Source organism: Fontibacillus phaseoli, assembly GCF_003337355.1.
Taxonomy (GTDB): domain Bacteria; phylum Bacillota; class Bacilli; order Paenibacillales; family Paenibacillaceae; genus Fontibacillus; species Fontibacillus phaseoli.
Genome location: NZ_QPJW01000008.1, coordinates 115,343 through 172,858 on the forward strand (window position 1 = coordinate 115,343; position 57,516 = coordinate 172,858).

General features: G+C 51.1%; 54 protein-coding genes and 2 pseudogenes (2 of these 56 only partly in view). 33 read left to right on the forward strand and 23 right to left on the reverse strand.

What is annotated here, in order from left to right; genetic code table 11:
• Nucleotides 1–433 carry the beginning of a phosphatidate cytidylyltransferase gene (locus tag DFP94_RS17960; RefSeq protein WP_114497844.1) on the reverse strand. It extends 482 nt beyond the left edge of the window, so the window shows 433 of its 915 coding nt (coding positions 1–433); its start codon is at nucleotides 431–433; its stop codon lies beyond the left edge, outside the window.
• A 96-nt stretch (nucleotides 434–529) separates the two neighbouring features.
• Between DFP94_RS17960 and DFP94_RS17965 the strand changes: the two genes are divergently transcribed.
• The gene (locus DFP94_RS17965) at nucleotides 530–1,072 is read left to right on the forward strand and encodes a hypothetical protein (protein WP_114497845.1); all 543 of its coding nucleotides are present in this window, start codon (nucleotides 530–532) and stop codon (nucleotides 1,070–1,072) included.
• A gap of 92 nt (nucleotides 1,073–1,164) precedes the next feature.
• Here the strand turns inward: DFP94_RS17965 and DFP94_RS17970 are convergent, their stop codons facing one another.
• A complete protein-coding gene (locus DFP94_RS17970) occupies nucleotides 1,165–1,896 on the reverse strand; it encodes a glycosyltransferase family 2 protein (protein ID WP_342768263.1) in 732 nt (243 codons plus the stop codon).
• Nucleotides 1,893–2,627, reverse strand: coding sequence for a glycosyltransferase family 2 protein (locus DFP94_RS17975; protein WP_114497847.1), 735 nt, complete (start codon nucleotides 2,625–2,627; stop codon nucleotides 1,893–1,895). Before DFP94_RS17975 ends, DFP94_RS17970 begins: the two co-directional genes overlap by 4 nt.
• Nucleotides 2,628–3,001: 374 nt before the next feature.
• Here DFP94_RS17975 and DFP94_RS17980 point away from each other — a divergent pair, with 374 nt between their 5' ends.
• Nucleotides 3,002–3,577, forward strand: a complete 576-nt coding sequence (locus DFP94_RS17980) for a bifunctional transcriptional activator/DNA repair enzyme AdaA (protein ID WP_114497848.1) — start codon at nucleotides 3,002–3,004, stop codon at nucleotides 3,575–3,577.
• Nucleotides 3,578–3,591: 14 nt separating this feature from the next.
• Nucleotides 3,592–4,101: a methylated-DNA--[protein]-cysteine S-methyltransferase gene (locus DFP94_RS17985; protein WP_114497923.1), complete on the forward strand. Its 510-nt coding sequence runs from the start codon at nucleotides 3,592–3,594 to the stop codon at nucleotides 4,099–4,101.
• Nucleotides 4,102–4,144: 43 nt separating this feature from the next.
• Here the strand turns inward: DFP94_RS17985 and DFP94_RS17990 are convergent, their stop codons facing one another.
• Together DFP94_RS17990 and DFP94_RS17995 are read right to left on the reverse strand one after the other, a co-directional pair.
• The gene (locus tag DFP94_RS17990) at nucleotides 4,145–4,555 is read right to left on the reverse strand and encodes a VOC family protein (protein WP_114497849.1); all 411 of its coding nucleotides are present in this window, start codon (nucleotides 4,553–4,555) and stop codon (nucleotides 4,145–4,147) included.
• A gap of 467 nt (nucleotides 4,556–5,022) precedes the next feature.
• Nucleotides 5,023–5,262, reverse strand: a complete 240-nt coding sequence (locus DFP94_RS17995; RefSeq protein WP_114497850.1) for an S-layer homology domain-containing protein — start codon at nucleotides 5,260–5,262, stop codon at nucleotides 5,023–5,025.
• A gap of 359 nt (nucleotides 5,263–5,621) precedes the next feature.
• Between DFP94_RS17995 and DFP94_RS18000 the strand changes: the two genes are divergently transcribed.
• The 3 genes from DFP94_RS18000 (at nucleotide 5,622) to DFP94_RS18010 (ending at nucleotide 9,302) form a co-directional block, all read left to right on the forward strand.
• Nucleotides 5,622–6,638, forward strand: coding sequence for an SDR family oxidoreductase (locus DFP94_RS18000; RefSeq protein ID WP_114497851.1), 1,017 nt, complete (start codon nucleotides 5,622–5,624; stop codon nucleotides 6,636–6,638).
• 195 nt (nucleotides 6,639–6,833) lie between these two features.
• The gene (locus DFP94_RS18005) at nucleotides 6,834–8,129 is read left to right on the forward strand and encodes a GntP family permease (protein WP_114497852.1); all 1,296 of its coding nucleotides are present in this window, start codon (nucleotides 6,834–6,836) and stop codon (nucleotides 8,127–8,129) included.
• 30 nt (nucleotides 8,130–8,159) lie between these two features.
• Complete coding sequence (locus DFP94_RS18010) at nucleotides 8,160–9,302, forward strand: glycerate kinase family protein (protein ID WP_114497853.1); 1,143 nt, start codon at nucleotides 8,160–8,162, stop codon at nucleotides 9,300–9,302.
• Between the two features lie 66 nt (nucleotides 9,303–9,368).
• Here the strand turns inward: DFP94_RS18010 and DFP94_RS18015 are convergent, their stop codons facing one another.
• Entirely contained in the window at nucleotides 9,369–10,400 is a 1,032-nt protein-coding gene (locus DFP94_RS18015) for a CdaR family transcriptional regulator (RefSeq protein WP_114497854.1), read from the reverse strand.
• 216 nt (nucleotides 10,401–10,616) lie between these two features.
• Here DFP94_RS18015 and DFP94_RS18020 point away from each other — a divergent pair.
• The 3 genes and pseudogenes from DFP94_RS18020 (at nucleotide 10,617) to DFP94_RS18030 (ending at nucleotide 12,842) form a co-directional block, all read left to right on the forward strand.
• Nucleotides 10,617–10,989: pseudogene (locus DFP94_RS18020) on the forward strand (ArsR/SmtB family transcription factor).
• Entirely contained in the window at nucleotides 10,962–11,471 is a 510-nt protein-coding gene (locus DFP94_RS18025; RefSeq protein ID WP_114497855.1) for an SRPBCC domain-containing protein, read from the forward strand. Before DFP94_RS18020 ends, DFP94_RS18025 begins: the two are co-directional and overlap by 28 nt.
• A 306-nt stretch (nucleotides 11,472–11,777) precedes the next feature.
• Nucleotides 11,778–12,842 (forward strand): LLM class flavin-dependent oxidoreductase, encoded by a 1,065-nt coding sequence (locus tag DFP94_RS18030; protein ID WP_114497856.1) that lies wholly within the window; start codon nucleotides 11,778–11,780, stop codon nucleotides 12,840–12,842.
• Nucleotides 12,843–12,961: 119 nt separating this feature from the next.
• On the opposite strand, the gene DFP94_RS18035 is transcribed toward DFP94_RS18030, so the two are convergent.
• The 3 genes from DFP94_RS18035 to DFP94_RS18045 form a co-directional block, all read right to left on the reverse strand.
• Entirely contained in the window at nucleotides 12,962–13,897 is a 936-nt protein-coding gene (locus DFP94_RS18035) for a helix-turn-helix transcriptional regulator (RefSeq protein WP_114497857.1), read from the reverse strand.
• Between the two features lie 243 nt (nucleotides 13,898–14,140).
• Nucleotides 14,141–14,983 (reverse strand): aldo/keto reductase, encoded by an 843-nt coding sequence (locus DFP94_RS18040; protein ID WP_114497858.1) that lies wholly within the window; start codon nucleotides 14,981–14,983, stop codon nucleotides 14,141–14,143.
• Nucleotides 14,984–15,043: 60 nt separating this feature from the next.
• Entirely contained in the window at nucleotides 15,044–16,276 is a 1,233-nt protein-coding gene (locus DFP94_RS18045; protein ID WP_114497859.1) for an MFS transporter, read from the reverse strand.
• Nucleotides 16,277–16,424: 148 nt separating this feature from the next.
• On the opposite strand from DFP94_RS18045, the gene DFP94_RS18050 reads away from it, so the two are divergent.
• Nucleotides 16,425–16,799 (forward strand): winged helix-turn-helix transcriptional regulator, encoded by a 375-nt coding sequence (locus tag DFP94_RS18050; RefSeq protein ID WP_114497860.1) that lies wholly within the window; start codon nucleotides 16,425–16,427, stop codon nucleotides 16,797–16,799.
• 471 nt (nucleotides 16,800–17,270) lie between these two features.
• On the opposite strand, the gene DFP94_RS18055 is transcribed toward DFP94_RS18050, so the two are convergent.
• A complete protein-coding gene (locus DFP94_RS18055; protein WP_114497861.1) occupies nucleotides 17,271–17,705 on the reverse strand; it encodes a MarR family winged helix-turn-helix transcriptional regulator in 435 nt (144 codons plus the stop codon).
• Between the two features lie 118 nt (nucleotides 17,706–17,823).
• Between DFP94_RS18055 and DFP94_RS18060 the strand changes: the two genes are divergently transcribed.
• The gene (locus DFP94_RS18060) at nucleotides 17,824–18,411 is read left to right on the forward strand and encodes an NAD(P)H-dependent oxidoreductase (RefSeq protein WP_114497862.1); all 588 of its coding nucleotides are present in this window, start codon (nucleotides 17,824–17,826) and stop codon (nucleotides 18,409–18,411) included.
• 44 nt (nucleotides 18,412–18,455) lie between these two features.
• On the opposite strand, the gene DFP94_RS18065 is transcribed toward DFP94_RS18060, so the two are convergent.
• The 4 genes from DFP94_RS18065 to DFP94_RS18080 form a co-directional block, all read right to left on the reverse strand.
• Nucleotides 18,456–19,982 (reverse strand): aminotransferase class V-fold PLP-dependent enzyme, encoded by a 1,527-nt coding sequence (locus tag DFP94_RS18065; RefSeq protein ID WP_114497863.1) that lies wholly within the window; start codon nucleotides 19,980–19,982, stop codon nucleotides 18,456–18,458.
• Nucleotides 19,983–20,123: 141 nt separating this feature from the next.
• The gene (locus DFP94_RS18070; protein WP_114497864.1) at nucleotides 20,124–20,603 is read right to left on the reverse strand and encodes a DsrE/DsrF/DrsH-like family protein; all 480 of its coding nucleotides are present in this window, start codon (nucleotides 20,601–20,603) and stop codon (nucleotides 20,124–20,126) included.
• 93 nt (nucleotides 20,604–20,696) lie between these two features.
• Nucleotides 20,697–21,755 carry a stalk domain-containing protein gene (locus DFP94_RS18075; protein ID WP_245954944.1) on the reverse strand — a complete coding sequence of 353 codons (1,059 nt, stop codon included), beginning with the start codon at nucleotides 21,753–21,755 and terminating at the stop codon, nucleotides 20,697–20,699.
• A 162-nt stretch (nucleotides 21,756–21,917) separates the two neighbouring features.
• Nucleotides 21,918–22,628, reverse strand: a complete 711-nt coding sequence (locus DFP94_RS18080; RefSeq protein WP_114497865.1) for a GntR family transcriptional regulator — start codon at nucleotides 22,626–22,628, stop codon at nucleotides 21,918–21,920.
• 208 nt (nucleotides 22,629–22,836) lie between these two features.
• Here DFP94_RS18080 and DFP94_RS18085 point away from each other — a divergent pair, with 208 nt between their 5' ends.
• From DFP94_RS18085 to DFP94_RS18110, 6 genes are all read left to right on the forward strand, one after another.
• Nucleotides 22,837–23,811: an SIS domain-containing protein gene (locus tag DFP94_RS18085; protein ID WP_114497866.1), complete on the forward strand. Its 975-nt coding sequence runs from the start codon at nucleotides 22,837–22,839 to the stop codon at nucleotides 23,809–23,811.
• Between the two features lie 39 nt (nucleotides 23,812–23,850).
• On the forward strand, nucleotides 23,851–24,720 hold the full coding sequence (locus DFP94_RS18090; protein WP_114497867.1) for a fructoselysine 6-kinase: 870 nt from the start codon (nucleotides 23,851–23,853) through the stop codon (nucleotides 24,718–24,720).
• Nucleotides 24,721–24,832: 112 nt separating this feature from the next.
• Entirely contained in the window at nucleotides 24,833–26,149 is a 1,317-nt protein-coding gene (locus tag DFP94_RS18095) for an anaerobic C4-dicarboxylate transporter family protein (protein WP_114497868.1), read from the forward strand.
• 33 nt (nucleotides 26,150–26,182) lie between these two features.
• Nucleotides 26,183–27,019 (forward strand): sugar phosphate isomerase/epimerase family protein, encoded by an 837-nt coding sequence (locus DFP94_RS18100; protein WP_114497869.1) that lies wholly within the window; start codon nucleotides 26,183–26,185, stop codon nucleotides 27,017–27,019.
• Between the two features lie 49 nt (nucleotides 27,020–27,068).
• On the forward strand, nucleotides 27,069–27,482 hold the full coding sequence (locus DFP94_RS18105; RefSeq protein ID WP_114497870.1) for a cupin: 414 nt from the start codon (nucleotides 27,069–27,071) through the stop codon (nucleotides 27,480–27,482).
• 82 nt (nucleotides 27,483–27,564) lie between these two features.
• Complete coding sequence (locus tag DFP94_RS18110; protein WP_114497871.1) at nucleotides 27,565–27,846, forward strand: alpha/beta-type small acid-soluble spore protein; 282 nt, start codon at nucleotides 27,565–27,567, stop codon at nucleotides 27,844–27,846.
• A 95-nt stretch (nucleotides 27,847–27,941) separates the two neighbouring features.
• On the opposite strand, the pseudogene DFP94_RS26125 reads toward DFP94_RS18110, so the two are convergent.
• Nucleotides 27,942–28,076, reverse strand: a pseudogene (locus DFP94_RS26125) (hypothetical protein); the annotation flags it as partial.
• 209 nt (nucleotides 28,077–28,285) lie between these two features.
• Nucleotides 28,286–28,816 (reverse strand): hypothetical protein, encoded by a 531-nt coding sequence (locus DFP94_RS18120; protein ID WP_342768265.1) that lies wholly within the window; start codon nucleotides 28,814–28,816, stop codon nucleotides 28,286–28,288.
• A 188-nt stretch (nucleotides 28,817–29,004) separates the two neighbouring features.
• Here DFP94_RS18120 and DFP94_RS18125 point away from each other — a divergent pair, with 188 nt between their 5' ends.
• Complete coding sequence (locus DFP94_RS18125) at nucleotides 29,005–29,658, forward strand: glycosyltransferase (RefSeq protein WP_114497873.1); 654 nt, start codon at nucleotides 29,005–29,007, stop codon at nucleotides 29,656–29,658.
• Nucleotides 29,659–29,812: 154 nt separating this feature from the next.
• On the forward strand, nucleotides 29,813–31,045 hold the full coding sequence (locus tag DFP94_RS18130; protein WP_114497874.1) for a stalk domain-containing protein: 1,233 nt from the start codon (nucleotides 29,813–29,815) through the stop codon (nucleotides 31,043–31,045).
• A 13-nt stretch (nucleotides 31,046–31,058) separates the two neighbouring features.
• Here the strand turns inward: DFP94_RS18130 and DFP94_RS18135 are convergent, their stop codons facing one another.
• Both DFP94_RS18135 and thrC read right to left on the reverse strand, forming a co-directional pair.
• Complete coding sequence (locus tag DFP94_RS18135; RefSeq protein ID WP_181873203.1) at nucleotides 31,059–31,673, reverse strand: DNA-3-methyladenine glycosylase I; 615 nt, start codon at nucleotides 31,671–31,673, stop codon at nucleotides 31,059–31,061.
• A gap of 411 nt (nucleotides 31,674–32,084) precedes the next feature.
• A complete protein-coding gene (thrC, locus tag DFP94_RS18140; RefSeq protein ID WP_114497876.1) occupies nucleotides 32,085–33,476 on the reverse strand; it encodes a threonine synthase in 1,392 nt (463 codons plus the stop codon).
• Nucleotides 33,477–33,642: 166 nt separating this feature from the next.
• Here thrC and DFP94_RS18145 point away from each other — a divergent pair, with 166 nt between their 5' ends.
• Together DFP94_RS18145 and DFP94_RS18150 are read left to right on the forward strand one after the other, a co-directional pair.
• A complete protein-coding gene (locus tag DFP94_RS18145; protein WP_181873204.1) occupies nucleotides 33,643–35,157 on the forward strand; it encodes a GGDEF domain-containing protein in 1,515 nt (504 codons plus the stop codon).
• A gap of 12 nt (nucleotides 35,158–35,169) precedes the next feature.
• Entirely contained in the window at nucleotides 35,170–35,715 is a 546-nt protein-coding gene (locus DFP94_RS18150; protein ID WP_114497878.1) for a hypothetical protein, read from the forward strand.
• On the opposite strand, the gene DFP94_RS18155 is transcribed toward DFP94_RS18150, so the two are convergent.
• Nucleotides 35,702–36,592, reverse strand: a complete 891-nt coding sequence (locus DFP94_RS18155; protein ID WP_114497879.1) for a GNAT family N-acetyltransferase — start codon at nucleotides 36,590–36,592, stop codon at nucleotides 35,702–35,704. The two genes, DFP94_RS18150 and DFP94_RS18155, sit on opposite strands and share 14 nt — an antisense overlap.
• Nucleotides 36,579–38,708: an S-layer homology domain-containing protein gene (locus tag DFP94_RS18160; protein ID WP_114497880.1), complete on the reverse strand. Its 2,130-nt coding sequence runs from the start codon at nucleotides 38,706–38,708 to the stop codon at nucleotides 36,579–36,581. The genes DFP94_RS18155 and DFP94_RS18160 overlap by 14 nt, the downstream gene beginning before the upstream one ends.
• Before the next feature lie 247 nt (nucleotides 38,709–38,955).
• On the opposite strand from DFP94_RS18160, the gene DFP94_RS18165 reads away from it, so the two are divergent.
• The gene (locus tag DFP94_RS18165) at nucleotides 38,956–40,374 is read left to right on the forward strand and encodes a hypothetical protein (protein WP_114497925.1); all 1,419 of its coding nucleotides are present in this window, start codon (nucleotides 38,956–38,958) and stop codon (nucleotides 40,372–40,374) included.
• Nucleotides 40,375–41,034: 660 nt separating this feature from the next.
• Here DFP94_RS18165 and DFP94_RS18170 read toward each other — a convergent pair.
• On the reverse strand, nucleotides 41,035–41,706 hold the full coding sequence (locus DFP94_RS18170) for a hypothetical protein (protein WP_114497881.1): 672 nt from the start codon (nucleotides 41,704–41,706) through the stop codon (nucleotides 41,035–41,037).
• A 510-nt stretch (nucleotides 41,707–42,216) separates the two neighbouring features.
• Complete coding sequence (locus tag DFP94_RS18175; protein ID WP_114497882.1) at nucleotides 42,217–42,960, reverse strand: SDR family oxidoreductase; 744 nt, start codon at nucleotides 42,958–42,960, stop codon at nucleotides 42,217–42,219.
• Nucleotides 42,961–43,203: 243 nt separating this feature from the next.
• Here DFP94_RS18175 and DFP94_RS18180 point away from each other — a divergent pair, with 243 nt between their 5' ends.
• The 3 genes from DFP94_RS18180 to DFP94_RS18190 all read left to right on the forward strand — a co-directional run bounded on the left by DFP94_RS18180 (nucleotide 43,204) and on the right by DFP94_RS18190 (nucleotide 45,719).
• A complete protein-coding gene (locus DFP94_RS18180) occupies nucleotides 43,204–43,578 on the forward strand; it encodes a winged helix-turn-helix transcriptional regulator (protein ID WP_114497883.1) in 375 nt (124 codons plus the stop codon).
• An 82-nt stretch (nucleotides 43,579–43,660) separates the two neighbouring features.
• On the forward strand, nucleotides 43,661–44,920 hold the full coding sequence (locus tag DFP94_RS18185; RefSeq protein WP_114497884.1) for an acyltransferase family protein: 1,260 nt from the start codon (nucleotides 43,661–43,663) through the stop codon (nucleotides 44,918–44,920).
• A 55-nt stretch (nucleotides 44,921–44,975) separates the two neighbouring features.
• Nucleotides 44,976–45,719 carry a Bax inhibitor-1/YccA family protein gene (locus DFP94_RS18190; protein WP_114497885.1) on the forward strand — a complete coding sequence of 248 codons (744 nt, stop codon included), beginning with the start codon at nucleotides 44,976–44,978 and terminating at the stop codon, nucleotides 45,717–45,719.
• A gap of 88 nt (nucleotides 45,720–45,807) precedes the next feature.
• Here DFP94_RS18190 and DFP94_RS18195 read toward each other — a convergent pair whose 3' ends face one another.
• Complete coding sequence (locus tag DFP94_RS18195; protein WP_114497886.1) at nucleotides 45,808–46,140, reverse strand: heme oxygenase; 333 nt, start codon at nucleotides 46,138–46,140, stop codon at nucleotides 45,808–45,810.
• A gap of 255 nt (nucleotides 46,141–46,395) precedes the next feature.
• Here DFP94_RS18195 and rlmN point away from each other — a divergent pair, with 255 nt between their 5' ends.
• The 8 genes from rlmN to DFP94_RS18235 all read left to right on the forward strand — a co-directional run.
• Nucleotides 46,396–47,469 carry a dual-specificity RNA methyltransferase RlmN gene (gene rlmN / locus DFP94_RS18200; protein ID WP_114497887.1) on the forward strand — a complete coding sequence of 358 codons (1,074 nt, stop codon included), beginning with the start codon at nucleotides 46,396–46,398 and terminating at the stop codon, nucleotides 47,467–47,469.
• Nucleotides 47,470–48,274: 805 nt separating this feature from the next.
• Nucleotides 48,275–49,309, forward strand: a complete 1,035-nt coding sequence (locus DFP94_RS18205) for a LacI family DNA-binding transcriptional regulator (protein ID WP_114497888.1) — start codon at nucleotides 48,275–48,277, stop codon at nucleotides 49,307–49,309.
• A 220-nt stretch (nucleotides 49,310–49,529) separates the two neighbouring features.
• Entirely contained in the window at nucleotides 49,530–50,786 is a 1,257-nt protein-coding gene (locus DFP94_RS18210) for a sugar ABC transporter substrate-binding protein (protein ID WP_181873206.1), read from the forward strand.
• Between the two features lie 89 nt (nucleotides 50,787–50,875).
• Nucleotides 50,876–51,805, forward strand: coding sequence for a carbohydrate ABC transporter permease (locus DFP94_RS18215; protein WP_114497890.1), 930 nt, complete (start codon nucleotides 50,876–50,878; stop codon nucleotides 51,803–51,805).
• Complete coding sequence (locus tag DFP94_RS18220; RefSeq protein WP_114497891.1) at nucleotides 51,806–52,639, forward strand: carbohydrate ABC transporter permease; 834 nt, start codon at nucleotides 51,806–51,808, stop codon at nucleotides 52,637–52,639.
• Nucleotides 52,640–52,679: 40 nt separating this feature from the next.
• A complete protein-coding gene (locus DFP94_RS18225) occupies nucleotides 52,680–53,660 on the forward strand; it encodes a 2-hydroxyacid dehydrogenase (RefSeq protein WP_114497892.1) in 981 nt (326 codons plus the stop codon).
• 28 nt (nucleotides 53,661–53,688) lie between these two features.
• Entirely contained in the window at nucleotides 53,689–56,010 is a 2,322-nt protein-coding gene (yicI, locus tag DFP94_RS18230; protein ID WP_114497893.1) for an alpha-xylosidase, read from the forward strand.
• A 739-nt stretch (nucleotides 56,011–56,749) separates the two neighbouring features.
• On the forward strand, nucleotides 56,750–57,516 hold the 5' end (the start) of the coding sequence (locus DFP94_RS18235; protein ID WP_114497894.1) for a beta-N-acetylhexosaminidase. Its footprint extends 1,150 nt past the window's final position; only the first 767 of its 1,917 coding nucleotides appear in the window; the start codon lies at nucleotides 56,750–56,752; its stop codon lies off the right edge, out of view.

The window sequence follows — 57,516 nt, forward strand, 5'->3', positions numbered from 1 at the left end:
CCCGGCTGACGCTGCGCAGAAACCCGACCGTTCCTTTGTTAATCATCCGGGGGAGCGGAAGAAGCAGAAATACATAAACCGGGATAAAAATGATAAACATACCGTACCATTCAATATAAATCCAGTAAAATTGCACGGGAATGGACAAATACGCCCACAGAAACAGTCTGCGGTCGGCCTTTCTGGAGCGAATCATGGCGAAGTATTCCTTCAGGGCAAAGAAAGAGAGGATCATGAGGGCAAGCAGGGACACGACCGGGTTGAACAAGGTGGCCAGGCAAAGGATCAAAAACATGCCCCACCAGGTTCTAAGGCGGCTTCCAAAGGCCGAGTAGTCTTTGTCCGGGCGCGCTCTGCCCGTAAAAAAATAAATCACATGGATGGAGGCCAAGGCCCCGAATATGATAATTAACGTGAATAGCAAGCTGTTCATTGCAATCACCCACTTGTCGCAAGATAGGATTCCAGGAAAGGGTTCCTATGTTATTATGAAGGAATAGTCCAAACTTGATAAGGGGAAATTTCGTAAATGGTAGCTGATCGCTCGATTTTTATCTTGCTAACGAATACGGGGACGCTTTTTACGAAAATGATTCAAGGCTACACGAGAGCACCCTATAATCATGCTTCGATTTCCTTTAACCGGGAACTTTCGGAGCTGTACAGCTTCGGAAGAAAGAACCCGAACAACCCTTTGAACGGCGGGTTCGTGAAGGAGGACATCTCGACAGGGACGTTCAGCAAGTATCCGAATACGACCTGCGTCATCTACGAACTGCACGTCACCGACAGGGAAGTCGAGAAAATGAAGCGGGTTCTGCAGCTATTTATACGCAAGCACAACAAGTATATATACAATATTCTAGGCGTGATCGGCATCGCGCTAAAAGAACCGGTCGAATTCAGCAATTCCTATTTTTGCTCGCAATTCGTCGCGGAAATATTGGAGCGGTCCGGGATCAAGCTATGGAATAAGCTGCCCGCGCTGGTGACGCCGGATGATTTCCGGCAGAGCGAACGGCTGCGATTGATCTATGAAGGGAAATTGAGTCAGTACAAACCCGGGCCTTAAGGGTGCGGGAGTCTCCATAACAATTGAGAAGAGCCGCAAAGGGATTATCCCTTGCGGCTCTTATGCTTCGATGAGGCAACGACGGAAGCGGGTTAGCTTCGGCCGCTGCTCACGAATCTTAATTTATTCGTTACTTTCAGGACCTTCACATGCCGGGTTAAAAGCGTCCTGTTGCTGACGATCCAGGTATGATCCTTGGAGTTGCTTCTGCGCATGGCGAGAAAGTTGGACGGACTTCCCGAATAAATTTTAAAGCCCTTGGCGCGGCTCCTGGAACAAAACCGTACGCATTCCCCCCGGGTTTGATCGGGGAAGCGGACTTTGCCGAACACATGCCGTTTTACGAGCAGGGTGGCTCCCTGAACGACAGGCACATATTGATTCGCCTTGTTATTGTAACGATGAAGAAGTATCTTTTTCCCGCTCAGACTCATATAATGGGACCTTTTTCCCGCGATATCGGCTTTCGATTTTATGAGAGTGCGGACACTGTCGCCCAAGTAGCCCGGAGCATAATAATCGTCATCGTCGAATTTGGCAATGAAGCCGTATTTGGATAGCCCGACTCCATAATTAAGGCAGCTGCCAAGCGATACATGATCCGGCAAGCTATAAATTCTAACGTTTTTATAGTTCGCCGCGGCCTTTTTGTATTCGCTCACCTTCAAATTTTTGTTATTCAAGATGACGATCAGCTCTTTGTTTCCATAACTTTGTCTTCCGTAGTTTCTAAAAAGGGATCTCATGCAGTACGGCCGTTTGGTGCAAGTAATGATGGAGACGCCATGTTTACCGCGAGCTCGGAGTGGACGCGGCATAATCATACGCCCTTTCGGTTTCTTCGTACGAATTTCTTGTAATTTCGGACACCGGGTATTACCTTGTGGTAAGCGATCAGCTCCCGGTCGCTAATGACCCACGTATGATTGGCCGAGTTCTTTCTGCGCACCGCCGCAAAATGAAATCTGCTTCCCGAATAAACTTTGTATCCTCTCTTCCTGCTTCTCAGGCAAAAAGCATCGTCTTCGCCGAGACTTCTATTGGGGAATCGCACATGATCCAACACTTTCCGTTTAATGACGAGCGTGGCACCGGGAAGCTGGGCTACGGGACGGTTCTCATCCCCCGGAAAACGGAGAATAAGCGTTTTTGATCCGCGCAAATACATATAGTGCGACCGCTTTCCAATGACATCGGCGTTCGTTCTTCGAAATGCTCGGAGGCTGTCCTTCAAGTAGCGGGGGGCGTAGTAATCATCATCATCAAATTTGGCGATATAATTGTATTTCGCCTGTTTGACACCGTAATTCAAACAGGTACCTAGAGGAAATCGTCCCGGAATGCGGTATACGTGGATGTTCCGATGCTTTCTCGCTAATTGTTCATAGGGTGCAAGAGATATTTTGCTGCTATTAACAATAATAATAAGTTCTTTGTGGGGGTAGGTCTGTCTGGCAAAATTGTGAAACAGGTTCTTTAAATACCCTTTGCGGTTCGTGCAGGTAATAATGGAAACTCCCTGCGGTCTTCTGGCGTTTCTTGGGCCGGCTCCCATTACATCGCTCCCCTTATCGTGATATTCGATAGTGTCTACTTCACAATATGTTAGGGGCAAGCAAGGGTAACGGCATATCCACAAAATGAAGAATAAGCACAAGGGCTTGTGGTAAGCGCCTTTTCGGTCTTATACAGCTTAAAAATTTCGAATGAAAACAGGATAATGCTTCAAATTTATAGTATATAAATATCGTAGAGTGATTTGTACCTATTAATGTCAGAAATAATGGGAGGCTTTCTTTTCCTAAAGGACTATAAGCGCAAGAATGAGGATGAAAAGAGCGACGGATTCTTGTTAATATAGATTCACAACGCGGCGAATCAGGTAGCTACAGCGTGGGGCTTTAGGCTTCGGGAAGGGGAGGAGAACGGATGGAGCAGCAACTGGAGCTTTCTTTTGACGAAATGTGGGAAAAGATTATGGCTTGTGATCCAACCTATGACGGGTTATTTTATACGGCAGTGAAAACGACCAAAATCTTTTGCCGTCCGTCCTGCAGGTCCAGAAAGCCCAAAAAGGAAAACGTGGCCTTTTACTTTGGCATTCGCCAGGTTGAACAAGCCGGGTTTCGTGCCTGCAAAAGATGCCAGCCCGAAGTGGAGCATTCCCCGCATACCGGAGTCATCACGGATACGATTCAGTTTTTGGTCAACCACTACAAACAAAGACTGGTCTTGCAGGATATTGCCGATCATGTCGGGGTAAGTTCTTTTCACCTGGAACGTTTGTTTAAACAGGAGACGGCGGAAACTCCGCGCACCTATTTGGAGAAAATTCGAATCGATAAGGCGTCGCATCTGATAATCAGCACCAATTGGACTAATCTTGAGATTTGTTATGAAACGGGCTTTCAGAGTCCTTCTAATTTCTATAAGGCATTCCGCCGTCTGAAGCATTGTTCGCCTAATGAATATCGTACGCATGTAAGAATGGAGAGTAGGCCATGAGAGGGAGCCCCGCAATGAAAAGAGTGCATAAGCTGGATTACGAATCGCCGATTGGGGTGATAGAGATTTTAGGCACGGAGGAGGCCGTTTATTCGATCCTGTTTTGTGATCGGGAGACGGCGGAAAATAGGATCCAGGAGCATACCCCGCGGGCTTTGGAGGAGTGTTTTGAGCAAATCGATGAATATTTCAAGGGGGAACGCCTCACTTTTTCCTTCCCCTACAGCTATGAAGGCACCGATTTTCAAAGGACCGTCTGGCAGGCATTGACCGGTATCCCTTATGCGCAGACAGGTTCTTATAAAGACATAGCGGTATCCATAGGCAATGAAAAAGCGATCCGGGCCGTCGGCAGCGCCAACGGAAAGAACAAACTGAGCATCGTGATCCCTTGCCACCGGATTATTGGCGCCAGCGGGCAGTTAACGGGATATGCCGGCGGGTTGTGGCGAAAAGAGTGGCTGCTCCGGCACGAGGCCCGGGTAGTTGCCCATTTTGCAAAACAGGAACCCTTTCCGTCGTGATTTGGAAAGGGTTCTTTGCATTTCGTGGCTGGTTCCGCCGGAATTATTCCGGTTTTCCTTGGGCTTCCGTACTGATCTGCCACTTGATGCCGAACTTGTCTTCCAGGCGGCCGAACAGGGTGCCCCAGAATTGCTTCTCCAGCGGCATGATGACTGTGCCGCCCTTCGACAGTTTGGCAAACGCCTCGCGGGCTTCCGCTTCGCTTTTGAACTCCAGGTTTAAATCATGCCCGCTGCTGTGCCCCGGCGGTTCATGAATGGTATCGGCGATAAAGAAGCTTACGCCCGCGGCGGTGAAGGACATATGAATGATTTTGTCTTTGAGCGCTTCATCCGTGCCGGGAGCTTGTCCGTAGGTCATTTGTTCATGGATATCCCCGCCGAGCGCTTGTACATAAAATTGCGCCTGCGTTCTGGCGTCCTCGGAATAGAAATACGGGGTTAATTTGGCCATCCCTCAACACATCCTCTCGAAATTAGGTTCAGGTTATTATTGGCGAGTCCAGCGTTAAGAAATTCTATATATTCAATCCGAATTGGGCTCGTTGCTAAGTCAGGCCGCCGCTGCCTTGTAATTTGTAATCCGTAACCCCCCTCCAAAATATAAACGGAGTTCCTCCCGAGGGGGCACTCCGTTTTGTCGAGTAACCCTGTCCTTCCATCTTCTTCATGTCTCAATAACGACCTTTTGGGTCCTTATTTCCTCGGATGGGGCAGGCATAGAGAAATAGTGTCCTTTTAGGTCATTATTTTAATGTAAACCTGCCAAAGCAGCTTCAAATGGTCATTTCCGGCGAAAATAAGGTCCCCAAAATCCGCTATTTCATGCTACATGACCCAAAAGCGCGAAATAGCGTCCAAAAAGGGCGCTATTTCAGCAGAGAAGATCCTTTGCTTATTGCTCGTTGGATCAATCTTGGTTTAATCAGCCAAATTTAAAGCACGGAGCGTTCTCATGATGGTCACGACGATTTGCTCCCGGGTTACGTGGGCTTGCGGTGCCAGTTCATCAACCGACAAGCCGCGGATGATATTATGGCTCACCATCCAGGCCATAGCTTCCCGGGCGAATGGGGATACCTTACCCTTATCTTTAAATTTGTCCAGCGTGGACCCTGTCGCTTCATTCTTCTGACCGGCATATTTATTTATAGATTTCAATTCAAAAGCTGCTCAAGCTACTTGGATCGGATGTATGCGGGATTCTTGATAGCATCGTACGGTCACTTCACTTTGAAAGTTACGAAAGGTTATCAGCCTCCTTTGACATGAATGGTCTTTCCGGTACGAAATGCAGTCGCCAGCTTCCCCCTCTCTTTGAGAAGTGTGAGTGTTCATAGAAAGTTCACCAATTTAATCATGGAACCTCGCCCAGGAAATGAGAAGGGGGGGATATTATAAATAAGGGATAAAATTTAATAATTGCTATAAATGTAAAAATATTCACAAATAGATGGATCGTCCGAAGAGTGATACCATAAGGAAGTAAGGACCAGGGCATACTACTTGGAGGGGATTATTTGAAGGCGCTATTTATCGGAGGAACGGGAACTATTAGTTCGGCTATTACAAGACAGCTGGCTGAAGACGGCTGCGAGCTTTATCTCCTGAACCGGGGCAGCCGGAACGAGAATTTACCGGCCAATATTCAAATCATCCAGGCAGATATCAATCAGGAGGCCGAAGTAGCAAAGCTGATCGAGAACCATACGTTCGATGTCGTGGCCGATTTCATCGCTTTTGAACCGGCTCAACTGGAAAGGGATTACCGTCTGTTCCACGGAAAAACCAAGCAATTCATGTTCATCAGTTCGGCGTCCGCCTATCAAACGCCTTTATCCGATTACAGAATTACGGAAGGTACGCCGCTATCGAACCCCTACTGGGCCTATTCCAGAAATAAAATATCCTGTGAAGAATACTTAATGAAACAGTACCGTGAGCAAGGTTTTCCGGTCACGATCATTAGGCCGAGCCACACTTATGATGAGCGTTTCATCCCGCTTGGCGTGCACGGGGGCAAGGGCTCTTGGCAAGTGGCTAAACGGATGCTGGAGAACAAGCCGGTCATCATTCATGGGGACGGAACCTCCTTATGGACCTTGACGCATAATAGCGATTTCGCCAAAGGCTTCATCGGCCTGATGGGCAATATTCATGCCATCGGCGAATCCGTTCATATTACCTCGGACGAAAGCGTGACCTGGAATCAGATTTACGAGGTCATTGCGGACGCTCTTGGTGTGAAACTGCATGCGGTCCATGTATCTTCGGAATTTTTGGCGGCTTGCAGCAAAGAGGATTTAAGGGGCGGGCTGCTTGGAGATAAAGCGAATACCGTCGTGTTCGACAATGCCAAGCTGAAGCGGCTCGTTCCCGGATTTGTCGCAACTACGCGGGTAGACCAGGGCATCAAGCAAACGATACATTACATTCGGACCCATCCCGAGCATCAGGTGGAGGATCCGGAATTCGATGCCTGGTGCGACAAAGTGATCGGTGCGTTGGAGACGGCTGCGAAATCCATTTTAGAATAGAATGTGTGAAAATAAGGGTGCCTGAATGGATATCAGGCATCCTTTTTGCGTTCGATGCATGATCTTTGAAGCAGGTGATCGCTCTTTCCCCTTTGTGCATGTGCACAATACATTTCGTCCTTTTATCAATATTTTTTGAAAGGAACAAACTATATACTGAAAGCGTATTCAACATTTGCATGGGGGGTAAGACAGATGGAAGGATTTACGATCAGTTGGATAGGCGCTTTGGCGGGACTGGCTATCGCGATCATTCTTATATTAAGAAAATTAAATCCGGTATATGCTTTGTTTTTGGGAGCTATTGTAGGCGCTTTAATCGGCGGCGCAAATCTGGAGCAAACCGTCGGCGTACTTGTCAGCGGAACGCAAAGCGTAATGGGTACGGTGCTGCGGGTCCTCGCGGCGGGCGTATTGGCCGGCGTAATGATGGAATCGGGAGCCGCCGAGACGATCGCCCAGGCGATCGTGAAGAAATTCGGCGGAGGCAAGGCGATTCTGGCGTTGGCTTTAGCGACCATGATTATTACGGCGGTAGGCGTGTTCATTCCGGTAGCCGTATTAATCGTGGCACCGATTGCCTTGTCGGTTGGGAATAAGATGGGGATCTCGAAAATCGCGCTGCTTCTGGCGCTATCGGGCGGAGGCAAAGCGGGGAATATCATCTCCCCCAACCCGAATACGATTGCGGCCGCGCGGGGCTTCAATCTGGACCTCAGCAACGTAATGTTGGCCGGCCTTGTTCCCGCAATCTGCGGTTTGATTGTAACCGTCATCGTGGCTTCCCTCCTGAAAAATAAAGGCGTGAAGGTCACCGACGAGGAAGCGGTCGACCATGAAGTCGATACTTCGAAATATCCGTCGTTGGGCAAGGCGATTGTAGCCCCTCTGATAGCGGTAGTTCTGCTCATGATCAACCCGATCGGTTCGATCTCGGGCATCGAAGCGCTGGCTAAATTCAAAGTCGACGCTATGTATATCCTGCCGATCGCAGGTATCGTCGGCATGCTGGCCATGGGCCAAGGCAAGAAAATTTTGGAGTATACGGCTTCAGGGTTGAATAAAATGACAGCGACCGTATTGATCTTGATCGGTGCGGGCGGGATTGCCGGGTTGATCTCCGCATCCGACCTGTCCACGCAAGTGGTCAGCCTGATCGAGGCCTCGGGTATTTCCGGGACGTTCCTGGCACCGATTGCCGGTATACTGATGGCAGCGGCAACCGCCTCCACGTCGACGGGCGTCATTTTGGCCACCGGTTCGTTCGGACAGGCGATCCTGGACATGGGCACCGCTCCATTGGCCGCGGCGGTCATGGTTCATACAGGGGCAACCGTCATTGACTCCTTGCCGCAGGGCAACTACTTCCACGTTACGGCAGGGGCGATGAAAATGACCATTAAGCAACGGATGGGACTCATTCCTTACGAAGCGATTGTAGGCGGAACAATGGCGATTGTGGCGACGTTAATTTACGGATTTTTCTTGTAATCCTTTATAGATCATAGATGGGGTGAGAACATGAGAGAGAAAACATTTGTGCTGGCGCCGGATTCCTTCAAAGAAAGCATGACGGCAAAAGAAGTATGCGTAGCTATGGAAAAAGGACTGCGCAAAGTGTATCCGACGGCGAACTATATCCACGTCCCGATGGCGGACGGCGGGGAAGGAACGGTTCAGTCTCTCGTCGATGCCTCGGGCGGCCAAATCTATACGAAAGAGGTCATGGGACCGCTGGGTCAACCGGTGACCGCGAATTACGGCATTCTGGGCGACGGAACGACCGCAGCCATCGAGATGGCGTCGGCAAGCGGCATCCATTATGTAACCAAGGAAACCAAAAACCCTCTGATCACTACGACGTTTGGTACGGGGGAATTAATTCGTGAATGCCTGGACAAAGGCATTAAGAAGATCATCATCGGCATCGGCGGCAGCGCGACGAACGACGGCGGCATGGGGATGGCCGAGGCCCTCGGCGCAAAATTCCTGAATGCAAACGGAAACGCGCTTCCGCGCGGCGGCGGCAGCCTGGACAAGCTGGCCCGCATCGATATTTCGGCGCTCGACAGCCGTTTGCAGCAGGTGAATCTGATCGTGGCTTGCGACGTGACCAATCCGCTCTGCGGCGAAACCGGCGCTTCCCATGTGTTCGGCCCGCAAAAAGGGGCCACGCCGGAAATGGTGCGCCAGTTGGATGATAACCTCGCTCACTATGCGGACATCGTGAAGCAACAGCTAAATAAGGACGTACGCGACATTCCGGGTGCCGGTGCAGCCGGCGGATTGGGCGCCGGGCTGCTGATCTTTACGCAGGCCGTGCTGCAGAAGGGCATCGAGATCGTCATTGAATACACCGGCTTGAAGCAGAAAGTAGCGGATGCCGACATAGTGTTTACCGGCGAAGGCGGCATCGACTTCCAGACGAAGTTTGGCAAAACGCCTTACGGCGTAGCCAAAGCAGCCAAGGAAGCGGGCAAACCCGTCATTGCCGTGGCCGGCTACATTGGACAGGGGATCGAAACCCTCTATGCCGAAGGCATCGATGCGGTCATCGGCATCGTCCCGGGTGCCGCGGAACTGGAGAAGTTGCTGGCCGAAGGGCCGCAGAACGTGGAGCGGACCTGCGAGAATATCGCCAGAGTCCTCCGCATGGCCGAATAAAATAAGACTACAAAGACGAGCGGGCTCGAAGCGATTTCTTCGGGCCTGCTTTTTTTGCATTTCGCCTTATTTGTACAAGGAGAGTAAACCATGCGTAAGTTCGAACAGCTGCAACAGGTTCCTCGGATCTTTTCCGGTCAAGGTTTCAATCCGCTTCAGGCGATATTGCAGCGTATTGCGGTGTATATTCAATTCCGCCGCCGTCAGGGAGTTGCTGCAACTGTTGTGAATGAAGACTCTCAGCGTTTCCATCAGATCCACGGTATCCTCCAGTTTACTGACCGAATTGGGCCCGGCAGCCAGATTGGCGCGGCTCAATTTGACCAGAAATTCGACTTTTTCGAAATGAATGACCCGGGCCGGAGGCTTCAAAGCAAGCAGAATACTCATGGCCGATTTGGCTTGGCGGTAGCTTTCGGAAATACTGATTTCCAGGTTGCCGATCGAGATCAACCCGCCGGGCTGGTTCTTAACCAGATGTTTGGCCAGATGCTCCGCCTCGTTTCGGTTGCTTTGGATCAGGAGCAGATGGGTGTCTTTATCCATAATAAAGGAAGGATAAGGAAACAGTAGCTTGGATAACTCGTCATTCCACTCAAAATGGTTCAGATACAACACCACGGTTTTTAAGAGCAAGTCGATTTTAAAAGCCGCGGCTTCTTTTTTTGTTTTCTGGGAATAGGTTCCTTGGTGGTTCAACAGCATTTCGAGGAATGCCTTTTTCCGGTTGGCCTCCCGGGCCAGGCTTTCCAGCGCGGTTTTTTGCTCGATCAGGAGAGAAACCGTAGTTCTGACGATATTGCAAAACGGACGGACTTCATCCGGATTCCCGGTAATTCCGATCACCCCCACGCGCTCGTCGTCAATGACGATCGGCTCGTTGGTGCCCTTTTTTTCGTTGCGCCCGTCTTGCCACACTTCCACCATTTTTCCCGTGGACAAAGCCTTTACGGCTCCCTGGTGAACCGTGCCCACTCTTTCCTTGATCCCGCTTCCGACGATAACGCCATGATCATTCATAATATTAATGTTATACGGGATATCTTTCATCATTTTATCCACGATTTCCTGGGCCTGCTTCTCGGAGAGTTGAAACAAAGGTGTTCCTCCTTCGGAAAGTGATTCTCCAATGCCTCACAACGGACCGATTTATTCATCCGCAGTTATTTTGTGCATATGAACGAAATTATAGCCAATTTTCAGCCGGATGTCTGCGAGGTTTAAATATTCCTTTACAGGAATATTCCTGTCATGATATATATTATATATAAAATTTTAAATTATAAAATTTGCATTACAAAGGAACATCCGATGATGGATATAGCGACCTTTAGCGCATTGGGGGAACCTACCCGTTTTCGCAAGGTGGAGCTGTTATTGAAGGGTCCCATGACGGTCGGCGAGATCGCCGATCGGGCTGGAGTGTCGTCAGCCTCAAGCTTCGAAGCATCTGCGCGTTCTGCTCGAGGCCGGTATCGTCGAAGCGGAGGCCGTTGCCAACCGCCGGAATTACCGGCTCCGGATGGAGCCGTTTCGGGGGATGGATGCCTGGCTGGACAAATACCGCAGGGTTTGGAGCGAACGGTTTGACAACCTGGATCACTACTTACGGCAGTTGCAATCCAAGAGAATACCAATAAATCTTAGGAGGAATTTTCAATGTCAAACCAAACGGTTACCCGGATAGAAGGCAATGAATTTATTTTGGAGCGTATTTTTGATGCGCCGCGGGGACTTGTCTTCAAAGCATTTACCGAAGCGGAGCACCTGAAGCATTGGTGGGGTCCCCGAGGCTGGACCTTGAGCGTATGCAACGTGGATCTTCGGGAGGGCGGGGCCTGGCACTATTGCATGAAATGCATCGACGAGAACATAACCGACTTTTACGGTATGGAATCCTGGGGCAAAGCGGTTTACAAAGAGATCGCCGCCGGGGAGAAGATCGTCTATATGGATTATTTTTCGGATGAAGAGGGCCGTGAAAGCGATGAAATGCCGGCCACGGAGGTCACGCTGATCTTCGAAGACCATGACGGGAAGACCAAGGTAACGAGCAGAGGCAAATACGATTCCGAAGAAGGACTCCAAACGGTCCTCAACATGGGGATGGAGCAAGGTATCCTCGAGACATGGGACCGTCTCGCCGAACATTTGCAATCCGTACAATAACATCCACTTCGGCAAAAGGGCGGGGCAGTGCATTCACTGTCTCGTCTTTTTTAGGACTTACCGTCAAGGTAGTGAGCAAGCCACGAATCAACCATCTTGAAAAAAACGCAATAAAAGGCCAAAATATAGACACTTGGTGCTCTATAAGTTGAACAATCAATACGAAGCAGGCAAGGGAGTAGAATGATTCCGAAGAAGCGGAGCGTTCGCCTTTGGTTCCGGAACATTTTACGTACTTGCACTTACATCTATGTCAATAGTTCATCTTATATAGAAGCTGCCAAGGAAAAGTCGGGAGGAACGTCTATGGAAATAGGGATAAGCACATTTGTGGAAACAACGCCGGACGTTGTAACCGGCGAAGTCATAAGTCACGCGCAGCGTTTGCGCGAAGTCGTCGAGGAAATTGTCCTCGCCGATCAGGTAGGATTGGATGTATTTGGCGTAGGCGAGCATCATCGGAAGGATTATGCGGCATCTTCGCCGGCTCTGGTGCTGGCTGCGGCTGCGCCGCAGACCAAGTGGATTCGCTTGACGAGCGCGGTCACCGTATTATCTTCCGCCGATCCGGTGCGGGTGTTCCAGGATTTTGCTACGCTGGACGGAATTTCGAACGGACGCGCTGAAATTATGGCGGGCCGGGGTTCGTTTATCGAATCCTTCCCGCTGTTTGGGTATGATTTGGACGAATACGATGAGCTGTTTGATGAGAAGCTGGAACTGCTGCTGACATTGCGCGAATCGGAAAAGGTGACCTGGCGCGGAGGCAAACACCGTCCGGCGATCAACAATCTGGGCGTATATCCTCGGCCGGTGCAACAACCGTTGCCGGTATGGATCGGCAGCGGCGGTAATACGGAGTCGGTCATTCGCGCCGGGCTGCTCGGCCTACCGCTGGTTCTGGCGATCATCGGCGGCAGACCGACCCAGTTTGCCCCGCTCGTGCAGATGTATAAGAAGGCGGCCGCCCAGGCCGGTCATGATGTATCCAAGCTGCCGGTGGCCTCGCATTCGCACGGCTTCGTCGGCGAGGATACGGAAGGGGCGGCGGACAAATTTTTCCCATCGACCCAGGCCAGCATGAACGTCATCGGCCGGGAGCGGGGCTGGGGGCATTACAGCCGCGCTTCATTCGATGCCGCGCGCAGCCTGGAGGGGGCGTTGTACGTGGGCGACGCGGAGACAGTCGCGCAGAAGATCATTCACCTGCGCAAAAACGTAGGCATCACCCGTTTCATGCTGCATTGCCCGCTCGGCACGATGCCTCATGGAGACGTCATGCGATCCATCGAGCTGCTCGGCAGCGAGGTAGCGCCGCGGGTAAGGAAAGAAATAGCCCGCTGGGAAGCGGAAGGCGAGCCGCAGGAATAAGTCCCTGCCTTGTCCGTTAGTTTCTTATCTGACGTAAAACACAGGTTTAAACGTACAAGGACGCTTCTCTCGGTTAACAAAGCAACCGGGAGAAGCGTCCTTTTTGAATTGGCGTCATTTTAACTAATCGGTTTGACATCGTATTTTTCGGCCATGGCGGCAATGTGGCGTTTTAACTGTTCAACCAGCTCAGGGGGCTCGACGAGCGTGGCATGATAGCTGTATTTCAGAATTTGCCGGATCGCCTGCTCCTCCGAGGAATAATGGGCTATCACGGTTAAGGTTCCGTCCGGATTTGTAATGATTTCACCGAAACCGAACTCGTCTCTCACCCGGGTTTTGAGTTCGGGGCTGAAGCGGAGGACGGCTTTTACTTGTTTAAAATCGACCCTTTGCATGAACTGCTTCTCAACATCGTGTAAAGAGTATTCCCTGCGTTTGAACTTATTCGGCAATATGGTCGTCTCCAGGATCCGGGAGAGCCGGAGAACCCGGATATCGGAACGGGCAAGGCAGTAACCGTATAGATACCAGACATAGCCTTTAAGAAACAGCCCCATCGGTTCGACGGTGCGATCGGTCTCCAGCCCTTTGCCGTCCAGATATTTCAGCCGGACCAGATTCAAATCCTTAATAGCACGCCCTAACGGAGCGATTTTGTCCCGGTCGCTCGGACTTGGGGTGAAGTCCAGATCTACGGCAGCCTCGGTGCCCGCAACGCCGGTTTGATGAGTCATCAAAGCCCCTAACTTCTCCATTAACCCGTCCAGATCGGAATTATTGGTCGCAGACCGGGCTCCGCGCAGGGCGGAGTAGATCGCGGAAAAATCGTCCAGGGACAAAATTTGCTTATCGATACGATAGCTTGGCATAATTTCGTATCCTCCATCCGATCCCGGAAAAGAGACGATCGGAATGCCGGCCTGATTGATCGATTCCATGTCACGGTAAATGGTGCGAAGCGATACTTCAAAGCGTTCCGCCAGCTCGGTGGCGTTGACGCGGGGCTGGTTAAGCAAAGTCATCGTGATGGCAAGCAGCCGGTCCAGCTTCATGCGGGGTTCCTCCTTTCCGGTAATAAGGGAGTCCGGTCAACAATGTTCTATAACTATTTTTCGACACGGCCACGGCGGCGCCCTTTTTCGGTTGGAAGTTTTTTATTCGCGAGGGCACTCCTTGGGATACTTGATTTTTATATACGCATCATAAAACAGAGACCCTGACAGTATTGTGTCAGGGTCAAAAAGAAACTATAAAATAGCTGACAGCCTACGTATACCTGACGTGATTTCCTAGGGTTAAAAATCGAAATTGTCCGGGTCCGGACCGACACGACGGTTTTCGTTCAAGCCGTCGATTCGGCTCATATCGTCTACCGTCAGCTCGAAATCGAAAAGAGCGGCATTCTCGATGATCCGCTGCTCTTTCGTGGATTTGGGAATCGTGACGACGCCCTGCTGCACGTCCCAACGCAGAATGACTTGGGCTACGGATTTTCCGTATTTTGACGCAATCTCCTTCAGGATGTCGTTATCCAGGAGCTCCCCCTGCATGAGCGGGGACCAGGCCTCCATTTGGATGCCGTGCTCTTGGCAATAAGCGATCAAATCCTTTTGCGTCAGGCGGGGATGAAATTCTACCTGATTAACCATAGGCTTGATTATTGCGTCTTTCATAAGGTCCTCCAGATGATGAATTTGGAAGTTGCTCACTCCGATGGCTTTGACCCGTCCGTCACGGTACAGGGTTTCCAGCGCACGCCACGCCTCTTTGTATTTGTCTTTGACCGGCCAATGGATGAGATACAGGTCGAGGTAGTCTAGGCCGAGCTTGTTCAAGCTTGTCTCATAGGCTGCCAAAGCGGACGCATAACCCAGATCGGCGTTCCATACTTTCGAGGTAACGAACAGATCCTCCCTCGAGACCTTGGACTCTGAAAGTAACTCGGCAATGGCTTCTCCCACACTGCTTTCATTTTGATAGACTGCCGCTGTATCGATGCTGCGGTAGCCATGCTTCACTGCGGCTTTTACCGCTTGGATCAGTTCCGGCCCTTCCTCGACTTTAAAGACGCCCAAACCTAATCCGGGCATCTTTACTCCGTTATGCAAAGTAACCGAATCTTGCAAATGTTTTATCATTTTTTATTCCAGCTCCTATTCATTTTTTATAGAGTTCCAGAAAAGTCAGTTTCTTTATCGTTACCCCTTTTGCGGAATGGGATTCATGGAACCAGTCTCCGTACTGGCTACGGTAGCGTCTCTTTTCTCCAGGGTACGGGCCCGAGCCGTGAGGAATACGGCACTCAGGACCATGATTGCTCCGACCCAAGTGGTATGAATAAGCCCGATGTGGTCGGTCACGATACCGCCCAGATAGGCGCCGATGGCAATGCCCGCATTAAAAGCCGCGATATTGAGCGCGGAAGCCACGTCCTTTGCTTTTGGGGCAAAGCGCTCCGCCAGCATGACGACATAAATTTGCAGGCCCGGAACATTCATGAAGGCAAACAGGCCCATGAGGAAAAGGGTGATCAGCCCGGCTGTTTTATAAGGAATAGTGAAGGCCAGTATGAACAGCACGAGCGACTGAATCGCGAACATATAGAACAAGGCTCTTACCGGCTTGCGGTTGGCCGCCTTGCCTCCGATGACATTACCGATGGCAATGGCGATTCCGTATATAAGAAGGATGACGGCCGCCGTTTCTTTCTTGAACCCGGTTATCTCGTGAAGCAGCGGGGATAAATAGGTAAAGACGACAAATGTTCCGCCGTACCCCAAGGCAGTAATTACAAAAGCAAGCAGCAGTCGTCCGTTGGTAATAAGGTTAAGCTGGTCTCGAAACTGCGTTGGCGTTCCCTTGCGGAGGTTTCCGCTGACCAGGATCAAGTTGGCTATGAATGCCAACACGCCGATCACCGCAATTGCGAGAAAGGCTGTGCGCCAGCCCCAATGCTGACCGATCAGGGTCCCAAGCGGGACACCGGTAACGGTCGCCACGGTAAGCCCGGAGAACATGATCGCGATCGCGCTGGCTCTCCGGTCCTCAGGGACGAGATCGGCTGCAATCGTCGATCCGATGGACATAAACACGCCATGCGCCAAGGCGGAGATGACGCGTGCGATGAGCAGCACGCCGATGCTTCCCGCGCCAGCGGCCAGGCTGTTTCCGGCAATAAAAACAATCATGATCCATAACAGCAGCGTTTTTCGAGAAACGCCGGATGTCAGGGACGTCAGCACCGGAGCGCCGAAGGTTACGCCCAGAGCGTATAAAGTTACAGTCAGACCTGAGGTCGTAACGGATATATGAAAGTCATCAGCGATCAGAGGGAGCAGCCCTACACTGATGAACTCGGTTGTGCCGATAGCAAAAGCACTGACGGCTAAAGCCAGAAGCGCCAGAGTGCTGCGTTTTCTTTCTAGGTTCAAAGGTTCCACTCCTCCAAATTGTATTCGCCGGCCGGCAAATGCTATTATCAGGTATCGGGATCACGATGAACAGTACGTACTTTAAAGTAATATAGGTACTAAAAAGTGTCTAATAAAATATTAGATACTTATTCGGGAGGCGACGAAAATGGCTGCGGCAAACAAAAGCAAGAAGTACAACATATCGGTAGAAGCCACTTTGGAAGTGATCGGGGGAAAATGGAAATGCGTCATCCTCTGTCATTTAACGCACGGGAAGAAAAGAACGAGCGACTTGAAGCGCCTTATGCCCGCCATTACCCAGAAAATGCTGACCCAGCAGCTTAGGGAGCTGGAGAAGGATGGCATCGTTAACCGGATTAGCTACAACGAGGTACCGCCAAGGGTTGAGTACGAACTTAGCGAATACGGCATGAGTCTGAGAGGAATCCTCGATTCCCTGTGCGCATGGGGCGAGCGGCATATAATTAAGGAGTATGGAGACAAGTTCGCGGTGTTGGAGGAGAGTATTCTGAATCAATGAGCAAAACGGAGGGGTATTACTCTCTAACGGACACCAGAGCCGTTAACTCGCTCCAATTTGCGCTTTTTGGATTTTAACGGACACCAGAGCCCTTAAATGGGTAAGTTGCCTCCAATTTATCACATTTTCTGAAGATTAACGGCTCCTGTGACCGTTAGCCTTCCCAAAACGCGTTTTCACCACAAATAACGTCTCTGGTGTCCGTTAAAATCTCTGGTTGGTCTGCTGCTATGGAAAGTCGAAGGTGGCGGAACAATTGGTGATATTGGCTAGTGGAGTTGTTGATGGGCGCTGGATGATTTGAAGTCGGAAAGTAGAGTAGATGGATGGCAGCCTGGCGGTGGAAAGAAGCACAAGGAGCAGTTGGTCCGTTAATGCGCGGATTGTAGAGACGGTGCCGAAAGTGCAACAATTTAGTCGCAACTTCCGTGAAAAGAAGAAGCCCCCCGCCAAGCGGCGAAGGGCTTCTTCTTATTCACCCAGAAAAACTTTGCTTTGCAGCACGTTTAGCGCACGGCCGACCTCTTCCAGTTCGGCCTCCGAGAGGCCGCGGACCTGCTCCAGAAAGCGGCTTTCAACGTGCCCGAAAGCCTCGTCCATCATAGCCTGTCCCTTGGGGGAAAGGCGGATATATTGGACGCGCCGGTCTTCCTCGGCGGTATATTTCTCACAGAGCCGCTTCTCTCCGAGTTTCCGGATCTCCCGGCTCGTATTCGGCATCGACATATGCTGGCAATCGCTGATTTGGCTGAGGGTCACAGGCTGGCTGACCGCGATGTATTCCAGTATGCTGTACTGAACCGGTGTGATCTCGCCGGTCTTGATGTCTTTGGTCATCTCATGTTTCACTTGATGTACGGCCGTAGTAAAGGCTACGAATTGTTGAAAAAGCTGATGTTTATCCACCAAACCACCTCGACTCAACGATAACAAAATTGTTATCATAAAACAATTATCATTTGACAACTAACAAATCATCGTATACGATTTGTTTATCAAATGATAAGTAAAGGGGCGGGCAAGAATGAACCTGCTGGTAATTTATACGCATCCGAATCATAAGAGCTTGAATTATGCTTTTTTGCAAAAAGTATTGGAAGGTAGCGGGGAGAACTCAAGGGTCTCGGAGATCCAGGTGCTGGATTTATATGAGGAGCAGTTTGATCCGGTGCTGGTGTTCCATGAACACAAACGCAGACGGGATATGCATGCCGACCCTGCGCTGGAGAAGTACCGGAATCAGTTGAAGTGGGCGGACAAAATCGTGTTCGTCTATCCGATCTGGTGGGGACGCCCTCCGGCGATGCTGATGGGCTATATCGATAAAATGTTCGCCTCCGGCTTCGCTTACCGGGACAACGGCAAACTTCTGCCGGAAGGCCTGCTGAAAGGCAAATCCGTGGTTTGCGTGTCCACCATGAAGGGGCCGGCGCATTATCCGTTGTATTGGCTCAACAATGCCCATAAGGCCTTGATGCGAAAAGCCCTGTTTCAATACGTGGGCATCCGGAAAATCAAATTTTTTGAATTCGGGAATATGGAACGGCGAAATGGAAAACAGAAAGAGAGATTGCAGCAGATCTACCGGTACTTTAAAAGCGTTGCCCGGTAACGGCGGCGTTTGTTGTCAGTACCGGTTCGCCCTGCCCCATCGGATCAGAAAGAAAACCATTCCCGGATGATCATCCGCTGCGGATTTTGCGCCGCTTTCTCTTGCTGCTGCTCCTGCAAGTGCTGCCACTCCCCGGAACCGGTATCATAGACGTAATCTTTCTTCCACTCGCCAATATGGTCTACGATTTTATGGATGGAAGCGGCGATATAGGCGATTTCCCGGTCGGTCATGGTGGGATAGAGGGACACGCGTACCCATCCGGGTTTCATCGATTGGTCTCCTGCTGCGATGGTCTTCGCGATCTGAGAAGAGTGCGGCCGGTCAATGCCCAGCAGATAGTGTCCGTAGGTGCCTGCGCAGGAACATCCTCCGCGGACTTGAATGCCGAAGCGGTCGTTCAATAGCTTTACCATTAGATTATAGTGCACGGATTCCACGGTAAAAGAAAGGATCCCCAGCCGTTTGCGGCTGCTCCCCCCGAGGATATGAAGGCCCGTGATCTTATCAAGCGCGCCTATCAGCAGCGCGGTTAACTCCCGCTCTCGTTCCCGGATGCGGGGGATACCCATTTCCTCCTTAAGCCGGACGCATAAGGCGGTTCGGATCGCTTGCATGACGCCCGGCGTTCCGCCGTCTTCGCGGGCTTCGGTATCCTCGTTGTAGAAATAATCTCCCCACGGATTGGTCCAGGTGACGGTGCCCCCTCCGGGATGATCGGGAATCCGGCTTACGCACCGTCTTGCATCCATGACGAGGACGCCGCTCGCTCCGGGTCCCCCGAGAAACTTGTGCGAGGAAAAAAGAATGCCGTCCAGGCTGTCCAGGGGAGGCCCCGGATGCATATCCATCGACACATGCGGAGCGCTTGCGGAGAAGTCGATAAAGCACATGCCGCCGTGCTGATGCATTTTTCGCGCCAGTTCATAATAGGGCGTTTCAAAGCCCGTTACATTAGAACAGGCGGTAAACGCGCCGATCTTTACTTGCCGGTGACTGAACCGCCGCAGCAAGATCTCCAGGTGATCGGGGTCCACCGTTCCGCCGGGGCCCGGAGGAATGCACACCACTTCTCCGATCGTCTCGGCCCAGGAAATATGATTGGAGTGATGCTCCATATGGGTCACGAAAATAATTGGAATTTGCTCTTCGGGCAGCTTCACAAAAGACTTTAGCCCTTCAGGAACTTTCAGCCCCAGCAACCGCTGCAGTTTATTTACCGCGCCCGTCATTCCGGTACCCGCAAAGAGCAGGATATCATGTTCGCCGGCATTGACGTGGCGTTTAATGATCTTTTTCGCTTCCTCATAAGACAAAGTCATCGTCTCTCCGGACACATTGGAATGCGAATGCGTATTGGCCGCAAATGGCCCGAAATCGCGTCCAAGTTTGGCTTCGATCGGCCCGTACAGCCGTCCGCTGGCCGCCCAATCGGCGTAAACCAACGGCTTCTTTCCATACGGAGAGGCGAAAGTATGCCGGTTGCCGATGATATTTTCACGATACCGCTTAAAACTTTGTCCGACCGATGTATGTAACGCATAAACATGGCTTCCGATTCTAGCCTGCATATTCGTGCCCTCCTTGCAGTCATTCGGTTTAAGGTACGCAGGGGCGCCCAGATAGGTTAAAACATATCAGACATTGTCATGAAATCGCCACAAAAAGGACGGGCCCCAAAGTTCGGACCCGCCGCTTTATGCCTGTGCCTATCAGATGAACAATTGAACGTCGGATTCAAGCGCATCGCGAAGATACGTCTGGGCATCGACGATTTCAAGTTCCGGAATGAACTCCTCCTCCTTGAAGCCCATGATTTCCACGGACAGTTTGCACCCGTAAAATTTGACGTTCTTTTTTCGCGCTCCCTTCAGGAAATGGATCAATTTCGGCGCTTCATTATCCTCGATCATTTCTGTCAGCATCCATTTCCCCAGCCCGCTAAAATTCATTTTCGACAGCGGGAGTTCCTCCGGACCTTTCGGGGTCATCCAGCCCATGAGCTTCTCATACACCGTTTTGTCTTCCTGCGTCATTTGATCGGGATCGCGCAGCAGGAACAGGCCCCAGAACGCGAAGAACATCGTCACCTCGACGTCGATATCCCGCGCTGCATTAGCCAGGATCAGCCCGGCCATCGCTTTATCGTAATCCCCGCTAAACATGAGCAGGCTCATTTTCTTATCTGGCATATTCCGCCTCCGTTTCTGATGAATGCCATTAGTATGGTCCAGAAACGGAAGGGTATGCCAAGTTCATGGAACGGTCATTTTTGAAACAGGGAGCTAAAACACCCGCCGCGCGGTGACGAACCGCTCCTTCCATTGGCCGGTGAATTCTCCGGTCATAACCCCGTATTTTTTCGAGTAGGTGTGCAGCAGCTGATTGTCGCCCGCATAGATGGCGACATGGCCGATGTCCAGACCCCTTGCATCAAAGAACAACAAGTCTCCTTTTTGGAGCTCGTCCATGCTGACCTCCTTGCCTTCCTTGGCTTGATCATAGGAAACACGCGGCAGGTCGACCGACAGAATTTCGCTGAAGACGCGTTTGACGAAGGAAGAGCAGTCAAAGGTTTTGGTCTGGTCCGGCGATGCGCCGAATTCGTAAGGAGCACCCAAAAAGGTCTTGCCGTAAGCAATCAGCTCGTCCGCTTGCTGCTCGCGAAGCGCTGCGTTGGAATAGTCGGTGTATTTCGGTTTGGCCGAAATAAATCCGGTGCGATTGTCCTTGGTGCGCACTTCCAGCCAGAAGGGAGAGGCCTCGCGGAGAACTTGCACCTTCTCACCGGAGGGCAGTAAGTCCCCGATCGCCTTGCTTTCGGCATCAGGACTGCTGCGCAGATTAACTCCCCACAGAACGGTCGTCTCTGCATGAATGAGGGAGGAGATGGTGACCTTGCGGGTATTTTCGTCCCATTCCACGGCGCTTCCGAGCGCTTCGCTGACAAATCGCAGCGGCACGAGCGAATAACCGCCGGAAATTTGGCCGGGGACGGCGAGATCCAGCATTTGCCCGTTCAACTCCGCGGTGGTCTCGCCGATGCGGTAGACCAATTTGGTGCCGTCTTTGGTTGCGGTAACCGTCTTGCTGCCGCTGTCCCAGCCCAGCTTGGCGCCTTGCGCTTCAAACAAACTGCGCATCGGAACGAGTACGGCTCCGTTAACCAGGATCGGGCTAGTCTCCGTTGCAAGCTGGCTGCCGTCCAGATAGATGGACACCTGAGCGGCACCTGCCGTTGACGAAGTTTGGGCCGCGGATTCGGCATGGGCGGTAGAAGAATAGACTAGCGAAGCCGCTAGTAGACTTAACAGGATTGCTTTGTTTTTTACCTTATTCGTCATCTTTTTCATCACCTTGTTGTTCAGTTTTTTTTGCAAACTTGTCTATATAGTTGGACGAAAAAGGATCGATATAGTTTTGGTGCCAAATGATGGGAAATGTTACAAGGGCAACCCGAACAAAAGGCTATTTCGCTGGTATAAAAGCAAAATAGCCTTTTTTGATTAAACAATCAGCTCGAACCTGTCTCCTAATATCAACTGCTTGGAGCGGTGGATTTTTTTGCCGTCCGGGCTGCTGACGGTACTTCGGATACAAAGCAGAGGATGGCCTTCCTCGATATTTAAGTAAGTGGCCACGTCGAACGAAGCGTATTCCATCACGATATATTTTCGGGAGATGCCAAATGCAATTTTGTGTTTATTTCTTAAAATTTCGTATAGGGATTTATGATTTAAGTCCTCCTGCAGCAAAAAGGAAAAGGAGGAAGGAAGACGGGTATATTCCACGGAAACAGGGACATTATCGGCATACCTGATTCGTTCGATATTAATGATTTTATCCCCGGGTTTTAGACCCAAATGCTCCTGATCTGCGGCTGTAGACTCTTCAATCACGCATTTGATGACTCTTGCGCCAGGGACTTTATTTTGCAGCTTGCAAGTATCGCTGAATCCAATCGTCTCCGTGACATTTTTTCGGATCTTCTCTTTTGTAATGAATGTACCTTTTCCCGGAATTCGCACCAAATACCCTTCGGAGGTAAGCGAATCGAGAGCGGCGCGGACCGTTACGCGGCTCACATTGTTGGTTTCGCTTAATTCCAATTCCGTAGGGAGCTTGTCTCCAGGTTTCAGGGTACCACTATGGATGGAGTCCAAAATTTTATCTTGCAGCTGTTTATATAATGGCGCGGATTCTGAATGATCGACCATGGTATTACCTCCAAAAAAACTTTGTATTATATTGTTTTATTTCTCTACCTCTATATTATAACAATATGTACAAGCTGTGAACCTAAAAAAGCAGCAAGATGCTATTGTGTAATGTATTGTTATGTGTTACTATTTCATCAAGACATTCCGATACAATACACCGGTGAGGAATGAAAATAAACTAAATGTATCATACAAGGAGAAGAAAATGGATATAAAACAGATTATTGGAGAAATTGTAGCGGGGAAACAAGAGGTCGGAGGTATTAAGCAGGTTTATTATGTAGCTTGCGGCGGTTCTTATGGCGCTTTTTATCCAGCTAAAACCTTTCTGGAAAAAGAGGCCAAGGACATTAAAGTAGGGCTATATAACAGCAATGAGTTTGTGCACAATACACCTAAAGCATTTGGTGAAAATTCGGTACTGGTGGTAGCCTCGCATAAAGGCAATACGCCGGAAACAGTGAAAGCGGCCGAGATCGGCAAAAAGGCGGGAGTTACGGTCATAGCGTTAACCTGGATCACGGATTCGCCGATTACGGAATATGCGGACTATGTTCTGAAATATGCCTTTGGAGAAGGCAAAGACATCGCTGGAGAAAAAACCATTAAAGCCCTGTTGACGGCGGTAGAGGCGTTGAATCAGACTGAGGGATACGAGCACTACAATCAATTCCTCGATGGAGTAGCCAAAATCGATCACATTGTTAAAAGCGCTTGCAAACACGTGGCAAAACGCGCCCTGTCGTTCGCCAAAAATCACAAAGACGATAACGTTATTTACACCCTGGCCAGCGGAGCCGGTTACGGGGCAGCCTATATGGAAAGCATTTGTATTTTTATGGAAATGCAATGGATCAACTCTTCCAGCATCCATTCGGGCGAATTCTTCCACGGTCCGTTTGAGATTACGGATGCCGAGATTCCGTTCGTCATTCAGATTTCCGAAGGAAGCACCCGGCCTCTGGATGAAAGAGCGCTGAAGTTCCTGAACCGTTATGCCAAGAGAGTGGAAGTATTGGACGCCAAGGATTTGGGCTTGTCCACCATCGACAGCTCCGTGGTCGATTACTTCAACCATTCCATGTTTAACAACGTTTACCCGGTTTACAATCAAGCTTTGGCGGTGGAAAGAGAGCATCCGCTTACAACCCGCAGATATATGTGGAAGGTTGAATATTAATTTTACCCACATTTAGAAGCCTCAAAGGGGATTATTCTTATGGAACAATATAAGGTTATCGGCATCGGCGACAACGTAGTAGATAAGTATGTCCACCAGGGGATGATGTACCCTGGTGGAAACGCCTTGAACTTTAGCGCCTATGCCAGAATGTGTGAAATGGAAGCGTCTTATTTAGGCAAATTTGGTAACGATCAAGTCGCTCAATATATTCAACGGGTGATGGACGAATTGGAGATTGAGCATAGCCATTGCCGGATGTTTGAGGGAGAGAACGGATACGCGCGGGTTACGTTGGAAAACGGGGACCGTGTATTTCTTGGATCGAACAAAGGCGGTATAGCCAAAGAAAATTCTTGGTATTTTACGGAAGACGACCTGAATTATATCAAGCAATTCTCCGTAATTCATACCAGCCTAAACAGCTATATCGAAGGGGATCTGGCCGTCTTAAAAAAGAGTAATGTACCGATCTCTTTTGACTTTTCGGTGCGTTGGAATGACGAATACTTGGAGGAAGTATGCCGGTATGCGGACATTTCCTTTCTTTCCTGCAGCCATTTAACGGAAAGCGAAAGAGAAAGAGAAATGCGAAAAGCTCAAAAATTCGGCTCCAAAATGGTGATAGGAACGGTGGGAGAAAACGGCTCGTTCGCGCTTTATAAAGATCAGTGGATGTACCAGCCGGCCGTATTAACGGAAACGGTGGACACGATGGGTGCGGGTGATTCTTATTTAACCGCCTTTCTTGTCGGGATGATCAGAAGCTCGGAAGACGGCGAGATTTTCTCGGGTTCAGATGAGGAAATGCTTCTGAAAATTAAGGCAAGCATGGAGCAGGGAGCTGCATTCGCCGCGAAGATATGCCGGGTCAACGGCGCTTTTGGCCTTGGAACGTCAATCATATAAGGCAACCCCCGAATCGAAAAGAGCAATCTAAAAACGGCATTTTGAAAGCGTATTCAGAAATAGTGGCGCAGATTTGACAAGCGGTAAAATCACATAAGGTAGGTGAACCTTCATGTTTTGGTTTCAGCTGTTAATCATCATTTTGCTCATATTCTTTGGCGCCAGAAAAGGCGATGTATTTATGGGCTTGCTCGGCGGCGTGGGCGTGGCGGTCTTTGTATTTATCTTTAACGTCCAACCGGCGGCTCCCCCCATTGATGTCATGCTGATTATTTTGGCGGTCGTACTTGCGGCCTCCGCGCTGCAGTCTTCGGGCGGGCTCAACTTCCTCGTCCATCTTGCGGAAAAAATGCTAAGTAAGTCACCCAAGAATATTACCATCATAGCTCCGGTTATCTCCTGGTTATTTACATTTTTGTCGGGAACGGGACATGTCGTCTATAGTTTACTGCCGGTCATCAATGAATTGGCCATCGATAATAAAATCAGACCGGAAAGGCCGATTTCAAACAGTATCATCGCTTCCCAACAGGCCATCACCTGCTCGCCGGTATCGGCGGCTACCGCGGCCATGATCGGATTTATGGCCCCCCTTGGAGTGGGTTTGGGAACGATTTTGGCCATCTCAATTCCCGCTACGCTTTTAGGCATCATTACGAGTGCATTGGTAACGATACGCAAGGGGAAAGAACTGGAGCAAGATCCGGAATATTTGCGGAGGTTGGCGGAAGGATTGATCGTTACGTCGGAACAGAAGGCGGAGAAACAAGCGGTTTCCAAAGGAGCGAAGGCTTCGGTTGTGCTCTTTTTGCTGGGCGTGTTGTCGATTGTCATTATGGGCATGTTTACGAATCTGCGTCCATCCTGGGTGCAGGGCGGCGAGACTGCTATGTTATCCATGCCGTATACGATTGAGATTATCATGCTGGTTTGCGCAACGCTCATCATTATCTTTGGCCGACCGGCGATCGAAACGATCCTTAACGGTCCGATATTCAGGGCAGGGGCCCTGGCGATGGTTTGCGCTTTTGGGCTCGCGTGGATGAGCAGTACCTTTATCAACGGACAAACCGCTTTTATTCAAGAACATGTCGCGACGATCGTAAATAGCCATCCATGGACACTTGCCGTGATCATGTTTATCGTGGCCGCTTTAACGACAAGCCAAGGAGCCACGACGTTGATTATGGTCCCGATTGCCATCGCTCTTGATTTGCCCCCTTACATCATTATCGGAGCGTGGATGGCCGTCAATGCCAACTACTTTTTGCCGGTCGCATCGCAGTGCCTTGCCGCCATCTCTTTTGATACCACGGGAACGACCAAAATTGGCAGGTTTGTGCTCAATCACAGCTTTATGATACCCGGACTAATAAATAGCCTAATCTCCGTCATTGTTGCTACGCTAATTGGAAGCGTTTTAATTTAGTAGGAACTTTAAATTAAGGAGGCATTCGGACTTATGATACAGCTCTCACAAGTGGCCGCTGCAAACTATCATTACAAAAGGTATTCCCTGGATTATTTTTTGGATTCTGTTGCCGGGTTGGGCTTCCGAAATATTGAATTGTGGGCTTCGGGACCGCATTTTCATTTAGACTATTTTACGATGGAGGATGTCAAGCAGTTAAACAAAAAAATCAAAGAACGAGGGTTAAAGGTCATTTGCCTAACCCCCGAGCAGTATGTTTATCCGGTCAGCATCAGCCATCCCGATCCGGAATACCGCAAGCAAAGCGTGGAATTTTTTCGCCGGCATATTGAAGCCGCGTCGCTTCTGGAATGCGACAAGGTGCTGGTAACCACAGGCATTGCTTATTTGGACGCCGATGAGGCGGAAGCGTGGAAATGGTGTCGGGAATCCTTAAGCGAAATCTGTAAAACGGCGGAAAAGGAAGGGGTTTTCCTCCCTATAGAGGCGTTTACTTCCTACACCACACAGGTATTTAACAGCGCTGCGCACATTGCCAAGATGATCCAGGAAGTCGGAAGCCCCAATTTGAAAGGGCTGGCGGATACGGACGTCATGGCGACGACAGGCAAGGATACCATTCACGACTTCATCAGGGAGCTTGGAGATGATTTAGACCATGTGCATTTCGTGGACGGGAATCCCGGGGGGCATCTGGTTCCCGGAGAAGGCAGGCTCAATATGGCCGAAGCGTTAAAAGCGTTGAACGATATCGATTATAAGGGATATCTGGGGCTGGAATTGCTGGATCGAAGATATATTTTGGACCCGGATAAAGCTATGAAGGATTCGCTTGCCTGGTTTGAAAAGCACCTGGAAGGAAATTAAAAGGTACCATTTTGCGGTTTATCATGATAGCGAAAGGGAGAATGTATCAATGAAAGCGGATGTATATATTCATGAAGGTGAAGGCATCGAATGCGTGTACAAAAACGAGAAGTGGCTCGTGTGCATCAAAAATTGGAAACCGGATAACGATATCGACGGTATTCATCGCCTCGAAGTCCATCGCGAAACCGATGAACAATTCATTTTGGTCAGCGGCAAAGCGATCCTGCTGGCTGCGGACCGAGTGGACGAAAAGTTCGATATTGAATTGATCGAGATGGAACCGGGGAAAGTCTACAATATTCCTCAAGATACCTGGTTTTATACGATAATGCAAAAAGATACGAAAATGACGTATGTCCAAGACGCCAATACCACGAATGAAAACAGCGAATACTGCGAAATGAGCGAGACCGAATTAACTTTTGTGAGAAAAAAGGCGCTTGAAATATTGAATAAGTAAATCGATATAGTTTTGGTGTCAGGATGAATTGCCCCACTCCCGGGCATCTTAATTGAAAAACAAGACGAAGGAGTGGGGCGAATTGTCCAGAAGGAACCGAAAATACGCGATTCCGGGCGCGGAACGGGGAATGCAGGCGTTTAAAGCGGAAGTGATGAAGCGGGAAGGCTACGTCGTAGATTCCAGCCGGCCGGACGATGTGAAATATGAGGTAGCTAAGGAGTTGGGCGTTCCGCTGCAACCTGGCGGAAACGGCCACTTAACCACGGAAACGGCCGGGCAGATCGGCGGCAGAATCGGCGGATCGATGGTCCGCGAAATGATTCGCCTTGCGCAGCAGCAGTTGGCGGACCGGGAGCCGTAACGAGCAGGCCTTTTAAAGTTTATTCATTATATCCGTTGGAACCTGAGTTCCCAGATAGGTTGAAAATCGTTCAAGACAGTCGAAGATATCTTGTTTCATAGCCGGAGTAACGGATGCCGGATCTTCCCACCACCAGTTTTTGATGGAGAGTGGGGAGTTTTTTTATGCTTCTCCGGTTCGAACCGGGCGACGATCTTGTCCCCGTACGTGACGGGTAGGACATAGTAGCCGTATTTCCTTTCCGTGACCGGTTTATAAACCTCCCAGCGGTATTCAAAATCACATCCACCTCTATAATGCGGTTATCCTGCAATAGTCTCTGGAAGGCTCCTTTTCTCACAGGAGACCCCCTTTTTCCATGTTTTCCAAGCCTCCAGTCCAGCCATCAAGCTAAAATATCCCCTGACCTTACAGAGCTTCACAGGATAAGGGGATTTTGTTATTTCCGTCGTCTGCGCCGGGATCTTTTCGTGCCTTTGCCGAACCATTTGTTCACCGCGGTGCTGTCCGGCCCCCCGCCGACGGCATGCTGCTGCTTGGTCCCCGGACTTTCGATCGCGGCGTTCGTTCCCCCGGAACTGTAATATCCGGCGCCGCTGGTAACCTGCGTGGCGGACGCATTCGCAAAGCCTTTGGGGAGCTTGACGATCTGATCGTTAATGACGATCACGACCTCTTTGCCGTGCGGTTTCGGAAGAAGGGCAAATCCGTTAGCGGACAGCCGGCCTTTCCGGCCTTTCGTGTCCAGGTTTTTCGCTTTGCCGCCAGCCCCGACGCTCTGCTGTTGCCGCGTTAAGGGAGACAAAATGGCAGCGTTGTTGCCGGCTGCGCTGCTTCGTCCTGCCCCGCTGGAAATTTGCGTCGTATTGGGCGCATTCGTAAACTGGCGGTTGATCACAAACACGACCTTGTCTACACCTGGTAGAGGGGTTTTGGTGACGATTTTGCGCTTCCCTTTTTCCAAGATAATAGTGAGCCGGTCATTGTGTTTTCTTTTCACCCGAACATCTCCTTTTTTACTAATCATATGCGGTGAAAGTTGTTCATTGGCCCGGGTAGATGACGGGGACGCCGAAAAAATGGGTGGGGCGATGAATGAAATGGCAGGAAGTGTTCAAAATATAAACGTTCAACTTCAACCTGGAAAGAAGGGTCTCCATGAAACGTAGATTGTTGATATTCACGATGATTTGCTTGCTCACCGGGCTGGTGTCGCCGGCAATCGTTGGAGCTGCGCAAGTAGAAGAGCCGTCCGTTAAAAATATCTGCATAAGTCCGGCGGTGTTCAAGCTCGCAAGCGAGATGAGGAAGCTTTGGATCGATCATGTGGTTTGGACGCGGAACTATATCGTCAGTGCGGTAGAAGGACTGCAGGATCAGAAGCCGGTGCTGGCAAGACTGCTGAAGAATCAGCAGGATATCGGAGACGCGATCAAGCCCTATTATGGGGAGGCCGCAGGAAACAAGCTGGCTGAGTTGTTGCGGGAGCATATTCTGATTGCGGGGAAAATAGTCGATGCTGCAAAAAGCGGCCAGCAAGCGGAAGTGGAGAAGCTCAATAAAGAATGGTATCGCAATGCGGATGATATCATTCAATTTCTGACTCGCGCGAATCCTTACTGGACCGTAAAGGAATTGCAGCCGATATTCTATCATCATCTTCAATTGGTGACAGACGCTGTTACGGCAAGAATTAAGAAGGACTGGGATGCCGATATCCGGGCTTTTGATGAGGGGCAGAAACATATCCTTGTGCTGGCTGACGTTCTTTCCAAGGGGATCATCCGGCAATTTCCCGACAAGTTCAAATAAAATAGATTAGAACCGGCAGGAGTCGCTTACATACTAGTAGGCGGCTTTTTGTCGTTCTCAAGAGTAGTACAGGGACTCGGCGGCGTAGCCGCGTAACCTTTCCGACATGAAGCGCGTCTAAAGAGTAAATTAGGAATAAGGGGGATCTTAATCCGTGAAAAAAATATCTGGCGTATTGTTATCCGCGGCCATTGTCCTGAATCTGGGTACGAGTCTCGCCATGGTGCCGTCTTCTGCTAAAGCGGAGGTTCCCGTTTCATCGGGAATCAAGGCAGAGTCGCCCAAGGGGGACCCCAAGGAGGACATTGCCAAAATGTACCTCGTAAAGCACGAGTTGAAATTCGATCTGCAAGGCACAACCGCGATGCTCGACGGGAAGTCGCTTCAAGTGGACAAGGCGATTCAGAAAAACGGCCGGGTATTCGTGCCGCTGCGCACGCTGCAAGTGAGCGGGGCTGCCCAATCCGTTACCTGGAACGCGAAAAAGCAGGAAGCCCGCGTCATTATGAAGCAGGAACTCGTTCCGGCCTGGCGGGAACTGATCTTCCGAACCGGATCGGATCAAGCCTATACGGCGGAAGGCCCAGCCATCTCCGGCGAAAAAATACCGGCGCCGTTTGTTTCGGGCGGCAGAGTGTATATTCCGGTGAAGCCGCTGTCCTGGCTGGGGATATCGGCCTCCGCCTCGCAGGGAACGGTGACCTGGGCCTGGAGCGATAAGGTCATCGAGACCTATATTTCCGATTGGGAAGTAGACCAGGAGACGACGACATTCACCATGTTGTACCAGCAGGACATGAATACCCCGCAGTTCTTGTTCTCTTTGGGCAGCGGAGCATGGGGCGGCGGCACCGGCAAAGTGACGGCCAAACATATTTCGCAGGACGGACGCCTTTACAACCGAATGGAATTTACGGCGGATCTGCGTCCGGGCGTCAATCCGATGCAGCTGTTTGCGGTTTCTGCGGGAACCGCGGATTTCAGCGTGCTGCGCAAAGTGCCGAACCCTCAGGACGTGCCGGTCGCGTTGACGGAAGAAGGCAAGTTGCATGTCACCTTCAATTCTCCCGAAACCGGATATGTAACGGCCAAGAAAGGCGAGAAGATTCACTTTGCGGGTACGATCAAGAAGGCGAACGGCAGCTTCGATAAAGTGACGCTGGCGGTTCAGAAATACGAGCCGGTAACGGGAGGTTTGGGACGCCAGGTGTATAAAGGTGCCGGTTCCAAAGAGCTGGTCATCAAGAACAACAAATTTGCCGGCGATATCCAACTGGACGAACCGGGCTATTATCTGATTACCGTGAATAGTCCGCGTTATATCCCGTTCCTGGAAAACGGACCGGCATCGACGGTATGGGCTGAAGTCGTGGTGGAAGTAGAGTAAAATAACCGCGAAGTTATGCTTTACCGCTTCTGCAAAAGCAATCGAGCGTGTGATCGTTCACCATGCCGGACGCTTGCATGAAGGCATAGAGAATCGTGGAGCCGACGAATTTCATGCCCTTCTTCTTCAGGACTTTGCTCATGGCATCGGAGAGAGGGGTGGAAGCGGGGACGCTGGCGATGCTCTCCCAATGGTTAACGATGGGCTTGCCGTCTACAAAGCCCCATAGGTATTTCGCAAAGCTGCCGCTATCCTTGGCGATATCCAAGTAAATTTGCGCATTGGTGATGACCGCCTGGATTTTCAAACGATTCCGGACGATTCCAGGATTTTGCATCAATTCCTCGACCTTGTCCGGTCCGTATAAGACAATCTTTCGAGGGTCGAATTGATCGAAGGCTTCCCTAAAACTTTCGCGTTTCTTCAGAATGGTATACCAGCTGAGTCCCGCTTGCATCCCTTCAAGCATGAGCAATTCAAACAGCTTTTGGTCATCGTAAAGCGGCTTGCCCCATTCCTCATCATGGTAGGCGATGTATAGCGGGTCGGTATTGACCCAGGCGCAACGGGTAGGATTCACGGTGAAAACACTCCTTCTCGAACGTTTGTTTGCATGATTTGTAATCATATTTTATCTCAATTCGGGAAAAAAGCATAGTTATCGGGGAGCCGATACTCGTAAATAGCTCTTCGGCCTCCCTCTGGGCGGCTCTTCCGGTGTTCTCTCCGTTGCTTCCGCACGGCAGGGCTGCCACCATCGGCTCCACGCCGTCTGCAAGAAAATAACTGGATAACTGGATTTCATACAGTTATTTTTTCGTTACCGGCCTTGTGGTCAGGATTAACTGTAAAACCTGCAGTTAATTCGCTCCCAAAAGGCCGAAGTGGTCTTAAACCTGAAAATTATCTGTAGGTTATCCAGTTAATTCGCAAATCATGGGCGCAAGCATCAAAATAGCTGGAGTTTTTCCAGTTAATTAAAAAGGCTGGCCCCACGGTCATCAAGAGATGATCAGGGCCAGCCTTTGCTTGTGCGCAATTAGAAAAACTTCAGCAACTCCGCCTTCACGGCGCTGTTCGAGCCGTCGACAAGCTTTTGATGCTGCGGCTTGTCGAACAAAGCTTGAATCTGCGCCGGGAACGTCTGCTCGATTTGAATCAGCTCGATCGCCTCGTTGAACTTGGCCGGATGAGCCGTCGCCAAAGCCACGGTGACTTCGCTTTTTGCGGTGAACCGGTCCGCCGCGGCTACGCCGCAAGCGGTGTGCGGGTCCAGCAGGTAGCCAAAATCATCGTGCACCTGACCGATCGTAGCGAGACAGTCGTCATTCTCCACGCTCGCCGCGGCAAAATCGCGCTGCACTTGCTCGAGCGTCTCGCCGGATACGGTAATCCGGCCTTTCTGCCGGAATCCTTCCATGAGGGCGGAGACGGCTGTTGCATCTTCCCCTTGCAGGTAGTACAAGTAACGCTCGAAATTGCTCGCGACCTGGATGTCCATCGACGGGCTGTACGTCATATGGAATTCACCCGGCTGGTAGACGCCTTCGTTCACGAAGCGTTCCAGAATGTTGTTCTCGTTGGTGGCGAGAATGAGTTTGCCGACGGGCAGCCCCATTTTTTTGGCCAGAAAGCCCGCAAAAATGTCCCCGAAGTTGCCGGTAGGCACGCTAAAGTTAACGGTCCCTGCACCCGTGCCCGAGTTCGCAAGCTGGAAGTAGGCGTAGAAGTAATATACGGTCTGCGCGAGAATCCGCGCGAAGTTGATCGAGTTAATCGCCCGCAGGTGATATTCCTGCTTGAATGCTACGTCGGCGAACAATTCCTTGATAATCCGCTGGCAGTCATCGAAGTTGCCTTCGACCGACAGGTTCAGTACGTTGGCGTCATCCACCGTCGTCATCTGCAGCTCCTGTACTTTGCTGACCTTGCCGTTCGGATGCAGAATGCAAATTTTAATTCCTTTCTTGCCCCGTACTCCCTCAATGGCGGAAGCCCCGGTATCGCCGGAGGTGGCACCGAGAATGTGGATGATGGAATTCTTTTCATGGGAGATGTACGAGTACAGGTTCCCCAGAAATTGCAGCGCGATATCTTTAAAAGCGAACGTCGGTCCGTGGAACAATTCCAGTACATGAAGACCGTCCTTGATCCGGCGCAGCGGAGTAACGTCCTTATCGCGGAACGTTTTGTAGCTGTCGTCCACGAGTTGCTTCAAATCCTCGCGCGGGATTTCCCCGTCCGTATACAATGCGAAAATTTCAAGGGCCAGCTCCGGGTAGGAGAGCTTTTGCCACTGTGCCAGCGTGTCATCCGATACGTGCGGGATATGCTTCGGAACGAGCAGACCGCCGTCGTCGCCCAGTCCCATCAGGACTGCGTCGATAAAGCCGATGCCCGCTACTTTCCCCCTAGTGCTGATGTATTCCATAATGATCCCCTTTGCATTCAACGATTTTCAACCATTGTAACAAAAAATGACCGCTTTCCCAACAGGTTTGCGTCATTTTTATTTCGGCTTGATGCTATAAGCGATGGTGGTACAATGGAATTGGGTCGAACTAACTAAGTTGTCTTGGAATCAGGAGAGATTGCCGATGATTGCAAAGTATAGTCTGGTTTTTTTTCTAACGATTATGACAGCGGTTTTGGCCAACGTTTTTCGTTTTAAACTGAATGCTACCCTGAATAGATGGATCCTAATTATATCTTCCCTGGTGCTGGTGGAAGTCCAGGGGTATCTGTTTGATTTTCAGCATACGAATTGGATGTTGCTTCTTTTTATAGGCGTCTCGGTGTTGAGTTTTGGGCTAAGGGGAGGCATCATCGGGATCGGCGCGGCTTGGTTGATTTTATATGCGCAATGTCGTGTAAGCGATTTATCGGTCGGGCTAACGTACCTCTTGTTTACGGCGGGCATCTATATGCTTATCAGGCATATCGGGCATTTGCAAAGCGAAAGCGAGGACTGGCTTGGCAAGCTTACGGAAAATTCGCGGCAATTGAACGTGTTTAAGGAAGTCAGTTTATCCATGCAGCAAACGTTTAATTTGGATAAACTGCTGCAAACGATTTTGACTTCGGTGACGGCGGGGCACGGCCTTGGCTTTAACCGGGCAGTCGTCATGCTGATGAACGAGCAGGGTACAAAGCTGCACGGCATCATGGGAACCGGGCCGATGACCTCCGAGGAAGGCTACGCGATCTGGGACAGAATTACCAAGCATAAATACAAGCTCATGGAATTGATAGAAATTAAGGAAAAAGAGAAATCATCATCGGATTTAAAGCTGAATGAACGGGTCAAGAAAATCGAGATCCCGTTGGACGAGCCCAACTTCCTGGCGGAAGTGCTGGAAGGAGACACCCCGCGGCATCTTCAGGGAATCAGGGCCGATGAACGGGATCGGGTACTGCAAATGCTGGGCCGGGAATTCAATATGAGCGAGCTGGCCGTGTTTCCGCTGGTAAGCCAAGGGATCAAGGTCGGAGTGCTTCTGATCGACAACCCGGTCAATAGAAAGCCGATCACGGCGAATGGTATCGACAGCGTATTGCCGCTGGCCAACCAGGCCGCCATTGCGATCCACCAATCCCGACTGTATATGAAGGTGGAGGACATGGCCCTTAAGGACGGATTGACAGGACTACATAATCACCGGGCTTTTCAGTCCTTGCTCACCCAGCACTGGCCGGTTTCCGGCGAACCGCCGATCGCGCTCATTCTTTTGGATATCGACTTTTTCAAGCATTTCAATGATACTAACGGCCATTTGCTCGGGAACGAAGTATTGATTCAATTGGCCGACGTGATCCGCGGCTCGATCCGAAAGCACGACCAGGCTTTTCGATTTGGGGGCGAGGAGTTTGTGATTCTTCTTCCCGATACGGAGGAGAAAGAGGCTGTGCTGGTGGCGGAGCTTATACGGAACCGGGTGGAGAATACTTCATTCCCCGGCGGAGATCAACAGCCGGCCGGCCGCCTGACGGTGAGCCTGGGCGTGGCTTCATCCCGCAAGATGCCTTCTTTGACCCCGATGGAGCTCGTGGATACTGCGGACCAGGCACTCTATCAGGCAAAAGAGTCAGGCAAAAATCGAGTGGTATGCTAGGAGGGCTGAAGGATGATGACCGGATTTGCATCATTTATCATCGTGTTGTTATTCATCTTGATGGTTCTGGCGAGCGGCCGCTTTTTTTATGGCCGGGAATTAAAATCCAGGGCCCGTAAACTAAGCCGTACCTTTCATCTGGAAATTCCGAATATGGATTATTCTTTTGAGCAAATTGTTTATTTCATTTCCCTGCCCACCAACATTCCTTCGATCCGGAATGCGAGCCGGGATAATCTGGTCATCAAGCTGGATTACAAGTCTTTGATTTTCCCCCGGTTATCCGGGCTTAAAATGTATATTAAGTCGGAAAAAGAAAAGATCCTGCTCGCGTATTTGCCGATCAAGGATTTTCGCCTCCCCGCGCTGGACCAGATATTGAAGCAGGGGAAAATCAACGAATCCGACTACCGGAACATGAGCACCTGCAAATTGATCCACCCGGCTACGTTAAAAGAAATTAACGAAGAGGTCTATCAGCAAATTCAAGTCGGCCGCAAACGACGCAAACCTGCAGGAGCCGCCGATCCAGAGCAAAGAACGGTCAAAGCGCTTTGACCGTTCTCCACAAAATCTCTTTATGAATCGAAGGGTGATCGATTTGCCGGTTCATGAACCGGACCATGTCTTCATTATCCGCCTCCACGAAAAAAATGCTTTCCGTAAGCTTGCCCTCCGCGATGATCCGGCGGCTGGCTTCAGCCCCGAGCGCTATGGCACGGGCAAGACGCTGATGCTTCTCCCGCACGAACATGCTCTTGAAGAGTACGGTGCGTTCGTCAAACCTCTCCAGAATGATCCATCCCACGGGTACATCCCGATACCGCAAAATCAAGCTGTGCTCGGGATCAATGCATTCCTCTTCCGCAAAAGGGTCGAGGATCGGCGGATACCAGTCGCCTTTTCCCCGGGTAATCGCGACACGTTCGCCGGAGCTGAGCCCGGACAGCGGGCCGAAGGAAAAATCGGCCGGAAATGATAGCCGACCGATCCGCGGGAGATCCTCAAGGATCTTCCGCAACGGGCCGCTCCAGACGTGAATGGCAGGCGTCGATGCCGTAAAGCCGCAGCTGCGCAAGAAGGCGGTCTCCACGGCGCATGGTTCCGCTGGGCCGACATACTCCGCCCTGATCTCGGCTGCCCCGTTCTCCCGCAGCAGCGGCTCCAGCATGCCGAGCAGCCGGCTGCCGATGCCTTGGCGACGATAGCGTGCGTCAATGACGACGGCGCGCAAATTCGCCGCTTTCGCGGCTGAGGGGCCGTCCGTATGCACGCTGGCCACGACCAATCCGACGGGCTGGTCGCCCAGGCTCGCTCCCAGCGCTGCAAAAGACGGAGGGAGCTCCTGCACGAGAGGCAGGAGCTCCTTCGGTATCAGGGCGCTATAAGCCTGAGGCAATGCCCCCCGATAGGAACGGACCTCAATCTTGTTCATAGGGAGGAAGCGGGACGGGGTTTGAGAACGGGATCGGGATGTTCACAGGCTCCGGCTTATTTCCCACAAAGTCCCCCATTTGATTGAAAACGATTTGGAATGCCGGCACCGGAACGGGGAGCGGGAACGGCGGGAATTTCATCATACCCTCGTCCGTGAGGGCAATCACGATAGTATCTTCTCCGTTTCTATGCGCAATGGTGAAGTCCGTAAGATCTAACGGAATGGGGTGAGCCGGATCTCCGGTAAGCAAATAATTAACTCTGATACTTCCCGGTAAAGGGGCTTCATATCCGATATTGTACAAAGGCTCGTCCAGGGTGACAGTCATGACCCCGCTATCGTAAGTGGCACTGGTCACGGTCGGTTTTTGGGCATCGAATCTTACCGGGATAATGACCTCTTTAGCAATCGTTCCGGCTTCCCTTACGGTAAAGATCAGATCGGCCCCCGATTGTTCGGTTGCAGAAGCGTTTGCGGAAACGGAAAGGCCCTCACTTCCCAAGTTGTTTACGGTGACCCATTGCTCGTCAGATGAACGTACTTCGATACTCCCAATTACCTCGCCGTTCGTCACCAAGCCTAACGAAACAGCTTCACTGTTGTTCACCGTGGTAAAGAGCTGATCTTCCCCGTTTCGTTGAACCCGGATCAAGTTTTTCAGGCTTTGTTTCGTATATGTGTTATTTCCCTCGGCAGGCACAATTTTTGTTGCGGTGCCCGGCTTCAGCAAGAATTCCCCGGCCACCTGGCTGATCTCCAAAGGTTGGATCATCGAGCCTTTGAACTCATCAAGGGCCTGGTTCAACGAATGGATCGCTTCCTTGATTCGCTCTTTCGTCGCCAGGGTATCGTGCTGTACCTCAACGGCGGTGATGACGGCGCCGCTCAGGGATTCGACCGCAAAAGGAGAGTATTTTCCGGTGGTGTTCCCGCTATTCCCCTCGGCCGAGCTCAGAAGACCCTGTGCCTCATCAATAACTTTGCTTAACAAGGCCAGAGGGTCATCCGTCCGGTAAACCACCTGTTTGTTTGAAAATACAGGGGACAGCTTGCCGGATGCACTGCGAATCGCACGGCCGGAATCCAGAGGCTGGTAAGACGCCTCCACTTCCGTATCCAAAGCTTGGGTGCGTTCCAGCTTCACAAAGACAGACTTGCCTTCAATGGCAATACTTCGAATGGAAAGGGGGAACGATTGGTCTCCGTCCTTGCTTGTGATCCGGATGTCGTCCGTCGTGGGAACGTGGGTCGTATCGAGGGTTTCGCTATACGTGAAGGCAAGGGTTTTGGAATCGGAAAAAGCCAGCGAAGGAGCAGCCAGTTCGCTGTAATCGGGATCGGTGCCCGGGTTGGTGGTCCCCCCGCCGCTGCTGCTACTGCTGCCGGTACTCCCCGGATTCGCTGGAGGTGTTGTCGTTGCCGGCGTTTGCGGTTGCGTTGTCCCGCTTTCCTTATCCGGATTTTCCGCAGGAGGAGAGGCTTCATTTTTTAACTCCTCGGCTTTTTTGATGAATTTGGAGGCTACCAGAGCGACGGCCTGTCTCTCCGCATTTCCGGCAGGGTTAAACGTTCCGTTCGTGTTGCCTGAAATCAGCCCTAGTTCCAAGGCCGCTGCGACGGCGTCTTTGGCGTAGTCGGCAATTTGTCCGGCATCGGAGAATTTAAGATCGGTCCCTTTCCCCGCGGCGTCAACGCCCAGTGCACGTACGAAAAGAACCGCCATATCCTGGCGGGATAGATTTTGGCCTGTGCCAAACTTACCGTCTCCCTGCCCTTTGATTAAGCCGGCCTTGGCCGCGGCTTCTACAAATTGATAGGAGTAATGGGTGGCCGGTACGTCGGTGAAGGTAGCCGTTGCCGGAGCGGATTGCGTTTCGAGATTCAAAGATTTAGCCAGAATGATGGCTAAATCCTGACGCGAGATTTTCCCCGTCGGATCGAACTTGCCGTCGCCTTTTCCGTTGATAATACCGGCTTGCAACAGCTCGTTGATGGCGTCTTTTGCGTAAGACCCGTTAATGTCGTTCAGTTCCGTTGCCGCAGATACGGGGAAGGCAAGAGTGCTAAGAAGTGCTGCTGTAGTCATGACTTTAAATAAGATTTTGTTGTTCATCCGTACGATGGCCCCCTTGGCTAAATTGATACCCTTAGCTGTTGTCTATTTATTATGAAGTCTATTGAATCTACTAAGGAAATTTACTCCCTATTAGCATAAAGGATTGCTATATTTTTGTAATTAACTTTTTTCAAAAATAATATATTTAAATTTGATCTTTATTCCGGATCGGTTCCGAACCGATGCCCAGGCCCATGCATAGCATATAGCACCACTTTGGAAGCAGGAAGGGCGTGGTTTGGAGATGGGAATTCAGCTTACGGCTATCCATTATGTTTATTTGGCGTTTATTGTGTTCATTCTGGCGCTGTTGATCAAGCGGCGCGATACGACGATGATTTGCGTGGCGGGCATCTTCTTGCTTGGCCTGCTTGCGACAGAGACCCTTGGCGGCTCGGTTTCGGGGATATTTGACTCTTTTATTTATGCCACCAAAGAACTCATAGGGACGATCATGATCATTTCGATCATTGTTGCCATGAGCCGGGTTCTAATCATTACGGGAATTAATGAAACGATGGTCGCCCCGCTGACCCGGTTTATCCGCACGCCGGCGGTCGCCTTTTGGGGAATCGGCCTCATTATGATGGTGACCTCTTTCTTTTTCTGGCCTTCACCGGCGGTGGCGCTGATCGGTGCCGTGCTTTTGCCGGTGGCGCTCCGCGTCGGACTCCCCGCGCTCGGGGCTGCGGTGGCGATGAATCTATTCGGGCATGGAATCGCGTTGTCCGGCGATTATATCATTCAAGGAGCGCCGAAATTAACGGCGGACGCGGCGGGACTGCCGGTAAACGAGGTGATGGCGGCAAGCGTTCCATTGGTCATCGTGATGGGAACGGTCACCACGGTGGTCGCGTTTTGGATGATGCGCAGGGATATGAAGCGGGGAACGTGGAGAGAGAGGCTTGTAGCTGAAAAAAGCGCAGCCGGCGCCTTGGGATCTTCCGGGAACGCAGCAGGGGAGGAACAAGCCGTGATTTCGCCGGGCGCGAAAAGGACACTGGCCATCCTCATCCCGTTTTTGTTTCTGGCCGACGTGGCAGCCATGTTCTGGCTGAACCTGCAGGGCGGAGACGCTACGGCACTTGTAGGGGGAACCGCCGTGATCATTCTGATCGCGGTCACGCTGCTGGCTCACCGCAATCAGGGACTCGAAAAAGTGACGTCCTATCTGAGCGACGGCTTCGTCTTCGGCTTTAAAGTCTTCGGTCCGGTCATTCCGATCGCCGCCTTTTTCTATCTGGGCGACTCGGCTTTCACGGACCTGTTCGGCAAAGTGCTCCCGGAGGCTTCGCACGGGATCGTGAATGACCTTGGGGTCGCGCTTGCGGGCAGCGTCCCGCTGAACGGCGCCGTTGGCGCCTTGACGTCGGTCGTGACCGGGGCGATTACCGGCCTTGACGGCTCCGGCTTCTCCGGCATCTCCCTCGCCGGGTCGATCGCCCAGCTGTTCGCGGTCGCCACGCATTCCGGCGCCGCCACGCTGACGGCGCTCGGGCAGATCGCCGCCATCTGGGTCGGCGGCGGCACGCTGATCCCGTGGGCCCTGATCCCGGCCGCGGCCATCTGCGGCGTCAGCCCGTTCGAGCTGGCGCGCCGCAACCTGAAGCCGGTGCTGATCGGGCTTGGCGTAACGACGGTGGTTGCCATGTTTCTGCTGTAACGCATGGCCGGCGGCATAGGGATGGCAACAGCCGGTTTGAGGCTGGTTCGCCGCTGTTTGAGGAAGTCGCGTCGGGCCTGCGGCTCCCGCCGTCTTCAAGTAGCGGGGCGGCCTCGGGCCTGCGTCCCTCTCCGTCTTCGAGTAGCGGGTCGACCCCGGGTTTGCGGCTCCCGCCGTCTTCATGTAGCGCGTCGGTCCCGGGCCTGCGTCCCTCGCCGTCTTCATGTAGCGCGTCCCACCCCGCCCGCCTATCTGGCTGCTTGCCCTAACCCTAATTAACTGGATTTCCTGCAGCTAATTTCGAATCGATGAGGCCCAGGGCAAAAATAACTGGAAAACCTCCAGTTATTTCAGCCCCCAACCCAGCTAATCCACGCATTTCGGCCGAATTACCTGTAGGTTTTCCATCTAATTGGCGCGAAACGCCATAAACAAGCAAATTAACTGTAGGTTCTCCAGTTAGTTAAAGTAACTTTTGTAAGAATAATGCTCTGCTCGCGCCACCATCCCATTCACACTACTAGAGGTCGCAATATTAGCTACTCTTTTTCTAATGTTACCTGATAGAAGGGGAAGCGGTCCAATCCTAATAACTTGCCTTCCCGCTCACCACATTTTCGTTAACCCCGTACTATCCCGGCATCCCCCAACTTACCTCCATCAATTAAAGTAATCCAAAACATTGTGAGCCAGCTTGTATCGGACGAGCCTTTGGCCGGTTCCGCGGAAAGAGGGGAGCAGCCAGCCTTTGTCGCACAGTTTGCGCAGCATTTGGACGGCTGTTCTGTGATCGACTCCAAAATGAAGTTCTACATCTTTGGGTCGAATTTGCCCGCTCATTTGAACAGCGAGACGTATGAGTTCCTTCTCGGCGAAAATAGCACGGCTAGACGGAGCCAGTTCAGCCTGATGCCGGCTCATTGCCATCCGCAATAAAGTAATGCAGAGCTCTGGCTGCTGCTCCACATCGTCATAAGCAAAGGAGATCACGTTACAGCCCATTGCGTAAAGGAAGGTCTCGCGGTTTAGTTCGTTACTGAATTTTTGCCGGTCCATATCCCGTGCGTGCGAGGCATACCCTTTGATCTCGATCATTAGTTTTACATACCCCGGTAACCAAGCAAAATCCGCAAAATAAGGCCTACCGCGCCAATCGGATACTTCGTATTCCGGATGGAGATATTCCAAGTTGCCCCGCAGCGGCCACCAGACATTGCGCAGAAAGAGTCTTTCAGCGTGAAGATGGCCTCGCTCCAGCCGTCCCCGGCGTTCTCCCGTTCTATTCGCCAAATGCCCCTGAATCCACATCTCGTGCGTTTCCTCAAATTCCATGCCTATTCATCCTCTCGTGAAAAATAAAAACGCCCCGCCTCACTCTTCCGAGTGAAACGGGACGTTCTTCGTCTCTTCTAGACCAAGTATATGCTAAATGGCGCGTGGTGACTATATTGGATTGGTGTTATAAGTAAATTATTAAAAATAACTGTAAAACCTCCAGTTATTTCAACCCGAACCCAGCTAATCCCCGCATTTAGGCCGAATTAACTGTAGGTTTTCCATCTAATAGCTGTGAAACGCCTTAAAAGAGCAAATTAGCTGTAGGTTTTCCGGTTAATTGGGCCAACATTGCTGGAGTCCAGCAAGCAAGAACGACATTGACCAAAATTGCCGGAGCCCTGCATGGACACGGTCAACGAGTTTAGCGGGAAGGTGCGTCCGACTGGAGAGAGGGAGAGAAGCTGCCAAAGGCTGCACCGCGCGCAGCTCCCAGCGCGCGGTGCTTTGCTGCATGACGTTCGGTCGAACCACATGCTGCCACGAGCCCTTCAACCTGGATCCGCTTCACGCAAACCCGCCATTGATGCGCAAGGTCTGGCCGGTGATCCAGCGGGCTTCCTCGCTCGCGAGGAAGAGGACGGTGCCGGTGATGTCGCCGGTCTCGCCAAGGCGGCGGAAAGCATTCATGCTGGCGATGCCCTCGATTTGGGCAGCGCTCTTGCCTTGCATGAACAGTTCGGTGTTGACCGGTCCCGGAGCGACGGCGTTGATGGTGATGCCCTTGGGGCCCAACTCTTTGGCCAGTTGGCGAGTGAATTGCTCGACCGCGCCCTTCGTGCCCGCATAAACGCTGTAGGCGGGGAACATCGCTCCGGCGACGGAGGTGGAAAAATTGACGATGCGTCCGTTTGCCTGCAGATGCAGGGCCGCTTGTTGAATGGCAAAAAACGTCCCCTTAACGTTGATGGCAAACATTCTGTCGAAATCCTCCTCCGTTATTTCGACGACCGGTTTTGTAATCATAATTCCGGCGTTGTTCACCAGTACGTCAAGCTTCCCGTAGGCGGCCAAGGATTCGGCGAATAGCTTCTTCACCTCGTCCACCCGGCTGATATCGGCCCGGACAGCTATCGCATTTCCGCCTTTATTGATGATTCCGGAGACGACTTCTTCAGCCTGTTCGCGGTTGCTTGAATAATTTACGACGACCCTGGCGCCTTCATTGGCGAACTGCTCGGCTATTGCCCGCCCGATTCCGCGGGAGGCCCCTGTAACGATGACGACTTTATCCGTAAAACGAGGATCCATTCATTTCATCTCCCTTTTTGACTAAGGCACCTATAAGGAACGGTGTTTTGTTGCATTTAGATTACCTTGTCTGAAAAGCTGGCGCAAGAAGGCACTTTTACTTCCGATAGTTACTTGAAAGTAAGAAATTACACTTCAGAAAAGAAGAACTTACTCTCTGTTGAAGTAAATCAACTGTGATAGGATAGGAAGAAAATACAAAGAAAATACAAAGAAAATACAAAGAGAGAAGAGGACCCTTGAATGTTTCCTGATATTTTGCGTAACGATCCGGCCTACAACGAAGAAGATATCGATTGCTATATACATGTTGCTACCACCATTCAGGCGATAGGAGGCAAATGGAAAATGCTCATCCTTTGGCATCTTGAGGAAGGTCCGCGTCGTTATAACGAGCTTCGCCGCCTGATTCCCGGCGTCTCCCAAAAGGTGCTGACCCAGCAGCTTAAGGAACTGGAGCAGGACGGATTGATCCGGCGCGAGGTTTATCCCGAAATGCCGCCTCGGGTGGAATACATAATGACTGACTACGGAAAGACTTTAGGACCGATCTTTGACACGATGTATGAGTGGGGGGTGATTCACCGGCAACGACAGTCTGCGGATGAAGAAGTTTAAGGGCGCAGCATGTTACCGGGGAACGCAAGGAACAGTAAGGAATAGAAGATGCATGGACAGCAGTATATCAAAAGGAGGATTTATGTTGAAACACACGTTGAGAGAACAGCCGAACCATTTGGCCGGAGCCGACGGGCTCCGGGCCTTGGCGTGTTTGGGCGTTATTTTTCATCATCTTGCGCAAACGATGGCAGTACCGCTGCAAAAGCCTTCGGTTCAGGAACTGCAATCCTTACTGATTCTGGGCAATGTAGGCGTCAGCATCTTTTTCGTGCTTAGCGGCTACTTGCTGGCTTATCCATTTTGGAAGCGCTACCTTTATAATGGGGAATATCCCGGCATTAAACAGTACGTCGTCCGTAGAGCGGCAAGAATCATGCCGGGTTATTACTTCGTTTTTATCCTCTGCATGATTCTGGTGCTCACCTTAAATATTGATTCAGAGCATTTTTGGCTCCGCTCCTTAACCGGCTTGACCTTCACCTCCGGATTCCACTACACTACTTTTTTTCCTTCGGAAATCAACGGACCGTTCTGGTCGATCGGCTTTGAAATTTTTAGTTATATTCTTATGCCGCTTTTTATGTATGGCCTGTTCAAGCTGTTTCGCAAAAAACGTTCTTTTCCGGCGGCAATGCTTTACTGGGTCGGCGTGTTGGTTGTGATTGTTGCGGCCAACCAGTTGATTCACCGGTTTCTCACGCCGGGTGAGGAATTGCGCGGCTGGGATTACGGCCTCATCGGCGGCGCAAAATTCTGGATGCCGAATTACAATCCGGTCGGGTTCTTCGGCCACTTTTCAATCGGCATCATAGCGTCCGGTCTGGTTTGCCGTTTTCAGAAGGCCGAGCGCACGGCAAAGCTTCGCACCACCGGACTCTTCGATGTGCTTAGCGCAGTCAGCTTGATCGCTGCCGCGCTCTTTCTCTGGCTGGCCCGGCATAAACCGGAATTCAGCTTGAGCATTCAACATCAGCCGTTCTTCTTTCCGTTCTTCACGATCCTCATCGGCTGCTTCCTGATGACGGTTCCGTTTTCCCGCTGGGTCGGCAAAGGCATGGACAATCCTTTTTTTCGGTATACGGCCAAGGTGTCATTTGGTCTTTATATTTGGCATAACCTGTTAATGACGCTAGCGGTCAAGTATTGGATCAAAGATTTCCACTTCGGGGGCATCATGGCGCTGGACCGCTGGATTTGGCTTTCGCTTGGCGTCATTGCGGTTTCTTACGCAATCGCTTCATTATCGTATTTTCTTCTGGAGAAGCCGATTTTGGATCGTTCTCATCGGTATAAGGGTTCACGACGGACCCTAAAGAATGAAACGAAAAAAGCTGCATAATTCTTGGACGAAATATGATATTATGAAAGAAATTCATGAATGAGGTGGTAATTTCTTGATCGGTCGCAGTGGTAATCCTACATTGAAAGACACTACTTTTGAAAAACCGGAGCAATACTCCCCCGGAATGAATGCCATGACCATTGAAGGAACCGTAAATAAAGCGTTTATTACGCTGGTAATCCTTTTGGGCAGCGCGTTCGGTACTTGGATGCTTTATTTTGACGGGTACAATGTAATTCCAATGGCGATCGGAGGCGCGATCATCGGCTTTATCCTGGCCCTGGTTGTCAGCTTTTCGCCTAAAGCTTCGCCTTATCTGGTGCCGATTTACGCCATTGCGGAAGGGATGTTCCTGGGTGCCATTTCCGCGCAATATGAATCGATTCTGAATGGGATCACCCTGCAAGCCGCCTTATTGACGATGGGCGTATTCCTGGCTTTGCTAATTGCATACAAGACTAGACTGATTAAAGCTACGGAAAATTTCAAGCTTGGCGTTGTCGCCGCCACCGGTGGAATCGCGCTTGTATATCTGATAAGCATCATTCTACGGTTGTTCGGGTTACAAATGCCGTTTCTTCATGACGCCACCCCCCTTGGCATCGGTATTTCGGTCGTGATCGTCATCGTGGCCGCGCTGAACCTGGTGCTCGATTTCGACTTCATCGAGAACGGAGCCGAGCAGGGCGCCCCTAAATACATGGAATGGTATGGCGCCTTCGGATTAATGGTTACGCTGGTATGGCTGTACCTGGAGATGGTCCGGTTGCTTGCCAAAATCGCAAGCCGCGACTGATTCGATAACCCTGCAACCGCAAGGGAACAACAAGTAAAGGCTGACGGGAAGCAATCTTCCCGCCAGCCTTTTTGCATGTCGTTCTACCTTAGCGTATTTGTTTAACCGAAGCCACTTCGTAAGTAATAATTTCGCTGCCCAGAATCGGGGATGCCTTCTTCGCTTCTTCCGCAGAACCCGATTCGGGGCGCTGGTGAGCGGCCTTGAAAGCGTCGCTGTTTTTCCACGAATCAAAATCCTCTACCGTTTCCCAGTAGGTATTGACGTTTAGTTCATCGTAATCGCTCAGGTTCTGGGTGAGCAGCACCTCCACCTTAACGATGCCTTTTGACGAGTCTAACAGGCCCGGCGCAGTAAAGCGGGGAGCCATGGCTGCGGCCATTCCTTTTTTAACCTTGATCCGGTTGGTTACTACTATCATCATGAACAGCTCCTTTCAATGGGACGTTAATGTGCCAAATTGCCTTAATATCGGCTTGTACAGCCTATACCCAGATTCATGACTAGTATAGTGCTTTTGCGGAGGGAATGAAAGTTTGCCGGCGGTGATGAGTATAATCTGGTATTCTTTACTTGCTTGTGTTCATATTAAAAATTTGGGACAATAGAGCAGATTGAAATCAAAGGGCATTTCGTTATTACTTTTTATAGTTTTCCAAAAGAAAGAGGCAGGAACATGAATAAACCATCCATTTATGGATTGACCTTAGATCAGCTTGGAGCCTGGCTGGAAGACCACGGCCACAAGAAATCACGGGCCCTGCAGGTGTGGGACGGCTTGTACCGCCAGCGGGTAACCGAATTTGGAGCCGTGAGCGAAGTAAAGCCGGAGGTTGCGGCTTTGCTGGAGGAGCATTTTGCCATCCAAACACTGGCGGTGCATACGAAGCAGGAATCGGCTGACGGTACCGTTAAATTTTTGTTTAAGCTGGAAGACGGCAATCTGATCGAGACCGTATTAATGCGGCATAAGTTTGGCTTGTCGGTCTGCGTGACGACGCAGGTAGGCTGCAATATCGGTTGCAGCTTCTGCGCCAGCGGACTACTTAAGAAGAGCCGGGACTTGACGTCCGGAGAAATTACGGAGCAGATCATGAAAGTCCAGCTATTCCTGGACGAGGCCGGCCAAGGAGATTTGGTCAGCCACATCGTGGTTATGGGCATCGGCGAGCCGTTTGACAATTTCACGCATCTGATAAGCTTTTTGCGGACCGTCATGGATGCGAAAGGGCTTGCGATCGGGCCAAGGCATATCACCGTATCGACCAGCGGCCTGGCCGACAAGATCCAAGAATTCGCGGATCTCAATCTTCGCGTCAATCTGGCCGTGTCGTTACATGCGCCGAATAATGAGCTGCGTACGCGGATTATGAAGATTAACCGCGGCATTCCGATCGAGAAGCTGATGGAGGCTATCGATTACTACCTGGACAAAACGAACCAGCGGATCACGCTGGAGTATATTTTGCTGCGGGAGGTCAATGACCAGCGGGAGCATGCGTTGGAGCTTTCCGAATTAATCGGGGACCGCAGATCGTACGTGAATGTGAATCTGATTCCGTACAATCCGGTCGATGAACACAGTCAATATCAGCGGAGCGACCAAGAAGCCGTGCTGGCTTTCTACGATATGCTCAAAAAACAAAACGTTAGCGTCAGCATCCGGCTGGAGCATGGCACGGATATCGACGCCGCTTGCGGTCAGCTCAGAAGCAAGCAAATCAAACGGATGGAGAAAACGCCATCGTAATCGCAACAAGATCCAGGCTGCCTCGGAAAATCACTTTTCCGAGGCGGTTTTTTGCGGCCTCAGGGGGGCAATTAACTGTAGAACCTACAGTTATTTTTTTGATTTCGAGGGATGCGGGACAATTAGCTGGAAAACCTCCAGCTAATTGTCGCGATGTAGCAGGTATGGGCGAATCTCGTGATATTAACTGTAGTTTTCCAGCTAAATAGGGCAAATGAGCCGGATTGGCGAAATTAACTGCAGCTTTTCCAGTTAATGTTTGCTGCAAAGTATCTAGGGCCACAGGAAGGAGTTACTTTAGAGCGCCAAGCGGATGGAATGATTCGTAGTAACTTAACTGTGTTGCATAAGTAACTTGAAAACCAGGAAGGTGCAACTTTAGAGTAATAAGCAGCTAGAATGAGTAAGCAGTATAGTACCTGTGTACGCAGAAATATCCGGACTACCGGTAGAAGTGGCTTTAGAGCACCAAACAGTTGAGCAAGTAAATAGGAACTGCCCTGTAAGGGCAATTGGAGCTACAAAGCAACTTAAACGATGGGTGGGGCCGAAGGCTGCCTAAGCACGTTGGAAACCGGGAGACGAGCAAAATCAGGCAAAACAATCCATTCCGAATGTGAAATGATGTACGTACATCATAAATATTAAATATTCCATCATGAAAGCGTTGACACATTCTCTTCGGGTTGCTATTATGAAACCACCAAAGAGGTGTTGGGCGAGCCGGGATTTCACTTCGTGCACGGAGAGCGGCCCGTGAGCAATCTCTTATAGCCAAGAAAAATAGAATGGCAGAGGATAGAGTATGGAACAAGAGAGACGATTGACGATTAAGGAATTGGCCAAGCAAATCGGGGTTTCCGTTGCCACGCTGGACCGGGTATTGAACAACCGGGGAAACGTGAAGCATCAAACCTACGAGAAGGTCATGGAAAAGATCAAAGAATTGAACTATATGCCTAACAAATCGGCGAGCTTTTTGTCGCGGATGAATGATTACTCTATGGCGATTGTGTTTCCCGAACTTCCGGAATATTTCTGGAAGCAGGTTGAGAAAGGCGTTCAGATTGCAATCGATGAATTCCGCGACTACGGTCTCAATGTCAATATCATCCGCTCCGAGAAATACGACCTGGATCTCCAAAAGAAAATTGTGCAGCAATTGATCGATTCCGGAAAGTATGACGCGATTGCGTTGTCGCCGAACGACCCGCAGGAAATGGCTGATCTGATCGATCGCGGCGTGGATCAAGGCATTACCTTCTGCACCTTCAACAGCGACTCGCCGCTCAGCAAGCGATTGTTTTATGTAGGTTGCGATTACCGGATTGCCGGCCGCCTCGCGGCGGATGCGTTGTGCAAGTTTCTCGGAGGCAAGACCAGGGTCGGCCTCGTGATGTCCTACACCAATTTTCAGATGCAGCAAAAGGTGACGGGGTTCCGCGAGGTGGTTGCGGAATACGATCACATTGAAATGATCGGCCCGCTCAAGTTAAGCCAGGAGGATTATGAGTTTCCCGAGGCTTTTGCCGATTATTTCCGGCAAGTGGACGGTATTTACGTGTCCAGCGCCCGGCTCGACGTCGTCGCCAAACACCTGGAAGAGCTCAAGCCGGAGAATCGCCCGGTCCTGATCGGTCACGATATGACGGAAGAAACCTATCAATATATGAAGAAAGGGATCGTCACCGCGACGATCTGCCAAGACCCGGTGAACCAAGGGTACCTGACGGTCAAGTCAATGTTCGACCATCTTGTTACCGGCGACAAAGTCGGGTTGAAAGAAAACATCACCAAGCTGGAACTGGTGACCAAAGAAAACGCGCGTTATTACATTTAAGCGGCTAATTCGTAATAACGTTGTTTTTTATCATAAAATGATGTACGTACATCATTTTATGATTGGTACTATGATTGGTACTATGATTGGTACTATGATTGGTACTATGATTTGATTTTGATTGAAGTTTGATGTCGGCATAACTGCCTACCGTTTTTTTAAAGGCATCAGGACAAAACGGCAGTGCATGCAAATAAACAACACAGTAGGGGGAAGGGTCATGTTTAAAAATGTAAGGGCTCTCATGATAGCAATGGTGGCATTGGTTGTATTGTTATCGGCGTGTGCTCCTAAAACGGAGTCGGGTTCCGGCAATTCGGGCAACTCCGGCAAAGATGGAGACAAGGTTGTCATTCAATGGTGGGATTCGATGACCAGTGAAGCCACCCAAGGCGCATTGAAAGAGATTATCGCCGATTACGAGGCTGCTCACCCGAACGTAAAAATCGAACGCACGTATATTTCTTTTGCGGATATTAAAAACAAATTGCTGCTCGGATCGGTCGGCAATCAAATGCCGGACATCGTCTGGCTGGACAATCCCGATCATCAGGCCTTTGCCGCTGCGGGCATTCTGGCGGACTTGACCGAACCGATCAAGGAATGGGGACAAGCGGATAAGTATTACGAAGGTCCTTGGTCCTCGACCATGTATGAAGGCAAGAACTATGGCGTGCCCATCGGAAGCAACAACCTGGCGCTCTATTACAACAAAGATATGTTTGAAGCTAAAGGCTTGACGCCGCCGACGAATTGGACGGAACTGAAAGAAGCCGCCAAACAACTGACTACGAAAGATGTGTACGGCTTTTCGATGACCGCGGTGAAAACCGAAGAAGGCACGTTCCAGTTCCTTCCGTTGATGTACCAATCCGGTTCCGATATCCCGAACTTCAACAGCGAGGGTACGATTGAGGCGGCTACGCTACTCCAGGATATGGTGAAAAACGGCTATATGTCCAAGGAAGTCATTAACCAGAAGCAATCCGATACGGTCGTGCAGTTCTCGACGGGCAAAGTGGCGATGATGATCAATGGTACGTGGCAGATTCCGTTGCTGAAAAAAGAAGGAAAAGTGAATTGGGGCGTCGTCCAACTGCCGGAGAACAAGCAAGGCGGCACCATTCTTGGCGGGGAAAACTGGGCGATTACGAACGCCTCCAAAAATAAAGATATCGCTTTCGATATTATTAAATTCGCCAACGAGCCGGAACGTTTGAAAGCGTTTGATCAGGCGGCGGGCCGTCTCCCAAGCCGTTCCGACCTGCTGCAGGACCCGTTCTGGCAGGATGACAAGGATTTGAAAGTCTTTGCCGATGCGATGGAAGTTGCCAAGGCAAGAGCCTATGGTCCGGAATATCCGAAAATGTCCGAAGCGATTCAAATCATGATTCAGCAAGTAATTACCGGAAGCAAAACGCCGGTGGAAGCCGTGAAAGAGGCCGGCGACAAAATTGAGCCGCTCCTGAAGAAATAACAGCATTTGAATAGTTCAGCGGGATGCGCAGGGAAGAGAATGGAACCTCCTGCGTATCCCACATACCAACAGAAATAGGGGGAGAGGTTATGTCCCACAGGTCAGGAGCAAGCGGGAGTTATACGCTGTCCCGTAAAGCGAAATGGTTTTCATCGTGGAACAGTTATTTGTTTGTATTGCCTGCGCTAGTGTTTATGGTTGTCTTCATCGGATTTCCGCTGATTTACAATCTAATCATGAGCTTTCAGAACGTCAACGTGTACAACTTGAGCGGGAAACATGATTTTATCGGTTTCTCCAATTACATTAAATCACTGAAAGACCCCGTATTCTATACGGCATTGCAAAATTCCGTCGTGTTTACCGTGTTGAGCTTGTTTTTTCAGTTTACGATCGGTTTTGCGCTCGCGTTGTTCTTTAATTTGAAATTTCCGGGACGTAATTTGTTCCGTTCTTTGATGCTGCTGGCCTGGATGCTGCCGGTGGTGATTAGCGGTACCGTGTTCCAATGGATGATGTCCGGGGATTTCGGGGTCATCAATTATTTTCTGCAAACGTTAGGGATCATCGATCAGCCCGTAAACTGGTTGAGTGAAGGAAGCACCGCCTTGCTGGGTACAGTTGTAGCAAATATCTGGATCGGGATTCCGTTCAACATGATCATTCTGTTGTCCGGTCTGCAAGGCTTGCCCGACCATTTGTACGAAGCGGCCAAGCTGGACGGAGCCAATCGGCTGGTGCAATTCCGGCATATTACCCTCCCGCTGATGCGCCCGACGATTCTCGTGCTGCTGATTCTGGGCATTATCAATACATTTAAAGTGTTCGACCTGATTTTCATCATGACTTCGGGCGGACCGGTGACCTCTTCGACCGTACTGCCGATTTACGCGTACCAAATGTCCTTCACGACGCTTGAATTCAGCCAGGGTGCTTCGGTGTCGATGATCATGTTTCTGATCCTGATCGTCATTTCCATCGTGTACCTGAGAATGTCCAGCAAAGAGGAGGTCCACTAAATGACTAAGACAAAATGGCGTTCAGCCGGTGCGACCTTGATCGGCATTCTGATTATGATTGTGTTTCTTTTTCCGGTGTATTGGATGGTCAAAACTTCGGTCACGCCGGTTACGGAGCTTTATCACAATCCGCCTCATATTTTGCCGGTCGCGGCTACGTTCGAATCTTATATCAACAACTTTGTCCGCAACCAGGACATGATCGGCTATATCGGCAACAGCTTTATTATCGCTGCGGGAACGATGATCCTGTCGCTGCTCTTGTCGATTCCGGCAGCCTATGCCTTGGCACGGCTCTCCATTAAGGGGAAAGCGATGATCATGATCTCGGTGCTGTCGATCCAGATGCTGCCGGGGATCATGATGGCGATGCCGCTGTATATCATGTTTTCCAAAGTGCACTTGATCGACAATTTCGCCGGGCTGATTTTCGCTGACCTGATTCACTCGCTACCGTTTGCGATCATTACGCTGCGTCCGTTTTTCCTGGCTTTGCCGGGCGGACTGGAGGAAGCGGCGAAGATCGATGGCTGCAACAAGTTCACTTCGTTTACAAAAATCATCCTGCCGCTGGTGAAGCCCGGCTTGATGACGGTCGGGGCCTTCTGCTTCCTGTTCGGCTGGGGAGATTTCATTTTCGCCCTGACGCTAACCTCCAGCAATGAAGTTCGTCCGCTGACGCTCGGGTTGTATCGCTTTATCGGGCAGTATGGAACCGAATGGAACAACCTGATGGCAGTGGCGACGCTGGCGGCTTTGCCGATTATCATCATCTTTGTGTCCATGCAGAAATATGTGGTCGGCGGGGTTACGGCCGGGGCCATGAAGGATTAACAAGAACGGCAATATTTTTGCCATTGGAAGGAGTGAGAGCATGAAGCCATTGGTGTACATTGCGCGGGAATTGCCTCAGCCAGCGGCAGAGTTCCTGGAACAACATTGCGAGTGCCGCTATTGGCAAGGGCCGGGAGACATCAACGGCGCCAAGCTGGCCGAGGAAGTCGGAGATGCCGAAGGGTTGTTGGTGACGGGAACGCCGATTGATGAAAAGGTGCTTGCATCAGGCTCGAAGCTAAGAGTTGTCGCCAATTTGTCGGCGGGATACAACAATCTGGATTTGCAAGCTTTAAAAGAGCGGGGGATCATGGCTACTCATACTCCCTACGTCTTGGACGATACGGTAGCGGACCTCGCGATGGCCTTAATCCTGTCCTCCGCCCGCAGGGTAACCGAGCTCGACCGCTTGGTCAAAGCGGGACAATGGAAAAAGAGCATGGACACTGAGCTGTATGGGCTGGACGTGAATCATAAACGGCTGGGTATCATCGGCATGGGCCGGATCGGCGAAGCGGTAGCCCGCCGGGCGAGCCTCGGTTTTGAAATGGACGTAGCGTATTACAACCGTCGGCGCAAGCCGGAAGCGGAGGAGCGGCTTGGCTTGACCTACTGCGAACTGGAGGAATTGCTAGGTACATCGGACTTCGTGCTTCTATTGACCCCGTTGACGCCGGAAACCCGGCATTTGATGGATGAGGCGCAGTTCAAGCTCATGAAGCAAAATGCCATTTTTATTAATGTATCCCGCGGGGAAACGGTTCGGGAAGAAGCGCTCGTTAAAGCGTTGGAAGAAAAATGGATCGCAGGCGCAGGTCTGGATGTCTATGAGCAGGAACCGGTTTCGCCGGGCCATCCGTTGCTCGGGATGAACAATGTGGTAACCCTGCCGCATATCGGGTCGGCCACGGCCGAAACCCGGAACAATATGGCGATGTCCGCGGCCAAAAATCTGGTGAACGCGTTGGCCGGCCAATCGCCGCTCGATATCGTGCCGGAGCTTAGGCCGTATTTTTTATAAATATATATAGACAGGTGGAGGAACAGGGATGAAATTTACTGATGGGTATTGGCACGTAAGACCGGGGGTCACGCTCAATTATCCGGTGGAGGTTCGAAGCGTCCGCTCGTCACCGGAGCAACTGACGGTATTGGCTTCCTGCAAAAAAATCATCAAGCGGGGCGATACGCTGAATACCGCGATCCTGACTGTCAACTACACGTCCCCCATGCCGGACGTCATCGCGGTGGAACTGGTTCATCATAGCGGCAAGCTACCGAAAGGGCCGGTATTCGAGAAGCATGTCGACGAAGGGGTACAGGTATCGGTCGAAAATGGCGAGGAAATCGCTACTCTAACCAGCGGAAAGCTCAGCGTGCAAGTGAACAAAAACGAAGGCTGGAGCACGCATTTCATCTACAATGGCAAGCGTCTGACCGGAAGCGGCTACAAGAGCCCGGGGCACATGAAAATGCCCGATCAATCCACTTTCATCCGGGAACAGCTGGATTTGGGCGTGGGGGAATACATTTACGGGCTCGGCGAACGGTTTACGCCGTTCGTGAAAAACGGGCAGGTCGTCGACCTGTGGAACGAAGACGGCGGGACATGCAGCGAGCAGGCTTACAAGAACGTACCGTTCTATCTCTCCAACTATGGCTATGGCGTGTTCGTCGACCATCCGGAGCGCGTCTCCTATGAAGTGGCTTCGGAAGTCGTGTCCAAGGTGCAGTTCAGCGTACCTGGCGAAACGTTAAAATACTATATTATCGGCGGTTCCAATCTGAAGGAAGTGCTGAATAACTATACCAAGCTGACCGGAAAACCGGCGCTGCCGCCGGCCTGGTCCTACGGTCTTTGGCTGACGACGTCGTTTACGACCAGTTATGACGAGGGCACGGTAAACAGCTTCATCGACGGTATGATCGAGCGCGAAATTCCGCTGCACGTATTCCATTTCGACTGCTTCTGGATGAAAGAGTTCCATTGGTGCGATTTTCAGTGGGACAAAGACGTATTCCCGGATCCTCAAGGCATGTTGAACCGCTTGAAAAGCAAGGGCCTGAACATCTCCGTCTGGATCAACTCCTATATCGCGCAGCAGTCGTACTTGTTTGATGAAGGCAAGGAGAATGGCTACCTGGTGAAGACGAAGGACGGCGACGTCTGGCAATGGGACCGCTGGCAGGGCGGCATGGGCTTGGTCGACTTTACGAATCCGGCTGCGGTGCGCTGGTATCAGGATAAGCTGAGAGCGCTGATCGACATGGGCGTCGACTGCTTCAAGACCGATTTCGGCGAGCGCATACCGACCGACGTGGTGTATTTTGACGGCTCGGATCCGGTCAAGATGCACAACTATTACACGCATTTGTACAACAAAGCGGTATTTGAAGTGCTGGAAGAGACGAAGGGGAAAAATGAAGCGATGGTATTCGCCCGCTCGGCCACGGCGGGAGGACAGCAGTTCCCGGTCCATTGGGGCGGCGACTGCTCTGCTACCTACAATTCGATGGCCGAGACGCTGCGCGGCGGATTGTCGCTGGGCTTGTCGGGCTTCAGCTTCTGGAGCCACGACATCGGCGGCTTCGAGAGCACGGCCACCCCGGACCTCTACAAGCGCTGGTCCGCGTTCGGCTTGCTGTCCTCGCACAGCCGCCTGCACGGCAGCCAGTCTTACCGGGTGCCTTGGCTGTTCGACGATGAAGCCAGCGACGTGCTGCGCCATTTCACGAAGCTGAAGTCCACGCTGATGCCGTATTTGTACGGCACCAGTGTGGAAGCGACCCGGACGGGCGTGCCGGTTATGCGCGCCATGGTCCTGGAGTTTCCGGGCGACGCGGCTTGCGAAACGCTGGACCGCCAGTACATGCTGGGCGACTCGCTTCTCGTCGCCCCGATCTTCAACGACGAAGGCACGGCCAAGTATTATTTGCCGGAAGGCCGGTGGACCAACTTTTTGAGCGGCAACGTGGTGGAAGGCGGCCGCTGGGTGCAGGAGCGGCATGATTACTTCAGCCTGCCGCTGATGGTCCGCCCGGGCAGCCTGATCGCGGTAGGCGCGAACGACCTGCGGCCGGACTACGATTACGCCGACGGCATTGCCCTGCATTTGTTTGAACTCGGCGACGGGGAGACGGCATCCGCTTCCATTTGCGACGTTAGCGGCGTCCATGAGCTGGAAGTGAAAGTGACGCGCCAAGGCCGCACGCTGACGGTAACCGCCGAAGGAGCGGATAAACCGTGGGAGCTGGTGCTGCGCGGCATCGCCAACGTCGCGTCGGCCGACGGCGGGACGGCGTCGGAAGGAGACTTGGGCGTGACCATCGCCGTTGATCGCGGCGTCCGCGCGCTGAGCATCGAGCTGTAAACCTGGCTAATCAATTCAAGTGTACGAATAGAGTGAATAAGACAGGGCTGCCTTGCAGGTTATAGGTAGCCCTGTTTTTTTGGTTATAAGGCGAATGGGAACTTCCGTCATGCACCATTCACCATGATTCAAGCTAATATCGCTCCAGCAACAAAAATAACTGGAAAACCTCCAGTTATTCTTTAGCCACACGGTCAGAATTTAAAATTAACTGGAAAACCTCCATCTAATTTCAAGGTTTCAGCGGGTATCTGGCTGTTTTCGTGAAATTAACTGTAGTTTTTCCAGTTAAATGCTGCAAGAAAGCCGCAAAGGTAAAAATAACTGGAGGTTTTCCAGTTAATTGCGCAGGCTCAAGTAACTTTGACCCCAAAAGGAGTAACTATGAACACCAGCAAACTAAACGAGCAGATAGTAACAGTGCCGCAGAAATAAAAGTAACTATAATGCCGGAAGGGGTAACTTTTAGCACCAAGTAGATTGAACGATAATAAAAGTAACTGTGCCGCGAGGTAACTGGCATTCTAAGCGACGTAAGCGATGGATAGAGTTGGGGATGAGTAGCGGAAGCAAGAAGCAAGAAGCAAGAATTAAGAAGCAAGAAATAGCAAGAAGGCCGGACTGGGGACGGCCGGAATAGACAGAAATATGCCCCAATAAGCGGATTTTTTCCCTACCCAGATTTGCAGGGGAAAGGTAAAATCTTTGTAAACGCTTTACGCAGAGGGAGGAAGGACGAATGAAGCTGCATTTTACCGGAATCGCGGCCGAGGCGGGACTATTACCCGGAATCGGGGAGTTGGCGAAGGAGTTGCTGTTCATCGAAGCTGTAGACGGGCAGCCGGTGCGGGTGGAATTATCGGACGGAGGACTGGAGGTAGGGCTGGAAGACGGAGTCGCGTACATACGTTATGAACGAAAGCATCAGTTTTTTCGCGGGCTGGGGCTGCTCGTGCAGTATGGGCGGAACGGGAGAGCTTTTCATATTAAGGAGGAGCAGCAATTCGATACGATCGGTCCGATGTTTGATTTGTCCCGCAACGGTGTGTTGACGGTGGACAGTTTCAAATTCATGCTGCGGAAAATGGCCCTGATGGGGCTGAATTCGGTCATGCTGTATATGGAAGATACTTACGAACTCGAGGGGGAGCCCTACTTCGGATACATGCGGGGCCGGTATTCGCCGGCCGAGCTGCGGGACATCGACGATTATGCGGACCGGTTCGGCATCGAGGCTTTCCCGAGCATTCAGACGTTGGCGCATTTGGAGGAATTCCTTAAATGGGAGCCGGTATCAGGGTATAAAGATACGAAAGGAGCCCTCCTGGTCGGTGACGAAGCGGTGGAGGCGCTGATCGGAAACATGCTGGAGGCGGCCAGCGCGCCGTTCCGGAGCCGCAAGATTCATATCGGAATGGACGAGGCGGAGGAACTGGGCCGGGGCAAATATCTGGACCGGAACGGCTATCGGAGCCGGTTCGATATTATGACGGGCCATCTGGAAAG

Bases quoted from the DNA above. Each gene is read 5' to 3' on its own strand.
- DFP94_RS17965 (WP_114497845.1), top strand. From the start codon at position 530: ATGGTAGCTGATCGCTCGATTTTTATCTTGCTAACGAATACGGGGACG.
- DFP94_RS17970 (WP_342768263.1), bottom strand. From the start codon at position 1,896: ATGATTATGCCGCGTCCACTCCGAGCTCGCGGTAAACATGGCGTCTCC.
- DFP94_RS17975 (WP_114497847.1), bottom strand. From the start codon at position 2,627: ATGGGAGCCGGCCCAAGAAACGCCAGAAGACCGCAGGGAGTTTCCATT.
- DFP94_RS17980 (WP_114497848.1), top strand. From the start codon at position 3,002: ATGGAGCAGCAACTGGAGCTTTCTTTTGACGAAATGTGGGAAAAGATT.
- DFP94_RS17985 (WP_114497923.1), top strand. From the start codon at position 3,592: ATGAAAAGAGTGCATAAGCTGGATTACGAATCGCCGATTGGGGTGATA.
- DFP94_RS17990 (WP_114497849.1), bottom strand. From the start codon at position 4,555: ATGGCCAAATTAACCCCGTATTTCTATTCCGAGGACGCCAGAACGCAG.
- DFP94_RS18005 (WP_114497852.1), top strand. From the start codon at position 6,834: ATGGAAGGATTTACGATCAGTTGGATAGGCGCTTTGGCGGGACTGGCT.
- DFP94_RS18010 (WP_114497853.1), top strand. From the start codon at position 8,160: ATGAGAGAGAAAACATTTGTGCTGGCGCCGGATTCCTTCAAAGAAAGC.
- DFP94_RS18025 (WP_114497855.1), top strand. From the start codon at position 10,962: ATGTCAAACCAAACGGTTACCCGGATAGAAGGCAATGAATTTATTTTG.
- DFP94_RS18030 (WP_114497856.1), top strand. From the start codon at position 11,778: ATGGAAATAGGGATAAGCACATTTGTGGAAACAACGCCGGACGTTGTA.
- DFP94_RS18035 (WP_114497857.1), bottom strand. From the start codon at position 13,897: ATGAAGCTGGACCGGCTGCTTGCCATCACGATGACTTTGCTTAACCAG.
- DFP94_RS18040 (WP_114497858.1), bottom strand. From the start codon at position 14,983: ATGATAAAACATTTGCAAGATTCGGTTACTTTGCATAACGGAGTAAAG.
- DFP94_RS18050 (WP_114497860.1), top strand. From the start codon at position 16,425: ATGGCTGCGGCAAACAAAAGCAAGAAGTACAACATATCGGTAGAAGCC.
- DFP94_RS18060 (WP_114497862.1), top strand. From the start codon at position 17,824: ATGAACCTGCTGGTAATTTATACGCATCCGAATCATAAGAGCTTGAAT.
- DFP94_RS18065 (WP_114497863.1), bottom strand. From the start codon at position 19,982: ATGCAGGCTAGAATCGGAAGCCATGTTTATGCGTTACATACATCGGTC.
- DFP94_RS18070 (WP_114497864.1), bottom strand. From the start codon at position 20,603: ATGCCAGATAAGAAAATGAGCCTGCTCATGTTTAGCGGGGATTACGAT.
- DFP94_RS18075 (WP_245954944.1), bottom strand. From the start codon at position 21,755: ATGACGAATAAGGTAAAAAACAAAGCAATCCTGTTAAGTCTACTAGCG.
- DFP94_RS18080 (WP_114497865.1), bottom strand. From the start codon at position 22,628: ATGGTCGATCATTCAGAATCCGCGCCATTATATAAACAGCTGCAAGAT.
- DFP94_RS18085 (WP_114497866.1), top strand. From the start codon at position 22,837: ATGGATATAAAACAGATTATTGGAGAAATTGTAGCGGGGAAACAAGAG.
- DFP94_RS18090 (WP_114497867.1), top strand. From the start codon at position 23,851: ATGGAACAATATAAGGTTATCGGCATCGGCGACAACGTAGTAGATAAG.
- DFP94_RS18095 (WP_114497868.1), top strand. From the start codon at position 24,833: ATGTTTTGGTTTCAGCTGTTAATCATCATTTTGCTCATATTCTTTGGC.
- DFP94_RS18100 (WP_114497869.1), top strand. From the start codon at position 26,183: ATGATACAGCTCTCACAAGTGGCCGCTGCAAACTATCATTACAAAAGG.
- DFP94_RS18105 (WP_114497870.1), top strand. From the start codon at position 27,069: ATGAAAGCGGATGTATATATTCATGAAGGTGAAGGCATCGAATGCGTG.
- DFP94_RS18125 (WP_114497873.1), top strand. From the start codon at position 29,005: ATGAAACGTAGATTGTTGATATTCACGATGATTTGCTTGCTCACCGGG.
- DFP94_RS18135 (WP_181873203.1), bottom strand. From the start codon at position 31,673: ATGATTACAAATCATGCAAACAAACGTTCGAGAAGGAGTGTTTTCACC.
- thrC (WP_114497876.1), bottom strand. From the start codon at position 33,476: ATGGAATACATCAGCACTAGGGGGAAAGTAGCGGGCATCGGCTTTATC.
- DFP94_RS18145 (WP_181873204.1), top strand. From the start codon at position 33,643: ATGATTGCAAAGTATAGTCTGGTTTTTTTTCTAACGATTATGACAGCG.
- DFP94_RS18150 (WP_114497878.1), top strand. From the start codon at position 35,170: ATGATGACCGGATTTGCATCATTTATCATCGTGTTGTTATTCATCTTG.
- DFP94_RS18155 (WP_114497879.1), bottom strand. From the start codon at position 36,592: ATGAACAAGATTGAGGTCCGTTCCTATCGGGGGGCATTGCCTCAGGCT.
- DFP94_RS18160 (WP_114497880.1), bottom strand. From the start codon at position 38,708: ATGAACAACAAAATCTTATTTAAAGTCATGACTACAGCAGCACTTCTT.
- DFP94_RS18165 (WP_114497925.1), top strand. From the start codon at position 38,956: ATGGGAATTCAGCTTACGGCTATCCATTATGTTTATTTGGCGTTTATT.
- DFP94_RS18170 (WP_114497881.1), bottom strand. From the start codon at position 41,706: ATGGAATTTGAGGAAACGCACGAGATGTGGATTCAGGGGCATTTGGCG.
- DFP94_RS18175 (WP_114497882.1), bottom strand. From the start codon at position 42,960: ATGGATCCTCGTTTTACGGATAAAGTCGTCATCGTTACAGGGGCCTCC.
- DFP94_RS18180 (WP_114497883.1), top strand. From the start codon at position 43,204: ATGTTTCCTGATATTTTGCGTAACGATCCGGCCTACAACGAAGAAGAT.
- DFP94_RS18185 (WP_114497884.1), top strand. From the start codon at position 43,661: ATGTTGAAACACACGTTGAGAGAACAGCCGAACCATTTGGCCGGAGCC.
- DFP94_RS18195 (WP_114497886.1), bottom strand. From the start codon at position 46,140: ATGATAGTAGTAACCAACCGGATCAAGGTTAAAAAAGGAATGGCCGCA.
- rlmN (WP_114497887.1), top strand. From the start codon at position 46,396: ATGAATAAACCATCCATTTATGGATTGACCTTAGATCAGCTTGGAGCC.
- DFP94_RS18205 (WP_114497888.1), top strand. From the start codon at position 48,275: ATGGAACAAGAGAGACGATTGACGATTAAGGAATTGGCCAAGCAAATC.
- DFP94_RS18210 (WP_181873206.1), top strand. From the start codon at position 49,530: ATGTTTAAAAATGTAAGGGCTCTCATGATAGCAATGGTGGCATTGGTT.
- DFP94_RS18215 (WP_114497890.1), top strand. From the start codon at position 50,876: ATGTCCCACAGGTCAGGAGCAAGCGGGAGTTATACGCTGTCCCGTAAA.
- DFP94_RS18220 (WP_114497891.1), top strand. From the start codon at position 51,806: ATGACTAAGACAAAATGGCGTTCAGCCGGTGCGACCTTGATCGGCATT.
- DFP94_RS18225 (WP_114497892.1), top strand. From the start codon at position 52,680: ATGAAGCCATTGGTGTACATTGCGCGGGAATTGCCTCAGCCAGCGGCA.
- yicI (WP_114497893.1), top strand. From the start codon at position 53,689: ATGAAATTTACTGATGGGTATTGGCACGTAAGACCGGGGGTCACGCTC.